Annotated in this window: 52 protein-coding genes (1 of these 52 cut by a window edge); 38 read left to right on the top strand and 14 right to left on the bottom strand. The window is 73.0% G+C overall.

The genetic code is table 11. The features are described 5' to 3' along the window. On the bottom strand, positions 1-1,826 hold the 5' portion of the coding sequence (locus ACL02O_RS04215) for an elongation factor G-like protein EF-G2 (protein WP_412816604.1). The gene continues 337 nt to the left of window position 1, outside the view; 1,826 of the gene's 2,163 nt are visible here — the first part of the coding sequence; its start codon is at positions 1,824-1,826; its stop codon lies beyond the left edge, outside the window. 251 nt (positions 1,827-2,077) lie between these two features. Between ACL02O_RS04215 and pgsA the strand changes: the two genes are divergently transcribed. The 8 genes from pgsA to ACL02O_RS04175 all read left to right on the top strand — a co-directional run bounded on the left by pgsA (position 2,078) and on the right by ACL02O_RS04175 (position 8,805). Further along, entirely contained in the window at positions 2,078-2,698 is a 621-nt protein-coding gene (pgsA, locus tag ACL02O_RS04210) for a phosphatidylinositol phosphate synthase (protein WP_412816603.1), read from the top strand. Further along, positions 2,695-3,636 (top strand): phosphatidylinositol mannoside acyltransferase, encoded by a 942-nt coding sequence (locus ACL02O_RS04205; RefSeq protein ID WP_412816602.1) that lies wholly within the window; start codon positions 2,695-2,697, stop codon positions 3,634-3,636. The genes pgsA and ACL02O_RS04205 overlap by 4 nt, the downstream gene beginning before the upstream one ends. A gap of 16 nt (positions 3,637-3,652) precedes the next feature. After that, entirely contained in the window at positions 3,653-4,813 is a 1,161-nt protein-coding gene (locus ACL02O_RS04200; RefSeq protein WP_412816601.1) for a glycosyltransferase family 4 protein, read from the top strand. An 82-nt stretch (positions 4,814-4,895) separates the two neighbouring features. After that, complete coding sequence (locus tag ACL02O_RS04195; RefSeq protein ID WP_412816600.1) at positions 4,896-5,399, top strand: hypothetical protein; 504 nt, start codon at positions 4,896-4,898, stop codon at positions 5,397-5,399. A 136-nt stretch (positions 5,400-5,535) separates the two neighbouring features. Then, on the top strand, positions 5,536-6,453 hold the full coding sequence (gene pdxS, locus ACL02O_RS04190) for a pyridoxal 5'-phosphate synthase lyase subunit PdxS (RefSeq protein ID WP_412816599.1): 918 nt from the start codon (positions 5,536-5,538) through the stop codon (positions 6,451-6,453). Between the two features lie 47 nt (positions 6,454-6,500). After that, on the top strand, positions 6,501-7,106 hold the full coding sequence (gene pdxT, locus ACL02O_RS04185) for a pyridoxal 5'-phosphate synthase glutaminase subunit PdxT (RefSeq protein ID WP_412816598.1): 606 nt from the start codon (positions 6,501-6,503) through the stop codon (positions 7,104-7,106). Between the two features lie 218 nt (positions 7,107-7,324). Next, positions 7,325-8,074 (top strand): YebC/PmpR family DNA-binding transcriptional regulator, encoded by a 750-nt coding sequence (locus ACL02O_RS04180; protein WP_412816597.1) that lies wholly within the window; start codon positions 7,325-7,327, stop codon positions 8,072-8,074. Positions 8,075-8,127: 53 nt separating this feature from the next. Next, complete coding sequence (locus ACL02O_RS04175) at positions 8,128-8,805, top strand: TetR/AcrR family transcriptional regulator C-terminal domain-containing protein (RefSeq protein WP_412816596.1); 678 nt, start codon at positions 8,128-8,130, stop codon at positions 8,803-8,805. Positions 8,806-8,894: 89 nt separating this feature from the next. Here the strand turns inward: ACL02O_RS04175 and ACL02O_RS04170 are convergent, their stop codons facing one another. Beyond that, positions 8,895-9,839, bottom strand: a complete 945-nt coding sequence (locus tag ACL02O_RS04170) for a permease prefix domain 1-containing protein (RefSeq protein ID WP_412816595.1) — start codon at positions 9,837-9,839, stop codon at positions 8,895-8,897. Beyond that, a complete protein-coding gene (locus ACL02O_RS04165) occupies positions 9,836-10,177 on the bottom strand; it encodes a PadR family transcriptional regulator (protein ID WP_412816594.1) in 342 nt (113 codons plus the stop codon). The genes ACL02O_RS04170 and ACL02O_RS04165 overlap by 4 nt, the downstream gene beginning before the upstream one ends. Positions 10,178-10,406: 229 nt before the next feature. Here ACL02O_RS04165 and dnaE point away from each other — a divergent pair, with 229 nt between their 5' ends. The 3 genes from dnaE to ACL02O_RS04150 all read left to right on the top strand — a co-directional run bounded on the left by dnaE (position 10,407) and on the right by ACL02O_RS04150 (position 15,582). Then, complete coding sequence (gene dnaE, locus ACL02O_RS04160) at positions 10,407-13,940, top strand: DNA polymerase III subunit alpha (RefSeq protein WP_412816593.1); 3,534 nt, start codon at positions 10,407-10,409, stop codon at positions 13,938-13,940. A 282-nt stretch (positions 13,941-14,222) separates the two neighbouring features. Beyond that, positions 14,223-14,954, top strand: a complete 732-nt coding sequence (locus ACL02O_RS04155) for a hypothetical protein (RefSeq protein ID WP_412816592.1) — start codon at positions 14,223-14,225, stop codon at positions 14,952-14,954. Continuing rightward, a complete protein-coding gene (locus ACL02O_RS04150) occupies positions 14,944-15,582 on the top strand; it encodes a suppressor of fused domain protein (protein WP_412816591.1) in 639 nt (212 codons plus the stop codon). Before ACL02O_RS04155 ends, ACL02O_RS04150 begins: the two co-directional genes overlap by 11 nt. 12 nt (positions 15,583-15,594) lie before the next feature. On the opposite strand, the gene ACL02O_RS04145 is transcribed toward ACL02O_RS04150, so the two are convergent. Beyond that, positions 15,595-16,275, bottom strand: a complete 681-nt coding sequence (locus tag ACL02O_RS04145) for a response regulator (RefSeq protein ID WP_412816590.1) — start codon at positions 16,273-16,275, stop codon at positions 15,595-15,597. A gap of 67 nt (positions 16,276-16,342) precedes the next feature. Next, positions 16,343-17,932: an ATP-binding protein gene (locus ACL02O_RS04140; RefSeq protein WP_412816589.1), complete on the bottom strand. Its 1,590-nt coding sequence runs from the start codon at positions 17,930-17,932 to the stop codon at positions 16,343-16,345. A 134-nt stretch (positions 17,933-18,066) separates the two neighbouring features. On the opposite strand from ACL02O_RS04140, the gene ACL02O_RS04135 reads away from it, so the two are divergent. Then, positions 18,067-19,461 carry a cation:dicarboxylate symporter family transporter gene (locus ACL02O_RS04135; RefSeq protein WP_412816588.1) on the top strand — a complete coding sequence of 465 codons (1,395 nt, stop codon included), beginning with the start codon at positions 18,067-18,069 and terminating at the stop codon, positions 19,459-19,461. Between the two features lie 125 nt (positions 19,462-19,586). Here the strand turns inward: ACL02O_RS04135 and ACL02O_RS04130 are convergent, their stop codons facing one another. Then, positions 19,587-19,922, bottom strand: a complete 336-nt coding sequence (locus tag ACL02O_RS04130) for an NIPSNAP family protein (protein WP_412816587.1) — start codon at positions 19,920-19,922, stop codon at positions 19,587-19,589. Positions 19,923-20,033: 111 nt separating this feature from the next. Between ACL02O_RS04130 and ACL02O_RS04125 the strand changes: the two genes are divergently transcribed. Next, complete coding sequence (locus ACL02O_RS04125) at positions 20,034-21,071, top strand: aminotransferase class V-fold PLP-dependent enzyme (RefSeq protein ID WP_412816586.1); 1,038 nt, start codon at positions 20,034-20,036, stop codon at positions 21,069-21,071. 105 nt (positions 21,072-21,176) lie between these two features. Here ACL02O_RS04125 and ACL02O_RS04120 read toward each other — a convergent pair whose 3' ends face one another. Further along, complete coding sequence (locus tag ACL02O_RS04120) at positions 21,177-22,349, bottom strand: acyl-CoA dehydrogenase family protein (RefSeq protein WP_412816585.1); 1,173 nt, start codon at positions 22,347-22,349, stop codon at positions 21,177-21,179. Between the two features lie 164 nt (positions 22,350-22,513). On the opposite strand from ACL02O_RS04120, the gene ACL02O_RS04115 reads away from it, so the two are divergent. From ACL02O_RS04115 to ACL02O_RS04105, 3 genes are read left to right on the top strand one after another with little or no spacing between them, the layout of a single operon-like run. Beyond that, complete coding sequence (locus tag ACL02O_RS04115) at positions 22,514-23,167, top strand: TetR/AcrR family transcriptional regulator (protein ID WP_412816584.1); 654 nt, start codon at positions 22,514-22,516, stop codon at positions 23,165-23,167. A gap of 33 nt (positions 23,168-23,200) precedes the next feature. After that, positions 23,201-24,643, top strand: a complete 1,443-nt coding sequence (locus ACL02O_RS04110; RefSeq protein ID WP_412816583.1) for an aldehyde dehydrogenase family protein — start codon at positions 23,201-23,203, stop codon at positions 24,641-24,643. Then, a complete protein-coding gene (locus tag ACL02O_RS04105) occupies positions 24,640-25,716 on the top strand; it encodes an alcohol dehydrogenase catalytic domain-containing protein (protein ID WP_412816582.1) in 1,077 nt (358 codons plus the stop codon). Before ACL02O_RS04110 ends, ACL02O_RS04105 begins: the two co-directional genes overlap by 4 nt. Here ACL02O_RS04105 and ACL02O_RS04100 read toward each other — a convergent pair. Beyond that, positions 25,700-26,650, bottom strand: a complete 951-nt coding sequence (locus ACL02O_RS04100) for a TetR/AcrR family transcriptional regulator C-terminal domain-containing protein (protein WP_412816581.1) — start codon at positions 26,648-26,650, stop codon at positions 25,700-25,702. The two genes, ACL02O_RS04105 and ACL02O_RS04100, sit on opposite strands and share 17 nt — an antisense overlap. Positions 26,651-26,816: 166 nt before the next feature. Between ACL02O_RS04100 and ACL02O_RS04095 the strand changes: the two genes are divergently transcribed. The 6 genes from ACL02O_RS04095 to ACL02O_RS04070 all read left to right on the top strand — a co-directional run bounded on the left by ACL02O_RS04095 (position 26,817) and on the right by ACL02O_RS04070 (position 32,886). After that, the gene (locus tag ACL02O_RS04095) at positions 26,817-28,016 is read left to right on the top strand and encodes an FAD-dependent monooxygenase (protein WP_412816580.1); all 1,200 of its coding nucleotides are present in this window, start codon (positions 26,817-26,819) and stop codon (positions 28,014-28,016) included. A gap of 226 nt (positions 28,017-28,242) precedes the next feature. Then, positions 28,243-29,004, top strand: coding sequence for an ABC transporter ATP-binding protein (locus ACL02O_RS04090; RefSeq protein ID WP_412816579.1), 762 nt, complete (start codon positions 28,243-28,245; stop codon positions 29,002-29,004). After that, positions 28,991-29,683 (top strand): ABC transporter ATP-binding protein, encoded by a 693-nt coding sequence (locus ACL02O_RS04085; protein WP_412816578.1) that lies wholly within the window; start codon positions 28,991-28,993, stop codon positions 29,681-29,683. The genes ACL02O_RS04090 and ACL02O_RS04085 overlap by 14 nt, the downstream gene beginning before the upstream one ends. A gap of 39 nt (positions 29,684-29,722) precedes the next feature. Then, positions 29,723-30,982 (top strand): ABC transporter substrate-binding protein, encoded by a 1,260-nt coding sequence (locus tag ACL02O_RS04080; protein WP_412816577.1) that lies wholly within the window; start codon positions 29,723-29,725, stop codon positions 30,980-30,982. Between the two features lie 6 nt (positions 30,983-30,988). Continuing rightward, a complete protein-coding gene (locus ACL02O_RS04075) occupies positions 30,989-31,870 on the top strand; it encodes a branched-chain amino acid ABC transporter permease (RefSeq protein ID WP_412816576.1) in 882 nt (293 codons plus the stop codon). Then, positions 31,867-32,886: a branched-chain amino acid ABC transporter permease gene (locus ACL02O_RS04070; protein ID WP_412816575.1), complete on the top strand. Its 1,020-nt coding sequence runs from the start codon at positions 31,867-31,869 to the stop codon at positions 32,884-32,886. Before ACL02O_RS04075 ends, ACL02O_RS04070 begins: the two co-directional genes overlap by 4 nt. A gap of 65 nt (positions 32,887-32,951) precedes the next feature. On the opposite strand, the gene ACL02O_RS04065 is transcribed toward ACL02O_RS04070, so the two are convergent. Continuing rightward, complete coding sequence (locus ACL02O_RS04065) at positions 32,952-33,509, bottom strand: TetR/AcrR family transcriptional regulator (RefSeq protein WP_412816574.1); 558 nt, start codon at positions 33,507-33,509, stop codon at positions 32,952-32,954. Between the two features lie 55 nt (positions 33,510-33,564). On the opposite strand from ACL02O_RS04065, the gene ACL02O_RS04060 reads away from it, so the two are divergent. The 3 genes from ACL02O_RS04060 to ACL02O_RS04050 all read left to right on the top strand — a co-directional run bounded on the left by ACL02O_RS04060 (position 33,565) and on the right by ACL02O_RS04050 (position 36,978). After that, entirely contained in the window at positions 33,565-34,626 is a 1,062-nt protein-coding gene (locus ACL02O_RS04060; protein ID WP_412816573.1) for an FAD-dependent monooxygenase, read from the top strand. Between the two features lie 166 nt (positions 34,627-34,792). Next, on the top strand, positions 34,793-36,358 hold the full coding sequence (locus ACL02O_RS04055) for an MFS transporter (RefSeq protein ID WP_412816572.1): 1,566 nt from the start codon (positions 34,793-34,795) through the stop codon (positions 36,356-36,358). Positions 36,359-36,369: 11 nt separating this feature from the next. Next, positions 36,370-36,978: a TetR/AcrR family transcriptional regulator gene (locus ACL02O_RS04050; RefSeq protein ID WP_412816571.1), complete on the top strand. Its 609-nt coding sequence runs from the start codon at positions 36,370-36,372 to the stop codon at positions 36,976-36,978. 250 nt (positions 36,979-37,228) lie between these two features. Here ACL02O_RS04050 and ACL02O_RS04045 read toward each other — a convergent pair whose 3' ends face one another. Both ACL02O_RS04045 and ACL02O_RS04040 read right to left on the bottom strand, forming a co-directional pair. Further along, positions 37,229-39,148 carry a helix-turn-helix domain-containing protein gene (locus ACL02O_RS04045; protein WP_412816570.1) on the bottom strand — a complete coding sequence of 640 codons (1,920 nt, stop codon included), beginning with the start codon at positions 39,146-39,148 and terminating at the stop codon, positions 37,229-37,231. Positions 39,149-39,162: 14 nt separating this feature from the next. Next, the gene (locus tag ACL02O_RS04040; protein WP_412816569.1) at positions 39,163-39,945 is read right to left on the bottom strand and encodes a 3-hydroxybutyrate dehydrogenase; all 783 of its coding nucleotides are present in this window, start codon (positions 39,943-39,945) and stop codon (positions 39,163-39,165) included. A gap of 216 nt (positions 39,946-40,161) precedes the next feature. Here ACL02O_RS04040 and ACL02O_RS04035 point away from each other — a divergent pair, with 216 nt between their 5' ends. The 9 genes from ACL02O_RS04035 (at position 40,162) to ACL02O_RS03995 (ending at position 50,013) form a co-directional block, all read left to right on the top strand. Next, complete coding sequence (locus ACL02O_RS04035) at positions 40,162-40,455, top strand: DUF1905 domain-containing protein (RefSeq protein ID WP_412816568.1); 294 nt, start codon at positions 40,162-40,164, stop codon at positions 40,453-40,455. A gap of 105 nt (positions 40,456-40,560) precedes the next feature. Continuing rightward, complete coding sequence (ruvC, locus tag ACL02O_RS04030) at positions 40,561-41,088, top strand: crossover junction endodeoxyribonuclease RuvC (RefSeq protein ID WP_412816567.1); 528 nt, start codon at positions 40,561-40,563, stop codon at positions 41,086-41,088. Further along, positions 41,085-41,687: a Holliday junction branch migration protein RuvA gene (gene ruvA / locus ACL02O_RS04025; protein ID WP_412816566.1), complete on the top strand. Its 603-nt coding sequence runs from the start codon at positions 41,085-41,087 to the stop codon at positions 41,685-41,687. The genes ruvC and ruvA overlap by 4 nt, the downstream gene beginning before the upstream one ends. Beyond that, on the top strand, positions 41,684-42,748 hold the full coding sequence (gene ruvB, locus ACL02O_RS04020; RefSeq protein WP_412816565.1) for a Holliday junction branch migration DNA helicase RuvB: 1,065 nt from the start codon (positions 41,684-41,686) through the stop codon (positions 42,746-42,748). Before ruvA ends, ruvB begins: the two co-directional genes overlap by 4 nt. 139 nt (positions 42,749-42,887) lie before the next feature. Continuing rightward, entirely contained in the window at positions 42,888-43,232 is a 345-nt protein-coding gene (yajC, locus tag ACL02O_RS04015; protein WP_412816564.1) for a preprotein translocase subunit YajC, read from the top strand. A gap of 221 nt (positions 43,233-43,453) precedes the next feature. After that, positions 43,454-45,370 (top strand): protein translocase subunit SecD, encoded by a 1,917-nt coding sequence (gene secD / locus ACL02O_RS04010; protein WP_412816563.1) that lies wholly within the window; start codon positions 43,454-43,456, stop codon positions 45,368-45,370. Between the two features lies 1 nt (position 45,371). Then, entirely contained in the window at positions 45,372-46,580 is a 1,209-nt protein-coding gene (gene secF, locus ACL02O_RS04005; protein WP_412816562.1) for a protein translocase subunit SecF, read from the top strand. Positions 46,581-46,683: 103 nt separating this feature from the next. After that, the gene (locus tag ACL02O_RS04000) at positions 46,684-47,250 is read left to right on the top strand and encodes an adenine phosphoribosyltransferase (RefSeq protein ID WP_412816561.1); all 567 of its coding nucleotides are present in this window, start codon (positions 46,684-46,686) and stop codon (positions 47,248-47,250) included. 315 nt (positions 47,251-47,565) lie between these two features. Then, positions 47,566-50,013 carry a RelA/SpoT family protein gene (locus ACL02O_RS03995; protein ID WP_412816681.1) on the top strand — a complete coding sequence of 816 codons (2,448 nt, stop codon included), beginning with the start codon at positions 47,566-47,568 and terminating at the stop codon, positions 50,011-50,013. A 77-nt stretch (positions 50,014-50,090) separates the two neighbouring features. Here ACL02O_RS03995 and ACL02O_RS03990 read toward each other — a convergent pair whose 3' ends face one another. Both ACL02O_RS03990 and ACL02O_RS03985 read right to left on the bottom strand, forming a co-directional pair. Then, a complete protein-coding gene (locus tag ACL02O_RS03990) occupies positions 50,091-50,930 on the bottom strand; it encodes a peptidylprolyl isomerase (RefSeq protein ID WP_412816560.1) in 840 nt (279 codons plus the stop codon). Between the two features lie 63 nt (positions 50,931-50,993). Then, a complete protein-coding gene (locus ACL02O_RS03985; RefSeq protein ID WP_412816559.1) occupies positions 50,994-51,860 on the bottom strand; it encodes a peptidylprolyl isomerase in 867 nt (288 codons plus the stop codon). 262 nt (positions 51,861-52,122) lie between these two features. On the opposite strand from ACL02O_RS03985, the gene ACL02O_RS03980 reads away from it, so the two are divergent. Genes ACL02O_RS03980 through ACL02O_RS03970 form a run of 3 tightly spaced genes read left to right on the top strand, consistent with a single transcriptional unit; the run spans position 52,123 to position 55,224 of the window. Then, positions 52,123-52,842: an MBL fold metallo-hydrolase gene (locus tag ACL02O_RS03980; RefSeq protein ID WP_412816558.1), complete on the top strand. Its 720-nt coding sequence runs from the start codon at positions 52,123-52,125 to the stop codon at positions 52,840-52,842. 57 nt (positions 52,843-52,899) lie between these two features. After that, the gene (gene hisS, locus ACL02O_RS03975) at positions 52,900-54,240 is read left to right on the top strand and encodes a histidine--tRNA ligase (RefSeq protein ID WP_412816557.1); all 1,341 of its coding nucleotides are present in this window, start codon (positions 52,900-52,902) and stop codon (positions 54,238-54,240) included. 51 nt (positions 54,241-54,291) lie between these two features. Then, complete coding sequence (locus tag ACL02O_RS03970; RefSeq protein WP_412816556.1) at positions 54,292-55,224, top strand: acyl-ACP desaturase; 933 nt, start codon at positions 54,292-54,294, stop codon at positions 55,222-55,224. Positions 55,225-55,237: 13 nt separating this feature from the next. On the opposite strand, the gene ACL02O_RS03965 is transcribed toward ACL02O_RS03970, so the two are convergent. After that, complete coding sequence (locus tag ACL02O_RS03965) at positions 55,238-55,750, bottom strand: PaaI family thioesterase (RefSeq protein ID WP_412816555.1); 513 nt, start codon at positions 55,748-55,750, stop codon at positions 55,238-55,240. 56 nt (positions 55,751-55,806) lie between these two features. On the opposite strand from ACL02O_RS03965, the gene ACL02O_RS03960 reads away from it, so the two are divergent. Continuing rightward, a complete protein-coding gene (locus ACL02O_RS03960) occupies positions 55,807-56,280 on the top strand; it encodes a winged helix-turn-helix transcriptional regulator (protein WP_412816554.1) in 474 nt (157 codons plus the stop codon). Positions 56,281-56,293 lie beyond the last annotated feature (13 nt).

Below are 56,293 nucleotides of genomic sequence, written 5' to 3'. Positions count from 1 at the left end.
GCGCCCGCGGTCTGGAACGCCGCGTCCGACGAGTCGACGCTGTGCGCCTTGCCGTCGAAGAGGGTCACCCGCAGGTCCACCACCGGAGCGCCGGCGACCAGTCCGCGCTCCATCTGCGCCCGGACGCCCTTCTCCACGGAGGGGATGTAGTTGTGCGGGACCGCCCCGCCGACCACCTTGTCCACGAACTCGAAGCCGGCCCCGCGCGGCAGCGGCTCCACCTCGATGTCGCAGACCGCGTACTGGCCGTGGCCGCCGGACTGCTTGACGTGCCGGCCGTGCCCCTTGGCGGTGGCGGTGAAGCTCTCCCGCAGCGCCACCCGGACCGGCTCGGTCTCCAGCTCGACGCCGCCGGCCCGCAGCCGGTCCAGCACCACGTCGGCGTGCGCCTCACCCATGCACCAGAGCACCAGCTGGTGGGTCTCGGCGTTGCGGTCCAGCCGCAGCGTGGGGTCGCCGGCGACCAGACGGGCCAGGTTGCGGGCCAGGGCGTCCTCGTCGGCCCGGCTTTTCGCCACGATCGCCACCGGCAGCAGCGGCTCCGGCATCTCCCACGGGGCGACGAGCAGCGGCTCGTCCTTGGCGGAGATGGTGTCGCCGGTCTCCGCGCTGCCCGACTTGGTGATCGCGCAGACGTCCCCGGCCACCACGGCGGGCACCTCCCGCAGCGTCGCGCCGAGCGGGCTGTAGATGTGGCCGACCCGCTCGTCGGCGTCGTGGTCCGGGTGGCCACGCTCGGCCATGCCGTGCCCGGACACGTGGATCTGCTGGTCGGGGCGGAGCGTGCCGGAGAAGACCCGCACCAGGGAGACCCGGCCGACGTGCCGGTCCACGGTCGTCTTGACCACCTCGGCGACCAGCGGGCCGTCCGGGTCGCAGGTCAGCGGCGGCCGGGGTGAGCCGTCCACCCCGGTGACCGCCGGCAGCTCGTGCTCCGGCGGCGCCGGGAACGCCGACACCAGCCCGTCGAGCAGCGCGTCCAGGCCGACCCCGGTCTCGGCGCAGACCGGCACCACCGGGTAGAAGTGGCCGCGGGCGACCGCCTTCTCCAGGTCGGTGATGAGCACCTCGGTGTCGATCTCCTCGCCGCCGAGGTAGCGGTCCATCAGGGTCTCGTCCTCGCTCTCCGCGATGATCCCCTCGATGAGCTCGTTGCGGGCCTCCTGGATGGCCGGCAGGTGCTCGGGGTCGGGTTCGCGCACGGCCGGCGGCAGCCCGTCGGAATAGTCGAAGACCCGCCGGGTGATCAGCCCCATCAGGCCGGCGACCGATTCGCCGTCGTCGCCGAGCATCGGCAGGTACAGCGGGAGCACGTTGTCGCCGAAGACCCGCTGGCAGAGCGCCACCGCCTCGTCGAAGTCGGCGCGCGGGTGGTCCAGCCGGGACACCGCGACGGCCCGCGGCATGTCCACGGCGGCGCACTCCTCCCAGAGGGCGGCGGTGGCCGCGTCCATGCCGTCGACGGCGGAGACCACGAACAGCGCCGCGTCGGCGGCGCGCAGCCCGGCGCGCAGCTCGCCGACGAAGTCCCCGTACCCGGGGGTGTCCAGGAGGTTGACCTTGACGTCGCGGTGCAGCAGCGGGGCGCAGGCCAGGCTCACCGAGCGCTGCTGGCGCACGGCGGCGGGGTCGTGGTCGCACACGGTGGTGCCGTCGGTGACGTTGCCGGCCCGGCCGATCGTGCCGCTGGCCGCGAGGAGCGCCTCGACCAGCGTCGTCTTGCCCGCTCCGGAGTGCCCGACGAGCACCACGTTGCGAACCCTGCCGGGTTCGGTCACCACCGGCACGCCGCCGGTGACACCCTTCTCCTGATTTTTCTGCGCCATGGCGGCGCACCTCCCTCAGCCGGTGGTGGTGGCGACCGCCGCGCGCGACGGGGAAGCGGCCCGGGCGGGTGCCGCGGCGATATCCTCCGGTGGTCTCCTGGACGACGGGAACGCGGACCGGTGTTCCGGTGAACTGGCTCACCTCCCACGCTCGATCTCACACCCGTGACCGAGCCGACACAAGAGTGGCTGGCGGGTCGGGACGACCGGCTGTGTCCTCGACCGCTGCCGGCCGTTATCGTGGGACAGCCATGGCGAAGATCTTCCAAGTGACGGCCCGGGCGGGCATGACCCGCGTCGTGGAGCCGGTCGCGCGCGGACTGCTCCGCGCGGGCGTGTCCCCCAACGCGGTCACCGTGACCGGCACCCTCGGCGTACTCGTCGGCGCGCTGGGCTTCGGCGCCCGCGGCGAGCTGGTCGCCGGGGCGCTGATAGTCACGGTCTTCGCGCTCACCGACCTGCTCGACGGGACGATGGCCCGGATGAGTGGCGGCTCCACGAAATTCGGAGCCTTCCTCGACTCGAGCATGGACCGGGTCGCCGACAGCGCCGTCTTCGGCGCGGTCGCGTACTGGCTGGCCACCCAGCACCACTACTCGGGGGTGGCCGCCGCGCTGCTCTGCCTGGCCGCCGGCGGGCTGGTCTCGTACGTCAAGGCGCGCGCCGAGGGACTGGGCATGACCTGCAACGTGGGCATCGCCGAGCGCACCGAGCGGCTGCTGATCGTCGGGGTCGGCGGCCTGCTCACCGGGCTCGGTCTCGATCCGGCCCTGCCGATCGCGCTCTGGCTGCTCGCCGCCGTCTCGATCTTCACGGTCGGGCAGCGGATGGCCCACGTGTACAAGCAGGCGCAGCTGGTCGGCCAGGAGTGAACCTCACCGAGGCGGGCTACGTCGCCGGCTGGCGGCTGGTCCGCGCGCTGCCCCGGCCCGTGGTCGCCGCCGCCTTCCGGGCGGGCGCCGACCGCGCCCACCGGCGGGGCGGCGGGGGTACCGCCCGGCTGCGTGCCAACCTGCGCCGGGTGGTCGGCCCGCAGGTGTCCGAGGCGGAGTTGGACGAGTTGGTGAAGCGCGGCCTGCGCTCCTACGCCCGGTACTGGCTGGAGGCGTTCCGGCTGCCCGCGTTGAGCCGCCGGGAGATCCTGGCCGGCTTCCGCCTCGACGGGGTGGAGAAGCTCGCCTCCGACGTGGCGGCCGGCCGGGGCGCGGTGGTCGCGCTGCCGCACGCCGGCAACTGGGACACCGCGGGCGCCTGGGTGGCCGCCAACGGCTGGCCGCTCACCACGGTCGCCGAGCGGCTCAAGCCGGAGGGCGTCTACGAGCGGTTCCTCGCCTTCCGGCAGAGCCTCGGCATGGAGATTCTGCCCACCCACGGCGGCGACCGCCCCGCGTTCGACGTGCTGCTGGACCGGCTGCGTGCGGGCGCGGTGGTGCCGCTGCTCGCCGACCGGGACCTGTCCGCCCGGGGCGTGGAGGTGGAGTTCTTCGGTGGCCGGACCCGGATGCCGCCCGGGCCGGCCCTGCTGGCGATCCGCTCCGACGCCCCGCTCTACGTCACCTCGATGTGGTATGAGCCGGACGCGGCCTGCGCCGCCATCGCCGGCCCGCTCACCCTGCCCGATCCGGACAGCGCCCCGCTCGACGAGCGGGTCCGGGCGGTGACGCAGCGGATTGCCGACGGTCTGGCGGCGGGCATCGCCCGGCATCCGGAAGACTGGCACATGTTGCAGCGGATGTGGCTGGACCAGCACGCGAGGAACGGCGGCGGCACGGGCGCCTCGGCGCCGCCGGCCACCACCGGGACCATCTGAGGGAGAGGGCACTGACGTGCGGATCGGCATCGTGTGCCCGTACTCCTTCGACGTCCCGGGCGGGGTGCAGAACCACGTCATGGATCTGGCCGAGGCGCTGATCGGGCTCGGCCACGAGGTGAGCGTGCTGGCCCCGGCCGACGAGGACTCGCCGCTGCCGCCGTACGTGGTGTCGGCCGGGCGGGCGGTGCCGCTGCCGTACAACGGGTCGGTGGCCCGGATCGCCTTCGGCCCGGTCTCCACCGCCCGGGTGCGCCGCTGGATCACCCGCGGCGACTTCGACGTGCTGCACGTGCACGAGCCGCTCACGCCCAGCCTGTCGATGCTGGCGGTGCTCTCCGCCCGCGGCCCGGTGGTGGCCACCTTCCACACCGCGATGACCCGGTCCCGGGTGCTCTCCGCCGCGCAGGGGCTGCTGCAGATCCTGCTGGAGCGGATCACCGCCCGGATCGCGGTCAGCGCCCTGGCCCGCAAGGTGCAGGTCGAACACATGGACGGCGGCGCGGTGGAGATCCCCAACGGGGTGGCGGTGGCGAAGTTCGCCGACGTGGAGCCGCTGCCCGGCTGGCCGGGGGAGTGCGCCCCGGGCAGCGGCGGGACGCTCGGCTTCCTCGGCCGGTTCACCGAGCCGCGCAAGGGCTTCCCGATCCTGCGGGACGCCTTCGTCGCGCTCGCCCCGGAGCGCCCCGGGCTGCGCCTGCTGGTCGCCGGGCCGGGCGACGCGGATGACCTGTACGGGCAGTTCCCGGTCGAGCTGCGGGAGCGGGTGACCTTCCTCGGGATGGTCTCCGAGGCGGACAAGCCTCGCATGCTGCGCAGCCTGCACCTCTACGTCGCGCCGAACACCGGCGGGGAGTCCTTCGGGATGATCCTCACCGAGGCGCTCGCCGCCGGCACCACGGTGGTCGCCAGCGACCTGGACGCGTTCCGCCGGGTGCTGGACGGCGGGCGGGCCGGCCGGCTCTTCCCGACCGGGGACGCGGCGGCACTGCGTACCGCCCTGGCCGAGCTGCTCGACGACGCGGACCGGCGGGCGGCGCTGACCGCCTGCGGCGACCAGGTGGTGGCGAGTTTCGACTGGCCCGTGGTTGCCCGCCGGGTTCTGGAGGTATACGCAGCGGCGATCGAGGCCACCGACGGTCGGGTCATGGACCAGGAGTGGGCGGGGCTGGGCTGACCTCCGGGGCCGGTGGGGTCGGTGTGACGAGGGCGTTGGCCGGGGGCCGCGCGGACCGGGCGGGAGGAGGGGCAGCACTACGATGCCGGGCATGTGGTGGGTGGTGGGCGCGGTCCTGGCCGTTGGGCTGGCCGCGGCGTACCTGATCTGGACGGCCGGTCGGGTCGATCGGCTGCAGACCCGGGCGGAGTCCGCCGCCCGGGCGCTCGACGCCCACCTGCTGCGCCGCGCGGCGGGCGCGGCGGTGCTGGCCGAGCAGCGGTACGGCGTGGAGCTGTACGCGGCGGCGCGGATCGCCCTCGACGCCGTGCCGGAGGAGCGGGAGGCGGCCGAGAACGACCTCACCCGGCAGTTGCGCGCGGTCGAGCTGGACCCGGACGATCCGGCCTGCGAGGCGGTGATCGCGGCGAGCCGCCGGCTGGCCCTGGCCCGGCAGGTGCACACCGATCTGGTCCGGGACGCCCGGGCGGCCCGCAGCCGCCCGCTGGTGCGGCTGCTCCGGATGGGGCGGGGCCACGAGTGGCCCCGCTACTTCGACATCGACGACCCCACCCTGACCCTCCCGGCGGACGTCCCCACCGGCTGACCCGGGACCGCCGGGACGGGGGTGACCCCGGCCACAGAGCAGGCCACCGTGGGTCTGATTGGCTGTCGGACCGGCGTTGACCCCGTCGTAGCCTTCTTCGCAAGCCACCCCGAGCATGTCCAAGGAGCGATGACCCGTGTCCGAATCCACCTCCCCGCACACCAGCGCCACCCCGGTCGTCGGCACCGCCCGCGTCAAGCGGGGCATGGCCGAGATGCTCAAGGGCGGCGTGATCATGGACGTGGTGACCCCCGAGCAGGCCAAGATCGCCGAGGACGCCGGCGCCGTGGCCGTGATGGCGCTGGAGCGGGTGCCGGCCGACATCCGCGCGCAGGGCGGCGTGTCCCGGATGAGCGACCCCGACATGATCGACGGCATCGTCAACGCCGTCTCGATCCCGGTGATGGCCAAGGTCCGGATCGGTCACTTCGTCGAGGCGCAGATCCTGCAGTCCCTCGGCGTCGACTACATCGACGAGTCCGAGGTGCTGACCCCGGCCGACTACGAGAACCACATCGACAAGTGGGCCTTCACCGTCCCCTTCGTCTGCGGCGCGACCAACCTGGGCGAGGCGCTGCGCCGGATCACCGAGGGCGCGGCCATGATCCGCTCGAAGGGTGAGGCCGGCACCGGTGACGTCTCCAACGCCACCACCCACATGCGCAAGATCCGCCAGGAGATCCGCCGGCTCCAGTCGCTGCCGGCCGACGAGCTGTACGTCGCGGCCAAGGAGCTCCAGGCGCCGTACGAGCTGGTCAAGGAGGTCGCCGAGAGCGGCAAGCTGCCAGTCGTGCTGTTCACCGCGGGCGGCATCGCCACCCCGGCCGACGCGGCCATGATGATGCAGCTCGGCGCCGAGGGCGTCTTCGTCGGCTCGGGCATCTTCAAGTCCGGCAACCCGGCCCAGCGGGCCGCGGCGATCGTGAAGGCCACCACCTTCCACGACGACCCGGACATGCTGGCCAAGGTCTCCCGCGGCCTCGGCGAGGCGATGGTCGGCATCAACGTCGACGAGATCCCGCAGCCGCACCGGCTGGCCGAGCGCGGCTGGTGATCCCCGGCCGCCCCGCCGACGAAGACGCGAGAAGGAGCGACCACACGATGAGCGACAGGCCGGTGATCGGGGTGCTCGCCCTCCAGGGCGACGTGCGTGAGCACGTCGCGGCCCTGGTCGGGGCGGGTGCCGACGCCCGCCCGGTGCGCCGGCCGGTCGAGCTGGACGCGGTCGACGGGCTGGTCATCCCGGGCGGCGAGTCCACCACGATGAGCAAGCTCGCCGACATCTTCGAGATGCGCGAGCCGATCGACAAGCGGATCTCCGGTGGCATGCCGGTGTACGGATCCTGCGCCGGCATGATCATGCTGGCCGCGGAGGTGCTCAACGGCCGGCCCGACCAGCGCGGCTTCCAGGGCATCGAGATGACTGTCCGGCGCAACGCGTTCGGCCGGCAGGTGGACTCGTTCGAGGCGCCGGTGGAGATCACCGGGGTCGAGGGGGCGCCGTTCCACGCCGTCTTCATCCGGGCCCCCTGGGTCGAGCGGGTCGGCGCGGGCGTCGAGGTGCTCGGCCGGGTCACCGACGGCCCGGCCGCCGACCGGATCGTCGCGGTCCGGCAGGGCAACCTGCTGGCCACCTCGTTCCACCCGGAGCTGACCGGCGACCTGCGGCTGCACCGCTACTTCGTGGAGCTCGTCCGGGCCGCCTGAGGGCGTGCCGAACGACCCCCTCCCCGCCGGGCAGGGGGTCGTTCCGCGCCCGGGCCGGTGACGTGTGTGACACCGACGGGCGCGACCTCGGTAGGATTGCCGCGGTTCGGCAGGGCTCACCGCCCGCCGCCGCCCCCCCATCCGACCGCACGTCGGTCCCGGCGTGGCGCGGGCGCGGACAGTCGACGCAGGCGTGAGTCAACAGACGGAGGTATGAGATGTCCGGCCACTCAAAGTGGGCGACCACCAAGCACAAGAAGGCCGTCATCGACGCCAAGCGCGGCAAGATGTTCGCCAAGCTGATCAAGAACGTCGAGGTGGCGGCCCGGACCGGCGGCGGCGACCCGGCCGGCAACCCGACCCTCTTCGACGCCATCCAGAAGGCGAAGAAGAACTCCGTCCCCAACGACAACATCGACCGCGCGGTCAAGCGCGGCTCCGGCCTGGAGGCCGGCGGCGCCGACTACCAGACGATCATGTACGAGGGTTACGGCCCGAACGGCGTCGCGCTGCTCATCGAGTGCCTCACCGACAACCGCAACCGCGCCGCGACCGAGGTGCGCACGGCGCTGACCCGCAACGGTGGCTCCTTCGCCGACGCCGGCTCGGTGTCGTACATGTTCTCCCGCAAGGGCGTGGTGATCGTGCCGAAGCCGGGCACCACGGAGGACGACGTGATGATGGCGGTCCTCGACGCCGGCGCCGAGGAGGTCAACGACCTCGGTGAGGCGTTCGAGGTGGTCTCCGAGCCGACCGACCTGATCGCGGTGCGTACCGCCCTGCAGGACGCCGGCATCGAGTACGAGTCGGCCGAGTCCTCCCTCATCCCCAGCGTCAACGTGCCGCTGGACGAGGAGGGCGCGCGCAAGGTCTTCAAGCTGATCGACGTCCTCGAGGACTGCGACGACGTGCAGAACGTGTACGCGAACTTCGACGTCTCCGACGAGGTCATGGCCGCCGTCGGCTGACCCACGGAAAGCGAGGGCGTGGCGGGACCTTCGGGTCCGCCGCGCCCCGTGCCATGAGCGTGGTCTGGGAACGCCCCGAGTCGTCCCGCCGGCAGCGGCCGCCGCTGGACCGCCCGGCGATCGTCGCCGCCTGCGCCCTCGCCGACGCCGGCGGCCTGGACGCGGTGACCCTGCGCGGCGTCGCGGCCCGGCTCGACGTGCTCCCGATGCGGCTCTACCGGCACCTCGACTCCCGCGACGACCTGCTCGACCTGATCGCCGACGCGGCCTGCGGCGAGATCGAGCTGCCCGGGCCGGACGCCGGCGACTGGCGGGACCGGCTACGCGCCCTCGCCGCCGCCACGGTCGTCGTCGCCCGCCGCCACCCCTGGTACGTGACGCTGCTGGGCAGCCGTCCGCCGTACGGTCCGCACGGCCTGGCGTACCAGGGGTGGCTCTTCGCCGCCCTGAACCGACCGGGCCTGTCTCCGGCCGTCCTGATGCACGCCGCGAACGCCTTCCTCGGGTACGTGGTCGGCCAGTTGCAGCTGGAGCTGCTCCGGGTGCCGGCCGGGGCGACGGCCCACGTGCCGCCGGAGGAGCAGTTGCGTTACCTCGCCCGGGCCGTCGGGGACGGCCGGCACCCGACCCTCGCGTGGCTCTTCGCCGAGGGTGCCCAGCTGGACGCGACGGAGATGTTCGACGCGGGGCTGGAGATCCTGCCCGACGGCATCGCCGGGAAACTCGGCTGATCCCGCGCGCGACGTCTGACGTGCCGCCGAGCTCAACCGGCGCCGATGCGTGCCCGGCCCGGCGCACGGGGCGCCGGGCCGGGGCGGCCTCAGGTGGCCTGCCGCCGCGCCTTGACCGCGCTGTCGATCACATTCCACACGACGGCGGCGGCGATGGCGACGACGGCCAGCGGCGCTCCGTGCAGCGCGTCGCCCTGGCGCAGCCACTCGAACCGCTCCGCCACCGCCGGATTGAGCAGCCGGTCGGTGAGCAGCAGCCAGATCAGCGGCCCGGCGAACGCGACTTCCAGCACGGCGTTGACCCCGACGAGCGGCCAGGTCCAGCGCCCGGCCCGGTACTTGGCGAGCTCCAGGCCGATCCTCGCCACCAGCACCGCGATCAGCGCCGGCAGCCAGAAGCTCCACAGCGCCGGGTCGAGGATCGGCAGCCGGGAGCCGTCGCCCGACACCCAGGGCTGGAAGTGCTGCCAGGGCAGGAACGCGATGGCGACCACCGGGAACGCGATCGAGGCGCAGATGTCGACCAGCGCCGCCCGCGGCTTCTCCGCCGACTCGGGGAGTTGGTCGACGCTCCACGCGGGCGGGTCGAGCGAGGGGGCGGCGCGCTCGATGACGGCGAAGACGAGGGTGACCCAGAACGCCGTCTGCACCGCGGTCTGCAGCGCGCTGGCGACCCCGGCGCCGATCGCCGCGCCAGGGTCTCCGCCGGCCGTCGCCTTGACCACGCCGGTCACCACGCCCACGGTCGCCGGGACGTAGCTGAGCAGCGTACGCAGCAGTCGCCACCATGCCAGGAAGTAGCGCGGGCCGATGAGCTGCAACCGGCGGTCGGAGTAGCGGGGGGCGAGCTGCTCGGGGTTGCCCAGCTCGGTGAGCACCTCCCGTTCGGCCGTGGCCCGGTCCTGCCCGCCGCCGGTTCGGTCGTCGATCATGTCCTCGATGGAGGTCCGCAGCTCGTCGGCGAGCTCCGGGCGGCGCTGTGCCGGCACCGCCCGCAGGGTGGCGGCGAGGTAGCGGTCGGTCAGCGTGCTCATCGGTCGACTCCTTCGATCAGCCCGGCGACGGAGGTCTGCACCGCGGCCAGGTCCGCCAGGAGTCGGTCCAGGACCGCCTCGCCGTCGTCGCTGGTCCGGTAGAACTTCCGCGGCCGGCTCTCCTCGGTGTTCCACTCGCTGGTCAGCAGCCCCTGCTCCTCCAGCCGCCGGAGCAGGGGGTAGAGCGTGTTCGCGTCGACCGGGAAGCCATGCGCGCCCAGCCGTTGCAGCAGCGCGTACCCGTAGTCGGGTCGGCGCAGGGCGACCAGGCTGGCCACCACCACGGTGCCCCGCCGCAACTCCTGGAGATGGGTCCGCAGGATCTCGTCGCTCACCATGTCTCACACTATACCGTGTGCCACACACTATTGTGTCAGCCGCGCGCCAATGGAATGGCGCGCGGCCCGGTCCGCCTTGTGGCCGCTGCGCCGGGCGGGCCGGGAGCGGTCGCCGAACGAGACGGAGACCACCCCCGGCGCGGACGGTGGAGCCCGTCAGATCACCTCGGTAGGGTAGGTCCCGGTCGGCTCCGACCACCGAGATCCACACCGCCGGGGGGCGCCACGCATGGCCGATTCGTTCGCGCATCTGCACGTGCACACCGAGTACTCGATGCTCGACGGGGCGGCCCGGCTCAAGGACCTCTTCGCCGAGGCGGCGCGGCTCGGCATGCCGGCGGTGGCGATCACCGACCACGGCAACATGCACGGCGCGAACGACTTCTACAAGCAGGCGACCGCGGCCGGGGTCAAGCCGATCCTCGGCGTCGAGGCGTACGTGGCGCCGGAGTCGCGCTTCCACAAGCAGCGGGTCAAGTGGGGTCGCCCGGAGCAGAAGAGCGACGACGTCTCCGGTAACGGCGCGATCACCCACATGACCATGTGGGCGGCGAACAAGACCGGCCTGCACAACATGTTCACGCTCAACTCGCGCGCCTCGATGGAGGGTCATTACGTCAAGTGGCCCCGGATGGACATGGAGCTGATCGCCGAGCACGCCGAGGGGATCATGGCCACCACCGGCTGCCCGTCCGGCGCCGTGCAGACCCGGCTGCGGCTCGGCCAGTTCGACGAGGCGCTCAAGGTCGCCGCCGCGTACCAGGACATCTTCGGCAAGGAGAACTACTTCCTGGAGATCATGGACCACGGCCTCGAGATCGAGAAGCGGGTCCGGGACGGGCTGACCGAGATCGCCCGCAAGCTCGACATCCCGCCGGTGGTCACGAACGACTCGCACTACACCCACGAGGCGCAGGCCGAGGCGCACGACGTGCTGCTCTGCGTGCAGACCGGCAGCAACGTCGCCGACCCGAACCGGTTCCGCTTCGAGGGCGGCGGTTACTTCGTCAAGTCCGCCGAGCAGATGCGCGCGGTCGACTCCTCCGAGCTGTGGCAGCAGGGCTGCCGCAACACCCTGCTGGTCGCCGAGAAGGTCGACCCGACCGGGATGTTCGAGTTCCACAACCTGATGCCGCGGTTCCCGATCCCGGAGGGGGAGACCGAGGAGTCCTGGTTCCGCAAGGAGACCTTCGCGGGGTTGAAGCGCCGGTACCCGAACGGCATCCCGGAGGGGCACGTCGTCCAGGCCGAGTACGAGCTGGGCGTCATCATCCAGATGGGCTTCCCGTCGTACTTCCTCGTGGTCGCCGACTTCATCCAGTGGGCGAAGAGCCAGGGCATCGCCGTCGGTCCGGGCCGTGGCTCGGCGGCCGGCTCGCTGGTCGCGTACGCGCTGGGCATCACCGACCTGGACCCGATCCCGCACGGCCTGATCTTCGAGCGGTTCCTCAACCCCGAGCGCGTCTCCATGCCGGATGTCGACATCGACTTCGACGAGCGTCGGCGCGGTGAGGTGATCCGGTACGTCACCGACAAGTGGGGCGAGGACAAGGTCGCGCAGATCGCCACCTTCGGCACGATCAAGGCGAAGGCCGCGATCAAGGACTCGGCCCGGGTGCTCGGCTATCCGTACGCGGTGGGCGACCGGATCACCAAGGCGATGCCCCCGGCGGTGATGGGCAAGGACATCCCGCTGTCGGGCATCTTCGACCCGAAGCACCCGCGCTACGCCGAGGCCGGCGAGATCCGCGGGCTCTACGAGTCGGACCCGGACGTCAAGAAGGTCATCGAAACCGCCAAGGGCATCGAGGGACTGATCCGGCAGACCGGCGTGCACGCCGCCGGCGTGATCATGTCCGCCGAGCCGATCATCGAGCACATCCCGCTGATGCGCCGGGACTCCGACGGGGTGATCATCACCCAGTTCGACTACCCGACGTGCGAGTCGCTCGGGCTGTTGAAGATGGACTTCCTCGGCCTGCGCAACCTGACGATCATCGACGACGCGGTGAAGAACATCCAGCTCAACCACGGCAAGGAGCTGGACCTGCTGGCCCTGCCGCTGGACGACCGGGAGGCCTACGAGCTGCTCGCCCGCGGCGACACCCTGGGCGTGTTCCAGCTCGACGGCGGGCCGATGCGCTCCCTGCTGCGGCTGATGAAGCCGGACAACTTCGAGGACATCTCCGCCGTCCTGGCGCTCTACCGACCCGGCCCGATGGGCGTCGACTCGCACACCAACTACGCGCTGCGCAAGAACGGCCTCCAGGAGATCACCCCGATCCACCCGGAGCTGGAGGAGCCGCTGCGGGAGATCCTCGCCCCCACCTACGGTCTGATCGTCTACCAGGAGCAGGTGCAGCGCGCCGCGCAGATCCTCGCCGGCTACACCCTCGGCCAGGCCGACCTGCTGCGCCGGGCGATGGGCAAGAAGAAGAAGGAGATCCTCGACAAGGAGTTCATCCCGTTCCGGGACGGCTGCCGCGAGCGCGGCTACTCCGACGAGGCGATCCAGGCGGTGTGGGACGTCCTGGTCCCGTTCGCCGGCTACGCCTTCAACAAGGCGCACTCGGCCGCGTACGGCCTGGTGTCGTACTGGACCGCGTACCTGAAGGCGCACTACCCGGCCGAGTACATGGCGGCGCTGCTCACCTCCGTGGGCGACGACAAGGACAAGATGGCGATGTACCTGTCCGAGTGCCGCCGGATGCGGATCCAGGTCCTCCCACCGGACGTGAACACCTCGGCCGGGCCGTTCACCCCGGTCGGCGCGGACATCCGGTTCGGCCTGGCGGCCGTGCGCAACGTCGGCGCGAACGTGGTCGCCTCGATCATGCGGTGCCGGGACGAGAAGAGCGAGTACGCCGACTTCTACGACTTCCTGTCCAAGGTGGACGCGGTGGTCTGCAACAAGAAGACCATCGAATCCCTGATCAAGGCCGGGGCGTTCGACGCGCTCGGGCACACCCGCAAGGGCCTGCTCGCCGTGCACGCCGACGCCATCGACGCCTTCGCCGACGTCAAGCGCAAGGAAGCGGTCGGCCAGTACGACCTGTTCGGTGCCGGTTTCGGCGACGTTGACACCGGCGGCAGCACCACGGTCATGCCGGTCATCGGCGAGTCCGAGTGGGACAAGCGCGACAAGCTCGCCTTCGAGCGCGAGATGCTCGGCCTGTACGTCTCCGACCACCCGCTGTTCGGCCTGGAGCACGTGCTCGGCGCGGCGGCCGACACCACCATCGCCGCGCTCTCCGAGGAGGGCACCGTGCCCGACGGGGCGGTGGTCACCCTGGCCGGCATCCTCTCCGGCGTGCAGCGCCGGGTCACCAAGCAGGGCCGGGCATGGGCCTCGGCCACTCTGGAGGACCTCGCCGGTGGGGTCGAGACGCTCTTCTTCCCCAACACCTACGAGGTGATCGGCCAGTACATCGCCGAGGACGCGATCGTGGTGGTGAAGGGGCGGGTGGACCGGCGCGACGACACCCCCCGGATCATGGCGATGGACATGTCCATGCCGGACATCAGCAGCAACCCGGCGAACAAGCCGGTCACCCTGACCATCCCGGTGCACCGCTGCACCCCGCCGCTGGTGGAGAAGCTCAAGGAGACCCTGGTGCTGCACCCCGGCGACACCGAGGTGCACGTCAAGCTGCTCAACGGCGGCAAGGTCACCACGCTGCGCCTCGGCCCGTTCCGGGTGGCGGCGACCACCGCGCTGATGGGCGACCTGAAGAGCGTCCTCGGCCCGGCCAACGTGAGCTGACCTCCGGCGCTCGGCCGCTACTTTCCCCAGGCCGGGGGCAGCGGGGAGCACGAGGGTGGGGACAGCATCGGGGGGTGCCTGCCACCGAGCTGCTGCGGATACGTGACCTGGTGCCCGACTTCCTCGCCTGCCTCGACGACTGCGCCGGGACACCCGTCGAGAGCTGGCCGGACCGCTGGCGGTCCCGCTACCTGGGTCGGCACCAGGAGCTGTTCCGGGTACTGGACCGCGGCGGGAAGTGGACGGGCGCGGAAAACCTGGACGGGATCCTGCTCGGGCTCCGTGACCGGGGCCGCCGACCTCGCCGCCCGGGCAGCCGCGGTCCGCGTGCTGCTGCCCGCCGGGGTGGGCGCCGTCTGCGCCGCGTTGGGCTGGTCGGATCCCGGCGACCCGGTGGAGTGCGTGCTGCTGGTCGGCCTGCACCGGGCCAACGGCTGGGCCGACACCCTCGACGGCCGATTGGCCCTGTTCCTCGCCGTGGAACAGGTCGGACCGCCGGGTGACGACTGGCTCCTCGTACTGCACGAGGCAGCACACGTCGTGCACGACCGCCGGGCCGGGATCCACGAGTGGCCCGACCACGGGGTGGCGAATGCGCTGCTCACCGAAGGACTGGCCACCCAGGTGTCGGCGGAGCTCGATCCGGGACGGCGCGCCGAGGAATACCTCTGGTTCGGTCACCCCGGCTACCGGTCCTGGCTGGACGAGTGCCGCCTCCGCTGGTCGCAGATCGTGGATCGAATCCGGGACGACCTCGACGCGGCCGACCCGGAGCATCACGCCGCCTACTTCCTCATGCGGGACTCACCGCTCGCCGGGAACCTGCCCACGCGCTGCGGGTACCCGGTCGGCCTGGCAGCCGTACGCCGGCTGCGGGAGACGCACGCCCTGCCCGACATCGCGTCCTGGCCGCTGCCCCGGGTCCGGGAGGAGGTCCGGCGGGCGCTCGCCGACCTACCGTTCCCGGCTGATCTGTCCGGCCACGGGATGCGACGATCGGCCGATGGATCATGAGCTGCCGCCCTCCGCCGTGCACCTTCGGGACCACCTCCGGGGGCGGTTCCCGGACCGGACGCTGGCGGTGCTTCCGCCAACGGCCGGGCCGATCCATCACCGGGTTCCCGGGTTCCACATCTTCCGCCTGGCACCCGCGCCCCGGGAGGTCGGTTGGCTGTACGTCACCGCCGGTCTCTGGGACGCCACCCAGCATCACGGGCACGGTCTCGAGTTCGTCCTCTACGCCGCCGAACCGTCCGACCGGCACGTCGAGACGGTGACGATGACCGCGTACTACCACGCGGCCGGCGGGCGGCAGGCGCTCGACCTCGGTCACACCGTGCCGATCGGGCAGCCGTGGCTGCCCCGGTCCCGCTGCGACCACCTGCTGGTGAGCCTGCCGTACCTCTGGGAGCCGGACCTGGAGGTCTGCGCCTTTCCGGAGGGGCACATCCGGGTGCTGTGGCTGCTGCCGATCACGAAGGCGGAGAAGGTTTTCCGGCGCGAGCACGGCCTTGAGGCGTTGGAGCAGCGGCTGGAGGACGCGGGTATCGACCCGACGGATCCGGCGCGGGCGTCGGTGGTGGCGCCCCCACCCGGCCCGCTGCGCCGGATCCTGCGGCCACTGCTCCGGCACGACCGCTGAGCCGCCCCGCCGTCACATCGGCCGGTACTCCACCTCCGGTCGGCCGGGGGTGCCGTAGCGGGGTGCGCGGACCGCGCGGTCGGCGGCGACCAGGTACTCCAGGTAGCGGCGGGCGGTCACCCGGGAGATGCCGGTCCGCCGGCTGACCTCGGTCGCGGAGCGCCCGTCGGCGCCCAGGGCGGCCAGCACGGTGTTCAGCGTGTGCTCGTCGAGGCCCTTCGGCAGGGTGTGCCGGGCCGCGCCGCGCAGCGTGGCGAACATCCGGTCCACCTCGTGCTGGGCGGCCACCTCGCCCTCGGCCAGCGCCTGCCGCCGGTACTCGGCGTAGCGCTCCAGCTTGTCGCGGAACGCGGCGAACGTGAACGGCTTGAGCAGATAGTGGGTGACCCCGAGGGAGACCGCGGTACGGACCACCGCCAGGTCCCGCACCGAGGTCACCGCCAGCACGTCGATGCTGCTGCCGGCGGCCCGCAGCGCCCGGCAGACGTCCAGCCCCGGCAGGTCGGGCAGGCGGAAGTCGAGCAGCACCAGGTCGACGTCCGCGCCGCCGCGCTGCCGCAGCACCGCCATCGCCTCCCGCGCGGTGTGCGCCACCCCGACCACCACGAAGCCCGGCACCCGCTCGGTGTACGCCCTGTGCGCCTCCGCCAGCAGCGGCTCGTCCTCCACCACCAGCACCCGGATCTCGCTCATGCAGGCGCTCCGCCGCGCCGCGTGCCGGCATGAGGCGTCACCGCGCCGTGCCTGATGACCCGCTCGCTCATCGCGGCTCCCGGGGGGTCGGCATCCGGACGGTGAAGACGGTCTCCCCGTCGTCGGTGCGCCCGACGTCGGAGCTGCCGCCGTGTCGGCGGACCACCTGCCCGACCAGGGCCAGGCCCAGCCCCCGGCCGGCGCTCTTCGTGGACCAGCCGCGGCGGAACGCGTCGGCCACCCGCTCCGGGTCCAGCCCGGGTCCGGTGTCGGCCACCCGGACCACCAGTTGGTCGTCGACCGTGCCGACCAGCACGCGTACCCGGCGGGGCGGGGCGGTGCCGGCGACCGCCTCCAGAGCGTTGTCGACCAGGTTCCCGACGACGGTGAGCAGTTCGGTGGTCGGCAGTGGGCTGTCGTCGAGCCGGCAGTCCGGGTCGACGACCAGGTCCACGCCGCGTTCCGCGGCCCGGGCCGACTTGCCGAGCAGCAGCGCGGCGAGGGCCGGTTCGGTCACCGCCCCGACCACCTGGTCGGTGAGCTGCTGGGCGAGGTCCAGGTCCCGGGTGGCGAGCCGCACCGCCTCGTCGGTGCGGCCCAGCTCCACCAGGGTCAGCACGGTGTGCAGCCGGTTCGCCGACTCGTGGGTCTGCGCCTGCAACGCCTCGGTGAGCGCGCGGACCGTGTCCAGCTCGCTGGCCAGGTTGCGCAGCTCGGTCTGGTCGCGCAGGGTCAGCACGGTGCCGAGCACCGCCCCCTCGAAGCGGGTGGTCCGCTGGTTTGCCACCAGCACCCGGTCACCGGCGAGGACCGGCTCGTCGTGCGTGTCCCGCCCGGAGCTGAGCAGTTCCGCCACCGCCGGAGGCAGGTCGATGCCGGTCACCGGCCGGTCGGTCACCGGGGCGTCCTCGTCGAGTCCGAGCAGGCGGCGACCCTCGTCGTTGACCAGCGCCACCCGCCGGTCCCGGGTGAGTACCACCAGCCCCTCGCGTACGGAGTGCAGCACGGCGTCGTAGTACTCGTACATCCGGGTCATCTGGGCCGGACCGAGGCCGTGGGTCTGCCGCCGGAGCCGGCGGCTGAGCAGCCAGGACCCGGTGGCGGCGAGGGCCAGGGCGGGTACCGCGGCGTAGAGCAGCACCGGGACCTGGGCGAGCAGCTTCCGGTTGATCGCCTGGGTGGTGATGCCCACGGAGACCAGGCCGACGAGACGGTGGCCGTCGCCGTACACCGGGACGACCGCGCGCACCGACTCGCCCAGGGTGCCGACGTTGGTGGTGGTGAAGGCAGGCTCGCCGGCCAGCGCGGGGGCGATGTCGCCGATGAACGGCTTGCCGATCAGCTCCGGGCTGGGGTGCGAGTAGCGGGTCCGGTCCGGGGCCATCACGACCACGAAGTCCGTTCCGGTGGCCACCCGGACCGACTCGGCGTACGGCTGGAGGGCGGCGGCCGGGTCGGGCGAGCTCAGGGCGGTGCGGACCGCGGGGGAGTGGGCCACGGTCTGCGCCACGGCGAGCACCTCCTCCCGCGCCGCCTGCCGGGAGTCGTTGCGGGCCAGCAGGGCGGCCCCGGATGCGCCGGCCAGGACGAGCAGCGTCACCACCACGGCCTGGAGGGCGAAGAGCTGCCCCGCGATGCTCCACTGCCGCCGGGCCACGTCCCCCTCCTTCCGTCGCTGTTCGCCCCGCAAGTCTGGCGCATCCGGCCGGTGCGGTTTCGGCTGTGCTTCACGCGGGTGAACAGAATGAACGCAAGCGTGCCCTCTGCTGAGACGCGCTTCACATTGTCGGCATGGACACCACCACACCCACCCCCGTGGCCGCCCGGCCCGCCCGCCGGGACCGGACCCGGTACCTCTATCTGGCGGTCATTCTGGCCGTCCTCGCCGGCATCGTGGTCGGCCTCGTCGCGCCCGAGTTCGGCAAGGAGTTGAAGCCGCTCGGCACCGGCTTCGTCAATTTGATCAAGATGATGATCGGGCCGGTCATCTTCTGCACGATCGTCCTCGGCGTCGGATCCGTCCGGCAGGCGGCCAAGGTCGGCAAGGTGGGCGGTCTCGCCCTCGGCTACTTCCTGGTCATGTCCACCGTCGCGCTGGCCATCGGCCTGGTGGTCGGCAACATCATCCACCCCGGTGCCGGCCTGAACCTGGGCGCGGACCTGGCCGGGGCGGGCAAGGCCGCCGCCGGTGGCGAGAGCGGCGGCACGGTCGACTTCCTGCTCGGCATCATCCCGACCACCCTCTTCTCCGCCCTGACCGAGGGCGAGGTGCTCCAGGCGCTGCTGGTCGCCCTGCTGGTCGGCTTCGCCGTGCAGGCGATGGGCCGGCGTGGCGAGCCCGTGCTGCGCGCGGTCGGGGTGCTGCAGCGGCTCGTCTTCAAGGTGCTGGCGATGATCATGTGGGTGGCACCGATCGGCGCGTTCGGGGCGATCGCCGCGGTGGTCGGCGCGACCGGCGTGGACGCGTTGAAGAGCCTGGCCCAGGTGATGTTCGGCTTCTACGCCACCTGCGTGGTGTTCGTCTTCGTGGTGCTGGGCACGCTGCTGTGGCTCGTCGCCCGGATCTCGATCTTCAAGCTCCTCGGCTACCTGGGCCGGGAGTTCCTGCTGATCCTGTCGACCTCGTCCTCGGAGTCGGCGTTGCCCCGGCTGATCGCCAAGATGCAGCACTTCGGCGTCGGCCGGCCGGTCGTCGGTATCACCGTGCCGACCGGTTACTCCTTCAATCTGGACGGCACCGCGATCTACCTGACCATGGCGTCGCTGTTCATCGCGGACGCGATGGGCAAGCCGATGGCGATCGGCGAGCAGATCGGCCTGCTGGCCTTCATGGTCATCGCGTCCAAGGGCGCCGCCGGGGTCACCGGCGCCGGCCTGGCCACGCTGGCCGGCGGCCTCCAGTCGCACCGGCCGGACCTGGTCGACGGCGTCGGGCTGATCGTCGGCATCGACCGGTTCATGTCCGAGGCCCGGGCGCTGACCAACTTCGCCGGCAACGCCGTCGCGACCGTGTTGATCGGCACCTGGACCGGCGAGTTCGACCGGGAGCAGGCCCGCGCGGTGCTCGCGGGGGAGCGTCCGTTCGACGAGGCGACCATGCTCGACGAGGACGAGCCGGACGGGGAGCAGCCCAGCCCGGACGAGGCGGGCCAGCAGGCACCCGCGCTGGCGGGCGCGCCGGCCTGACGCGCGACGGTCGCCTCCGGGGGCGCACCGGGCCCCGGCCCGGCGCTCCCGGAGGCCCCGCACGGCCGCCCGCCGGTCGAGGCCCGGCCCAGGACGGGCCGGGCCGCCGGCGGGTCGGTCGGCGCTCAGGAGCGCCGCAGCACCTCCGCCGCCTCGTCGGCGGTCTCCAGCACCACGGTGTGATAGCTCTCGATCGGAGCCAGGATCGCCTGCCGGGGTCCGTCCCGCCAGGCGTCGCTGCCGTAGAAGGCCGTCTCCTGCTCGTCGCGGACGGCGAGGGTGGGGAAGGCCCGGATCAGGTACGCCTCCTCGTGGCCGTCCTCGCGCGCCAGGGACGCCCCCGCGGCCACCACCCGGATGCCGGAGCGGGCCAGCAGCGGTGCGGCCTCCTCGCGCATCACCCGCACGAACTCGTCGACGGTGCCGGGCTTCAGGCGGTAGGTGCGGATCTCGAGGATCATCGGTGACCTCCGGGGCGGGGCGGGCCCCGACGGTAACCGCCGGGCCCGAGGGGCCACCATCGCGCAATTGGCGCTGACCTTCGCCCGGGCGGCGGCACTAGCGTCGCCCACATGGACCTTGAGCAGGCGCAGAAGCTGTGGCAGCCGGAGCCCGGATGGCTGAACACCGCCACCTACGGGCTGCCGCCCGACCCGGCCTGGACAGCGCTGCAGGACGTGCTCGCCGACTGGCGGGCCGGGCGGGTCTCCTTCGAGGTCTGGGACGAGGCGGTCGGCCGGTCCCGCGCCGCCTTCGCCGGCCTGGTCGGCGTGTCCGCCGCCGACGTGGCCGTGGGCAGCACCGCGTCGCAGCTGCTCGCTCCGGTGGCGGCCGCGCTGCCGCCGGGGGCGACCGTGCTGGTCCCGGAGGTCGAGTTCACCTCGATCCTGTTCCCCTGGCTGGTGCAGCAGGAGCGCGGGGTGCGGGTGCGCACGGTGCCGCTGGCCGGTCTCGTCGACGCCATCGACGCCGACACCGACCTGGTCGCGTTCAGCCTGGTCCAGTCCTCGGACGGCGCGGTCGCCCCGTACGAGGAGATCGTCGCGGCGGCCCGGGCGCACGGCGCCCTCGTCGCGGTGGACGCCACCCAGGCCTGCGGCTGGCTGCCCTTCGACGCCGGCCGGGCGGACGCCGTGGTGGTCGCCGCGTACAAGTGGCTGATGGCGCCACGCGGCGCGGCGTTCGGCTACCTGGCCCCGGCGCTGCGCGACCGGATGCGTCCCGACGCCGCCAACTGGTACGCCGGCGCGGACCCGCACACCTCCTACTACGGGCCGCCGCTGCGGCTCGCCGACAACGCCCGGCGCTTCGACATCTCCCCCGCCTGGTTCAGCTACCTCGGGGCGGCACCCGCCCTCGAACTGCTGCTGGAGGTCGGCCTCCCGGCCGTACGGGAGCACGACGTGGCGCTGGCCAACCGGTTCCTCACCGGGCTGGGCCGGCCGCCGGGCGACAGCGCGATCGTGAGCGTGGCCGTGCCGGACGCGCAGGAGAGGCTGGCCCGGGCCGGGGTGCGGGCGGCGGTGCGGGCCGGGCGGGTCCGGGCGTCGTTCCACCTGTACACCAGCGACGCGGACGTCGACCTGGCCCTGGACGCGCTGACCGGCTGACGAGCCGGGTCGGGGGCGCCCACCCCGGGACCGGGTGGGCACCCCCGACAACTGGGGCCGGCGCGTCCCGCGCCGCGCCACGGTGCGGCGCGGCGCCGTCGCCACTCAGGCCAGGTGGCCGCCGATCTTCGTGTACCCGCGCAACAGGTCGCGGGAGATGATCAGCCGCTGCATCTCGTCGGTGCCCTCGAAGATCCGGTACAGCCGGACCTGCCGGTACCAGCGCTCGATCGGCAGCTCACGGGTGTAACCCATACCGCCGTGGATCTGCAGCGCCCGATCCACCACCCGGTTCACCATGCCCGCGCCGTAGAGCTTGCCCATCGAGGACGCGTGCCGCGGGTCCAGGCCCTGGTCGACCGTCCACGCCGCCTTGAGCACCAGCCAGCGGGCGGCCTCCAGCTCGGTCTCCGAGTCGGCGATCATCCACTGGATCGCCTGGTTGGTGCCGATCTTGGCGCCGAAGGTCTCCCGGGTGTTCGCCTGGTCGATCGCCATCTGCAGCACCCGCTCGGCGATGCCGATGGCGTGCGACGGGATGGTGTAGCGGCCCTTGCCGATCCACTCCATGCCGAGCGCGAAGCCCTGCCCCTGCGCGCCGAGGATGTTGCGGTGCGGCACCCGTACGCCCTCGAAGACCAGCGAGGCCGGGCCGCCCTCGCCCATCGTCTGGATGAACTCCGACCGCCAGCCCATCTCCCGGTCCACCAGGAACGCGGTGGCGCCGCCGTTGCGGGCGCCCCGGTCCGGGTCGGTCACCGCGACGACGATCGTGAAGTCGGCGTCGTTGCCGTTGGTGATGAAGGTCTTCTCCCCGTCCAGCACCCAGTCGTCGCCGTCGCGGCGGGCGCGCAGCCGGATGTTCGCCGCGTCGGAGCCGGCACCCGGCTCGGTGATCGCGAAGCAGGAGATCCGTTCCCCCTCGATGGTGGGGATGAGGAACTCCCGCTTCTGCTCCTCGCTGGCATGGAAGAGGATGTTGTCCGCCTCGCCGCCGAACCGGAACGGCACGAAGGTACGCCCCAGCTCGGTCCAGATCAGTGACTGCATGACCGCCGGCAGGTCCATCCCGCCGTACTCCTCGGGCGTGGCCAGCCCCCAGAAACCGAACTTGCGCGCCTTGAGCTGGAGTTCCCGCAGCTCGGAGCGGTCGAGGCCGGGCCGGTGGGCCCGCTCGCGGCGCAGCACCTCCTGCTCCAGCGGCATCACCTCACGGGTGATGAAGGCGCGTGCGGTGTCCCGGACGCCCCGTTCCTCGTCGGACAGTGCGAAGTCCACGGTGTGCCCCCTCGGCGTCGGCGCGGTGGCGGATCACGCTCAAACTAGCGGTGCAAGTTTTCATCCGTCCAGACCCCTCCTTCCACCGTCCGAGGTGAGGCACCACCGCCTCGTCCGCGGTTAGGGTTCCCTCGCAGTCGGCTGCGAGGGGAGGATGGAAAGGCGTGCCACGACCCCGACAGGCCCTGCTGAGCCGGGAGCGGATCGTCGCCACCGCGCTCGCCCTGATCGACGCCGACGGGCTGGCCGCGCTCTCCACCCGGCGGCTGGCCGCCGCCCTCGGCGTGCAGGGCCCGTCGCTCTACAACCACTTCGGCACGAAGGACGAGATCCTCGACGCCGTGGCGGACGCCGTCACCGCCACCGTCGACGTCAGTGCCTTCGGCCGACACGACTGGTGCGAGGCACTGCGGCGCTGGGCCCGGTCCTACCGGGCGGCGCTCGCCGCCCACCCGAACATCGTCCCGTACCTGGCCCAGGGGCCGGGCCGGCGACCCGCCGCCCTGGCCATGGCCGACGCGGTCTACGGTGGCCTGGTGCGGGCCGGCTGGCCGCCCGCGCGGGCCACCCACATCGGCGCCGCGCTGCGCTACTACGTGGCCGGGTCCGCGCTCGGGTCGTTCGCGCGGGGCTTCGTCGAGGACCCGGCGCTGTACGCCACGCACCCGCACCTGGGCCAGGCGCACCGGCTCCCCGGGCATCAGCGCAGCGTCGACGAGGGCGCCTTCGCGTTGGGCCTGGACGCGCTGCTGCACGGGCTGGCCGCCGAGTACGAGCGGACCGTCGCCGGGCTGGAGCACGCCGCCGGCAGGGAGTAGCGTCCGAAACCCCGCACCTTCCGGAAGGACGCCATGGATCTCGCCGCCGCGCCCCCCGCCCTGCTGGTCCGCCGTCACCTGCACGTCGCCGGGGGGTGGGTCGACCCGGCGGACGGTGCGTCGATCCCGGTCGAGAACCCGGCCACCGGCGAGATCATCGGGCAGGTCCCCGCCGGCACCCCCGCCGATGTGGACCGGGCCGTCGCCGCCGCCCGGTCCGCGTTCCCCGGTTGGGCCGCCACCGCGCCCGCCGAGCGCGCCGCCCACCTCGACCGGCTGCACACCGCGCTGGCCGCCCGCGCCGACGAGGTCGCCCGGACCGTCGCGCTGGAGCTGGGCACGCCGCTCAAGCTCGCCACCCGGGTGCAGGCCGGGCTGCCGCTGACCGTGCTGCGCGGCACGGTCGACCTGGCCGCCCGTCCGCCGGCCGAGGAATTGGTGGGCAACTCTCTCGTCGTCCGCGAACCGGTCGGCGTGGTCGCCGCGATCACCCCGTGGAACTACCCCCTGCACCAGGTCGTCGCCAAGGTCGCCCCGGCCCTGGCGGCCGGCTGCACCGTGGTGCTCAAGCCCAGCGAACTCACCCCGCTGACCGCGTACCTGCTCTTCGACGCGGTCGCCGAGGCCGGGCTGCCGGCCGGGGTGGTCAACCTGGTGCCCGGGACCGGCCCGGTGGTCGGCGAGGCGCTCGCCGCCCACCCGGACGTCGACCTGGTCTCGTTCACCGGTTCCACCGTCACCGGCCGCCGGATCGCCCACCTCGCCGCCGACCGGATCGCCCGGGTCGCGCTCGAACTCGGCGGCAAGTCGGCCAACCTGATCCTCGCCGACGCCGACCTGCCCACCGCGGTCAAGGTGGGCGTCGGCAACGCCCTGCTCAACTCGGGGCAGACCTGCACCGCGTGGACCCGGATGCTGGTGCACCGGGACCGCTACGCCGAGGCGCTCGACCTGGTCGCGGCGGCCGTGGCCGGCTACCGGCTCGGTGACCCGTTCGACCCGGCCACCCGGCTCGGCCCGCTGGTCTCCGCCGCCCAGGCCGAGCGGGTCGGCGGCCACGTCGCGCGGGCCCTCGCCGACGGGGCGCGGCTGGTGGCCGGCGGCCCGGACGCCCCGCTGCCGCCGCGCGGGCACTTCGTCGCGCCGACCGTCTTCGCCGACGTGCACCCGGACAGCGCCCTGGCCCAGGAGGAGGTCTTCGGCCCGGTGCTCGCGGTCATCCCGTTCGACGACACCGACGAGGCGGTCGCCATCGCCAACAACTCCCGGTACGGGCTGGCCGGCGCGGTCTGGTCCGCCGACGAGGAACAGGCCCTCGCCGTCGCCCGCCGGCTGCGTACCGGCCAGGTGGACGTCAACGGGGGCGCGTTCAACCCGCTCGCCCCGTTCGGCGGCTACCGGCAGTCCGGCCTCGGCCGCGAGCTGGGCACCCACGGGATCGCCGAGTTCACCGAGCTCAAGGCGATCCAGCGATGAGGGCCCTGGTGGTCCGCGGCCGGGACGCCGCCCCGGCCGTCGAGGAGGTACGGCTGCCCGCTCCCGGCCCCGGCGAGCTGCGCGTCCGCATCCGGGCCGCCGGCATCTGCCACTCCGACCTGGCCATGGTCAACGGCACGCTCGCGCCGGCGTACCCCCTGGTGCTCGGGCACGAGGCGACCGGGGTGGTGGCCGAGGCGGGCCCGGGCACGCGGTTGGCGGTCGGCGCTCCGGTGGTGCTCAACTGGGCCCCGGCCTGCCGGTCCTGCTGGCACTGCCGGCACGGCGAGCCCTGGCTCTGCACCGCCAACACCGCCCCGGCGGCGCCCCGGGGGGAGACCGCCGACGGCACCCCGCTGCACGTCACCCTCGGTCTCGGCGCACTCGCCGAGGAGGTGGTGGTGCCCGAGCACGCCGCCGTCACGATCCCCGCGGGCCTGCCCCCGGAGCAGGCCGCCCTGCTCGGCTGCGCGGTGCTCACCGGCACCGGCGCGGTCCGCAACACCGCCCGGGTGGCGGCCGGCGAGTCGGTCGCCGTCATCGGGCTGGGCGGGGTCGGGCTGGCCGCGCTCACCGCCGCCCGCCGGGCCGGGGCCGCACCGATCCTCGCCGTCGACGTCGCCGCGGCCAAGCGGGACCTCGCCCTGGCCGCCGGCGCCACCGACTTCCTGCTCGCCGACGACCGGCTGTCGAAGGAGATACGCGCCCGGACCGAGGGCCGGGGAGTCGACCACGCCTTCGAGTGCGTCGGCCGGGCCGCCACCATCCGGGCCGCCTGGCGGCTGACCCGGCGCGGGGGAGCGGTCACCGTGGTCGGCATGGGCGGCAACGACGACCTGCTCACCCTCTCCGCGCTGGACGTCTTCCACTCCGCCCGCACCCTGCGCTCCTCCGTGTACGGGTCGTCCGACCCGGACCGCGAGGTGCCGGAGCTGGCCACCGCGCTCGCCGACCGCACCCTCGACCTGCGCCCGCTGGTCAGCGGCACCGTGGGGCTGGACGAGGCGCCGGACGCGTTCGGCCGGCTGGCCCGCGGCGAGGGTGCCCGCTGGGTGGTCACCTTCCCGGACTGACCTCGGCGTCGGGCCGGCCCTCGATCAGCGTGGCGTAGCCGTCGAGGAGTCGGCGCAGGCCGAAGTCGAAGACGGTCTCCAGGTCGAGGTCGAGCTGGCCCTCGCTGGTCAGCGCGGCCATGGTGGCGAGGCCGCCGCCGGCGATCATCCGCTGGAAGGTGGTCTGGTGCTGGTCCACCCACTGCTCGTCGCTGAGGCCGGTGTCCTGCACCGCCTGCGCGCCCATCTCCAGGTTCGTGGCGATGCCCCGCACGTACGCCATCAGCGTGACCGCGACGTGCCAGCGGACGTGCCGGTCCAGGCCCAGGCCCGCGGTGGCCCGCAACGCCCACTCGGTGTGCGCCATGCCGCTCGGCAGGGGCTGCGGGCGGGCCATCGAGATGACGTGCGGCAGCCAGCGGTGTCGCCGGTAGGCCGCCCACTGGGCCCGGGCCAGCAGGTCCAGCCGGGCCCGCCAGCCGGCCGGGGCGACGGCGGGCAGCGGGGCGTCCGCCAGCGCCGCGTCGGCCATGGCGAGGACCAGATCGTCCCGGCCGCGCACGTGCCGGTACAACGACATGGTGGCCACGCCCAGGTCGGCGGCGAGCTGCCGCATGGACACCGCCCCGAGCCCGCCCTCGTCGGCGAGCACGATCCCGGCCCGGATCAGCCGCTCGCGGCTCAGCGCCGGCCCCGTCCCGTTCGGGTCCCGCCCGGGCCCTGGCCCCACCGTCCGGGCCGGGGCGACCACGGTGCCCGCCCCTGGCCGGGTCAGCACCCGGCCCTCGTCGCGGAGCAGGGCGAGGACCTTGGTGGCGGTGGCGATCGCCACCCCGTGCTCGCGGGTGAGCCGCCGGGCCGAGGGCACCGGGTCGCCGGGTCGCAGCTCGCCGAGGTCGATGCGGCGGCGGATCTCCGCGGCGATCCGCCGGTACGGCGGCTGCCTGCCGGTCATCCCGGTCCTCCCGGCGAAGCGTACTAGTACGAGGCGCCCGTTCCGGCCCTCGTGGACCGAGCGTACTAGGTCGCCACGGGCGGGTGGAACATCATGCACCTACCGTCCATCGCGGACCCGGAGGAACCGGGTCGACGGTGTACGCACGAAACTCGGGAGCGCTCTGGTGGACGACAGGACCGTGCTCATCTCCGGCGCCGGCATCGCCGGCCCCGCCCTGGCCTTCTGGCTGCGCCGGTACGGCTTCGCCGTCACCGTGGTGGAACGCTCGCCCGGGCTCCGTCCCGGCGGGCAGGCGGTCGACGTCCGGGGGACCGCCCGCGAGGTGGTCGACCGGATGGGGCTGACCGACCGGATCCGCGCCGAGTCCGTCCGCGAGCAGGGCATGGCGTACGTCGACGCGCGCGGCGAGGTGCGCGCCCGGATGCCGGTGGACGCCTTCGCCGGGGAGGGGATCGTCGCGGACCTCGAGATCGAGCGCGGCGACCTGGCCCGGCTGCTGTACGAGGAGACCCGCCCCGACGTGGAGTACGTCTTCGACGATTCGATCGAGACGCTCACCCAGGCCGGCGACGGGGTGCGGCTCACCTTCACCCGCTCCGCCCCGCGCACCGTCGGCCTGGTGATCGGCGCGGACGGCTCGCACTCGGCCACCCGGGCCCTCGCCTTCGGCCCCGAGTCGGCGTACGTCCGGCCGCTCGGGGCGTACCTGGCCTACTTCACCACCCCGTACCCGGACCGGACCGGCTGGTTCCTGCTGCACAACGCCCCCGGCGGCCGGGTGGTGGGCACCCGCCCGAACCGGCACGGCCGGTCCAGCGCGCTGTTCAGCTTCGCCGCGCCGGAGCTGGACGTGGACCGTCGGGACCGGGCGGCCCAGCAGCGCCTGCTCGCCGCCCGCTTCGCCGACGTGGGCTGGCGCGCCCCGGAGCTGCTGGCCGCGATGGCTGACGCCGGGGACTTCTACTTCGACCGGTACGCGCAGGTGCGGATGGACGCCTGGAGCGTCGGCCGGGTGGCGCTGCTCGGTGACGCCGCCTGGTGCCCCTCCCCGCTGACCGGACAGGGCACCAGCCTGTCCCTGGTCGGGGCATACCTGCTGGCCGGTGAGCTGGCCGCCGCGCGCGGCGACCACCGGATCGCGTACCGCCGCTACGAGGAGCTGCTGCGCGGGCACGTCGCGAAGGGCCAGGAGCTGCCCGGCGGGGGTATCGGCGGGTTCCTGCCGGGCAGCCGGGCCGCGATCCGGATGCGGGACGCGTCCATGCGCGCGATGACCTCCCGCCCGCTGCGCGGGCTCGCCACCCGGCTGTTCTTCCGCCACGCCGACGGCCTCACCCTGCCGGAGTACACCGCCGCCCGGTGACGGTGGCGCACCACATGTCGACGCCCGCCGATCCCTTTCGGGCGGGGTCGGCGGGGGCGAGCGGGCCCGTCCCTATGGGGGTCGGGCCCGTTCAGCGCCGGCCGAATGTGTGGGGAATCGACATGGCTCGACCGCTTCGACGCGCCGTAGGTTTCCTGCACGCGACGTCCCTGTGACCCCGGTCACCGACCTGGTCGTCGCCGGCGAACCTGCGGAGGGTGAGGCGATGGCCGGGCAAGCGATCCTGTCGGCCCGCGGGCTGACCCGGGACTTCCGGGGCTTCCGGGCGGTCGACGGGGTCGACCTCGACGTGGCGCCGGAGACCGTGCACGCCCTGGTGGGGCCGAACGGCGCCGGCAAGACCACGCTGTTCAACCTGCTCACCGGCTTCCTGCCGGCCAGCGCCGGGCGGATCGAGCTGGCCGGCCGGGACGTCACCGGGCTGCCCCCGGAGCGGGTCGCCCGGCTGGGCGTGGCCCGCTCCTTCCAGATCACCAGCCTCTTCCCGCAGCTCTCCGCCCGGGAACACGTGCAGCTCGCCCTCCAGTCGCCCAGCGGGCTGGGCTGGCGGTTCTGGCGCTCGGCCAAGCTGATGCGCCGCTACCGGGACCGGGCCGACGAGCTGCTCGCCATGGTCGACCTCGCCGAGCTGGCCGAGGCGCCGGCCGAGGCGCTGGCGTACGGGCGCAAGCGGGCCCTGGAGCTGGCCATCGCCCTCGCCCTCGACCCGAAGGTGCTGCTGCTCGACGAGCCCACCGCCGGCATGGGGATGGAGGACGTCGACCGCACCGTCGACCTGATCGCCACGGTCCGCGCGGGCCGGACGGTGGTCATGGTCGAGCACAACATGAGCGTCGTCGGCCGGCTCGCCGACACCGTCACCGTCCTGCAGGCCGGCAAGGTGCTGGTCGAGGGGCCGTACGAGCAGGTCCGCGCCGACGAGCGGGTCATCACCGCCTACCTGGGAGCCACCGATGCTGCGCATTGACAACCTCTCCGCCTGGTACGGCGAGGCGCAGGTGCTGCGGGAGGTGGGCCTGGAGGTGGCCGTCGGCGAGGTGGTCACCCTGGTCGGCCGCAACGGCGCCGGCAAGTCCACCCTGCTGCGCTGCGTGATGGGGCTGCACCCGGGCCAGCGCGGCACGATCACCCTGGACGGCCGGGACGTCACGAAGCTGCCGGCGTACAAGCGGGCGCGGGCCGGCCTCGGCTGGGTCCCCGACGACCGTGGCGCGTACGCCACGCTGACCGTCACCGAGAACCTCACCCTGCCGCCCCGGGTCGGCCCCGACCCGTGGCCCCTGGAGCGGATCTACGAGGCGTTTCCCGCCCTGTACGCCCGGCGTGACTCGGCGGCCACCATGCTCTCCGGCGGCGAGCAGCAGATGCTCGCGCTGGCCCGGGTGCTGCGGATGGGCGCCCGGCTGCTGCTCTGCGACGAGCCCACCGAAGGGCTGTCGCCGCTGCTCGTGCAGCAGGTCGGTGACCTGCTGCGGGAGGCCAAGCAGCACGGCGTGACCGTGCTCCTGGTGGAGCAGAACCTGCACTTCGCCACCGGCGTCGCCGACCGGCACTACCTGCTGGCCGAGGGACGGATCGCGGAGGCGATGGACAACTCCGAGGTGCGCTCGCGGGAGCGCGAGCTGCTGGCGTACCTCGGCATCTGAAACGACGCTGACCCGCGCGAACCGCGCGGTACGAAGGGGATGGACATGCGTTCAGGCGTGGGTGTGGCCGCCGCCTCGGCGGCGATGGTGGTGCTGCTGGCCGGTTGCGGCGGCGGTGGCCCCCAGTCCGGCGGCGACTCGAAGCTGACCGGCGACAAGATCGTGCTGGGTGTGCTGAACGACCAGTCCGGGGCCTACTCGGAGCTGTCCGGGAAGAACTCGGTGAAGGCCGTGGAGATGGCCGTCGCCGACTTCAAGGCCAAGTACGGCGACAAGGCGATCACCACCGACATCACGGTGGAGACCGCCGACCACCAGAACAAGCCGGACGTAGCCAACAGCAAGGCCCAGGAGATGTACGACCGCAAGGGCGTCGACGCGATCCTGGACGTGCCGACCTCGTCGGCCGCGCTCAAGGTCGCCGACGTGGCGAAGGAGAAGAAGAAGCTCTACTTCAACATCGGCGCGGCGACCACCGACCTGACCGGCAAGAGCTGCAACAAGTACACGTTCCACTACGCGTACGACACCTACATGCTGGCCAACGGCACGGGGAAGACCACCACCGAGCAGATCGGCAAGAACTGGTACATCCTCTACCCGAACTACGCCTTCGGGCAGGACATGGAGAAGAACTTCTCCGCCGCGATCGAGCAGGCCGGCGGGAAGGTCATCGGCAAGGACGGCGCGCCGTTCCCGAACACCAGCGGCGACTACTCGTCCTTCCTGCTGAAGGCCCCCACGCTCAACCCGAAGCCGGACGTGCTGGGCACCATGCAGGCCGGCGCCGAGCTGGTCAACGTGGTCAAGCAGTACAACGAGTTCAAGCTGCGGGACAAGGGCATCGGGCTGGCCGTGGGCCTGATGTTCCTCACCGACATCCACTCGCTCACCCCCGCCGCGCTGGCCGGCACCACCTACACCGACGCCTGGTACTGGAACTTCGACCAGCAGAACCGGGAGTGGGCCGACCGGTTCCAGAAGGAGACCGGCGCCCGGCCGACCTTCGCCCACGCCGCCAACTACTCGGCCGCCATGCAGTACCTGGAGGCGGTGCAGGCGGCCGGCACCGACGACGCGGACGCCGTGGTGAAGAACCTCGAGGGTAAGGAGCTCAACGACGTCTTCCTGCGCAACGGCAAGATCCGCGCGGAGGACCACCGGGTCATCCACGACGCGTACCTGGCCCAGGTGAAGCCGCAGGCCGAGGTGACCGAGCCCTGGGACTACGTCAAGGTGCTGAAGACCATCCCGGCGGCCGAGGCGTTCCGCGCCCCGTCCCCGGACTGCAAGCTCTGACGAACGATGTCCGGCTTCCTGCAGAACACGTTCAACGGGTTGGTGAGCGGGGCGTTCTACGCCCTGCTCGCCCTCGGGCTCGCGGTCATCTTCGGCATGCTCCGGGTGGTGAACTTCGCCCACGGCGCCTTCTACATGCTCGGCGCCTTCGGGGCGTACGTGCTGCTGTCCGAGGCGGGCGTGCCGTTCTGGGCGGCGCTGGTGATCATGCCGGTCGCGCTGGGCCTGCTCGGCATGGTCCTGGAGCGGTTGGTGATCCACCGGCTGACCCGGCTCGACCCGCTCTACAACTTCCTGCTCACCTTCGGTCTGACGCTGATCCTCCAGGACCTCGTCAAGTCCCGGTACGGCATCCAGTCCAGCCCGTACGCCACCCCGACCGAGCTGAGCGGGTCGGTCGACTTCGGACTGTTCGACTTTCCCACCTACCGGGTCTTCATCCTCGGGTTCACCGTGCTGCTCTGCGCGGTGGTGTGGTGGGTGCTGGGGCGGACCCGGGTCGGCATGGTGGTCCGGGCCGCCACCGAGCGGCCCGAGCTGACCCGCGCGTTCGGCATCGACGTGGGGAAGTGGGTCACCCCGGTCTTCGGCTTCGGCATCGCCCTGGCCGGGCTGGCCGGGGTGCTCGCCGCCCCGATGCGCGCGGTGAACCCGCTGATGGGCGCCGATCTGATCATCGTGGTCTTCGCGGTGGTGGTGATCGGCGGCCTCGGCTCGATCTTCGGCTCGGTCGCCGCCGGTTTCGGCATCGGCCTGATCCAGGCGTGGGGTGAGGCGTACCTGTCGGACTTCCCGATCGTGTCGCAGACCGTCGTCTTCGTGGTGATGGCCGTGGTGCTGCTCTGGCGCCCGGCCGGCCTGTTCGGCCGTGAGGAGGCCCCGGCATGACCAGCGCCGTCGACACCCCCGCCGACGAGTCGTCCCGGCCCGCCCCGCCGTCCGGGATGCTCACCGTCGCCCGGGCGCCCGGCTGGGTCCGGTACGCGCTGCTCGCGGTCGGCCTGGTCGTGGCGCTCTGGCTGCCCAACGGGCTCTACCCGGCGGTCGCGCTGGACATGCTGTGCTGGGCGCTCTTCGCGGTCTCGGTGGACCTGCTGCTCGGCTTCACCGGGCTGATGTCCTTCGGGCACGCCGCGTTCTGGGGCACCTCGGCGTACGTCACCGGCCTGGTGGCGGTCAACGCCGGCCTGCCCTTCCCGGCGGCCGTGCTGGTCGGGGCCCTGGCGGCGGCGCTGCTCGCGCTGCCGATCGGCTACCTGGCGGTCAAGCGCACCGGCATCTACTTCGCGATGGTCACCCTGGCCTTCGCGCAAATGGTCTACTACGTGGCGAACGAGTGGCGCTCGGTCACGCAGGGCGAGAACGGCCTCCAGGGCGTGCCCCGTTCGTTCTTCGGAGTCGACCTCTCCGACGACTACTACTTCTACTATGCGATCCTGCCGATCGTGCTGCTCGGCCTGCTCGCCGCCTGGCGGATCGTCCACTCGCCGTTCGGCCGGGTGCTGGTCGGCATCCGGGACAACCCGGCCCGGGCCCGCGCGCTCGGCTACCCGGTGCACCGCTACAAGCTGACCGCGTTCGTCCTCTCCGGGTTCCTGGCCGGGCTCGGCGGCGGGCTCTTCGCGGTCAGCCACCGGTTCGTCTCCCTCGACGTGCTGCACTGGACCACCTCCGGCAAGGCCGTCATCGTGGTGGTGCTCGGCGGCATCGGCACTCTCTGGGGCGGGGTGCTCGGCGCGGCTCTGGTGGTCCGCCTGGAGGACTGGCTGTCGTTCTCCGGATTCGAGGCGATCGGCCTGGTCACCGGCGGCATCTTCGTCCTCGTCGTGCTGCTGTTCCGGCGGGGAATCTGGGGCACGATCGCCCAGCTGGCCCTGCGCCGTGGAGTCGCCCGCCGCCGGTGAGGAGGGGCCCTTGTCGACGCCTGCGGCGGAGCAGGGGCCCCGGTCGACGCCGGTCCGGGGAGGGCTCAGCCGGGCAGGATGCCGCGGAGCAGGGCGGCGACCGCCGACTCCGGGTCGAAGTCGTCCACCGGGCCGGCGAGCTGGTTGCTGAGCAGGCCGTCCACCAGGGCGAGCAGCATCGGGAAGTGGGCCGCCGGATCGGTCGAGCCGAGCGCGGCGACCACCGGTAGGCCCCACTCGGCCAGCCGTTCCCGTCCCGCGGCGACCTCGCGGCGCAGCGCCGGTTGGACGGCCGCCTCGGCGAAGAGCGCGTACCGGGCCAGGGTGAGCACGCGCCCCTCGGTGGTGAGTTGCCGGATCAGCCGGCCGAGCACCGCCGCGAAGGCGGCCGGGTCGGCCGGCGGCAGCTCCCCGGCGAGCTGCTGCCAGGCCGCCGTCTCCACCTCGACCAGGCGGCCGAACACGCCGGCGACCAGCGCCTCCCGGGTGCGGAACGCGTTGGACGCGGAGCCCTCCGGCAGACCCGCCTCGGCGTCCACCGCGCGGTGGGTGAGCTGCCGCAGTCCCCGGGTGCCGAGCACCCGGATGGCCGCGTCGAGCAGAAGCTGTCGCCGGTCCGTCACACCGGACAGACTACAGGCGTAGTGGAGGGAACTACATCTGTAGTACGGTGGCGGCATGGGGATGCGTGCGGCGGTGGTCGGCGGGGGAGTCGGTGGGCTCGCGGCGGCGATCGGGCTACGCGCCGCCGGCTGGTCGGTGACCGTCCTGGAGCGGTCCGCGGCGCTCCCGGAGACCGGCACCGGGCTCGGCATCTGGCCCGGCGCGATGCGCGCCCTGGACACCCTCGGAGTGGGGCAGGAGGTGCGGCGGCGGGGGCGCCGGCAGGCCAGCGGCGGGATCCTGCGCCCGGACGGCAGCCGCATCGCCACCATCGACGTGGACCGGCTGGAGCGGCGGCACGGTGAGCCGGTGCACCTGGTCACCCGCCCGGCGCTGCTCGCCGTCCTGGCCGGCGCGCTGCCCGCTCCGGTGCTGCGCCTCGCCGCCCCGGTCGCCGACCCGGCCGACCTGGTCGAGGCGTACGACCTGGTGGTCGGGGCGGACGGGATCGGCAGCGTGGTGCGGGCCGCGCTGCACGGTGACCGCTACCCGCTGCGCTACGCCGGCACCGTGGCCTGGCGCGGGGTGGCCGACATCGAGGTCCCGGCCGGCGGGGAGACCTGGGGGCGGGGGCGCAAGTTCGGCCTCACCCCGGCGGGCTCCGGGCGGACCAACTGGTACGCGGCCGTCGCGCTCCCCGAGGGCCGTCCCGCGCCCGCCGACGACGTCGCCGAGCTGCGCCGCCTCTTCGGCGACTGGCACCAGCCGATCCCGCGGCTGCTGGACGCGCTGACCCCGGACGGCATCCTGCGCCACGAGGTCCGCGACCTCACCCCCCTGCCGTCCTACGTGTCCGGTCGGGTGGCCCTGCTCGGCGACGCCGCCCACGCCATGACGCCCGATCTCGGGCAGGGCGCCTGCCAGGCGCTGATCGACGCGGTGGCGCTGGCCGGCTGCCTCCGCGGCGCCGGCGACGTCCCGGCCGCGCTGCGCGCGTACGACCGGCGGCGGCGTCGGCCGACCCAGCGGATCGCCGCGGCGGCCCGGTGGGCGGGTCGGCTCTCCCAGGCCCGCCGGCTCCTGCCGGCACGGGACGCGGCGCTCCGGCTCGCGCTGGCCGCCGGCCCGCCCGCCTGAGCCGTCGGGCGGGCCGGTGCGGTCGGAGCCCCGCCCGGCCAGGTGACCTGGCCCACAAACAATACGAACCGGTTCCGTATCGAAACGCCCTCGCCTACGCTCGGCAACGTTACGAGTCTGCCCCGTTTCGTATTTCGACGCGGGTGAGCCGGGGGGAGAACCGGACATGGAGCCGCACGAGAACACCGGACACCCGAGGAGGTGGGCGATCCTGGGGGTGCTGGTGATCAGCCTCCTCGTGGTCGTCCTCGACAACACGATCCTCAACGTCGCCCTGCGTACCCTCGCCGACCCGGTGCACGGCCTCGGGGCCAGCCAGGGCGAGCTGGAGTGGGCGATCAACTCCTACACCCTGGTCTTCGCCGGCCTGCTGTTCACCTTCGGCGTGCTCGGCGACCGGCTCGGTCGCAAGCGCTTCCTGCTCGTCGGCCTGACCCTGTTCGGGCTGGCCTCGCTGCTGTCCGCGTACGCCCACGACCCGGGGCAGCTGATCGCGGCCCGCGCGCTGATGGGGGTCGGCGGCGCGGCCATCATGCCGGTCACCCTCTCGATCATCTCCAACGTCTTCGACCCGCGGGAGCGGGCCCGGGCGATCGGCGTCTGGGCCGGTGCGGTCGGCCTCGCCGTGGCCATCGGCCCGGTCCTCGGCGGCGCGCTGCTGGAGCACTACTGGTGGGGCTCGGTCTTCCTGATCAACGTGCCGGTGGTGGCGCTCGGCGTGGTCCTGGTCGCCGCGTTGGTGCCGGAGTCGCGCGACCCGCGTCCCGGCCGGGTGGACCTGCCCGGCGTGCTGCTCTCCGTGGTCGGCCTGGTCGCCCTGACCTACGGCATCATCGACGGCGGCGAGCACGGCTTCGACCGGCTGCCGGTCTGGGCCGCGATCGCCGGCGGCGTCGCCGTGCTGGCCTGGTTCGTCGCCCACGAGCTGCGCAGCGACCACCCGTCGCTGGACGTCCGGCTGTTCCGGGTGCCCCGGTTCGCCGCCCCGGTGGCGATGGTCGGGCTGGTCTTCTTCGCCGCGATGGGCGTGATGTTCTTCGGGGCGTTCTACCTCCAGCTGGTCCGCGGCTACAGCCCGCTGGAGAGCGGCCTGCTCTTCCTGCCGTTCGCGGTCGCCCAGCTCGTCTTCGCCCCGCGCAGCGCCGCCATGGTCCGCCGCTACGGCGGCCGGGCCGTCTCCGCCGTCGGCCTGCTGCTCACCGCCGTCGCGCTGGGCGCGTTCGTCCTCATCGACGCGGACACGCCGATCTGGATCTTCTCGGCGCTGGGCTTCGTCCAGGGCGCCGGGATGGCCAACATCATGCCGCCGGCCACGGAGTCAATCATGTCGGCGCTGCCCCGGGAGAAGGCCGGCGTCGGCTCGGCGGTCAGCAACACCGTCCGCCAGGTGGCCGGCGCGCTCGGCGTGGCGGTGCTCGGCTCGGTGCTCTCCGCCGTCTACCGCAACGAGGTGACCCCGGCCCTGTCCGGCCTGCCCACCCCGGCGCACGAGGCGGCCCGCGAGTCGATCTCCGGCGCGTACGCGGTCGCCGACCGGCTCGGCCCCGCGGCACCGCAGCTCATCGCGGCGGCCAACGATTCGTTCGTCTCGGCGATGCACTGGGCGGCAGTGATCTCCGCCCTGGTGGCCGCCCTCGGCATCGTCATCGTGCTCCGCTGGATGCCGGGCCGGCCGCTGATCGTGACCGAGACCCGGCCGGCCTCCGAGCGGGAGCTGGCCGGGACCCCGTAGGTTCGGCGACAATGTCCGACATGAGTACCCACGCCGACGCTCCGCGGTCGCCCGGTCGACCGCGGAGCGTCCGCGCGGACGAGGCCATCGTGCAGGCCGCCCTCGACCTGCTGGCCGAGGGGAGCACCATCGAGGCGCTCTCCATCGAGGCGATCGCCGCCCGCGCCGGCGTCGGCAAGGCCACCATCTACCGCCGCTGGCCGGGCAAGGACGCGTTGCTGCTCGACGCGCTGCGCACCCTCAAGGGGACCCCGCCACAACCGGCCGGCCACTCCGTCCGCGACGACCTGGTGCTGCTGGTCGGCGGGATCGGGCACAACGTCGACCCGCGGGCCGCCAAGATCATGCCGTGTCTGGTGCCCGAGGTGAACCGCAGCCCGGTCCACTTACAGCTCTACCGGAGCATGGTCGAGCCGCGCCGCAAGCTGATGCGGCAGGTGCTCCAGCGCGGGATGCGCGCCGGCGAACTCCGCGCCGACCTCGACATCGACCTGGCAATGGCGCTGCTGAGCGGGCCGATGCTGATGCAGCGGCTGCTGCGCTGGCAGCCCGAACTGGACGACAAGCTCCTGCCGGAGCGGATCGTCGACGGCGTGCTGGACGGCCTCCGGGTGCGCTGACCGTCAGCGCGGCCCCGGGTCGAGCAGCCGGATGAGCTCGGTGGGCGCCGGGAAGCGTGTCCGGCCCGAGGTCCTGCACGCCGACCGGGGCTCGTCGATGACCTCGAAACCCGTCGCCCCGCCGCTCCGGCGCGATCGTCCGGGCCGCGGCGAGGGACCGGGCCGGCGCCGTCTCCCGGGCGGGCCCGGCCAACCGCTTCGCGAGGTCGGTGAGCAAGCCCGCCCGGGTGACCGGGTCCTACCGGACGGCTCAGCCGGCGGGCGTACGCAGGCGGTGCAGGCGGAGGGCGAGCTGGACCTCCAGGGCCCGCTCCGGCTTCTGCCAGTCCGCGCCGAGCAGCTGCCCCACCCGCTCCAGCCGCTGGGTCACCGTGTTCACGTGCACGTGCAGCAGCTCCGCCGCCCGGGCCAGGCTGCCCCCCACCCCGAAGTACGCCTCCAGGGTCTTGACCAGGGCGGTGCCGCGCCGGGCGTCGTAGTCCACCACCGGGCCGACGGTCGCGGTGAGGAACCGGGCCACGTCCCGGTCGCCCGAGTCGCCGACCGCGCCCAGCAGCAGCCCGACGAAGCCCAGCTCGGCGGTGCTCGCCCCCTGCCCGGCCCGGCCCAGCGCCCCCAGCGCGGTCAGGCAGCGCTCCGCCTCGGTGAACGTGGTGGCCAGCGACGCCGGGCCCGTCGAGGGCCCGCTCGCCCCGGCGGTCACCGGCCGGCCGGTCACCCGGGACAGGTCCCGGGCCACCGCCCGGGCCGCCCCGCCCGCGTCGCCGCCGGGCATCATCAGCACCACCCGGCCGTCCCGCGCCGCCGCCAGCCCGCCCCGGGTCGAGGCGTACGTGGTGGCCCAGGAGAGCACCCGCTGCCGGGCCGAGCCGGTCGCGGCGATCGCGTCGTCGCCGACCGCCACCAGCACGTGCGGGGCGTCCAGGTCCACTCCGAGCCGGCGGGCCCGGCTGCGCAGCGCGTCGGCGTCCCGCAACGGCCGGGCGATCAGGTCGTCCAGCAGCTCGCCCCGGACCCGCCCCTCCGCCTCGGCCACGGTCCGCCGGAACAGCAGCAGCAACGCGGTGACCAGCGCGGCCCGCTCCAGGATCCGCTGGTCGGCGTCGACCAGCTCGCCGTCCGGGCGCAGCACCAGCGCGCCCAGGTTCTCCGCGCCGGCCACCACCGCGGCGTACCAGAGCGGACCGCGGCGGACGCTGCGTCCCTCGGTCCGGGACGCGGCCACCGCCTCCACGATGTCCGCCCGGTCGGGTTCCTCGATCTCGCCCACCCGGGCCAGCCGCCGCCCCTCGGCGTCCAGCGCCAGCAGCGCCCCGCCGAGCACGTCGGTGACCGCCGCCGCCACGTCCTCCATGCCGCCGCCGCGCACCACCAGGGCGGTCATCCGGTCGTGGGCGGCGGCGGCCCGCTCCACCGAGCTGCTGTGCGCCCGGATCGTGCTGTTCGCCGCCGAAAGCTCCTCCAACGCCGAGCGGGTCTCCGCCAGCAGCCGGGCGGTGTCGATCGCCACCGCAGCGTGCGCGGCCAGGGAGACCAGCAGCGACACCTCCTCCCGGGCGAACGGCCGGGCCGAGCGGTTGGCCGCATACAGCACGCCGATCACGCTGGAGCCGAGCCGCAGCGGCACGCCGAGGATCGCCACCAGGCCCTCCTCGCCCACCCCGCCGTCGATCTCCCCGGTGTGCCGGAACCGGTCGTCCTCCTGGTAGTTGGAGGTGACGTACGGGGTGCCCGTCTGCGCCACCAGGCCGCCGAGACCGTCGCCCATCTCCAGCCGCAGCCGCTGGAACCGGGCCGAGATCGAGCCGTCGGTGACCCGCATGTACGTGTCGCCGCGCTCGTCGTCGTTGAGCGTCATGTACGCCACGTCGGTGCCGAGCAGGATCCTCGCCCGGTGCACGATCGCCCGCAGCACGTCGTCCAGGTCGCGCAGCCCGGCCAGATCGCTGGCCGTGTCGTACAGGCCGGACAGCTCGGTCTCCCGCCGGCGCCGCCGCTCCAGCAGCGCGCGGACCCGCAGCGCCACCACCTTGGCCTGCTCCAGCTCGGCGAGCCGCTCGGCGGGCAGACCGGCGGCCCGGGCCGCCACCAGCGGTCCCTCGAACTCGACCGCGGCGGCCTCCCGGGCCAACAGTTCCAGGAACTCGACCGGCGACGACATGACCGACATTGTGCGCGGGGCCACTAGTTGGCCGTCCAGCCCCCGTCGAGGGCGATCGAGGCGCCGGTGATGAACGCGGCCGGCGGCGAGCACAGGTACGCCACCAGCTCCGCCACCTCCTCCGGCTCGATCAGCCGCTTGATCGCCGCCCGGGCCAGCATGATCTTCTCGACGACCTCGTCCTCGCCGATGCCGTGGGTGGCCGCCTGGTCCGCGATCTGGCTCTCCACCAGGGCGGTCCGCACGTACGCCGGGTTGATGCAGTTGGCCGTCACCCCGTGCGCGGCGCCCTCCAGTGCGACCACCTTCGACAGCCCCTCGAGGGCGTGCTTCGCCGACACGTAGGCAGCCTTGTACGGCGAGGCGCGCAGCCCGTGCACCGAGGAGATGTTGACGATCCGGCCCCAGTTGTTGGCGTACATGTGCGGCAGCGCCCGGCGGATCAGCAGGAACGGCGCCTCGACCATCACCCGCTGGATGTACTCGAAACGCTCGACGGGGAACTCCTGCACCGGCGCGACGTGCTGGAGGCCGGCGTTGTTCACCACGATGTCCACGTCGGTGTCGATCCGGTCGACCGCGGCCGGGTCGGCGAGGTCGATCCCCTCGGACCGGCCGCCCGCCTCGGCGGCCACCGCCTTGGCCGCCTCCACGTTCCGGTCGACCACCAGCACCGCCGCGCCGGCCGCCGCCAGGCGCAGGGCGCAGGCCCGGCCGATGCCGCTGCCACCACCGGTCACCAGGGCGCTACGACCGGAGAGGTCGACGCGTACGACGTGGGGGACCGCCACGGGTTCTGCCGTCATGGCGCACAAAGCTACGAGTTGTGTGGCCGGCGGCACATGGGGCGACGACACATACTCGACCGCTTCAGTGTGTGGCGCGCACCGCCTGCGGCCGGCCCGGGTGCGGCGGCTCAATCTCGCCGTCCTGTCGGTGGGTGGTGACATGGTGGCTCCGGCCGCCCGCGGCCGGCCCGGCGACCGGGCGGCGTGGGCCGGCCGGACGGACCGGAGGTGGACATGACGGGCGTGGAGCCGACCGGGTCGCCGTCCTTCGAGGCGACGCTGATCCGCTGGTCGGGAACGGGCGGCTGGGTGTTCGCCCCGGTGCCGGCGGCGCACGCGCCGGACGCGGCTGGGCCGTTCGGCCGGGTGCCGGTGACCGCCACCGTCGACGGCCGCGCCTGGTCGACCAGCGTCTGGCGGGACCGGCGGGCCGGCTGGCTGCTGCCCGTGCCGGCCCGGATCCGCGCCGGCAAGGACGACGGGGACCGGGTCGCGGTCACGGTCGAGGTCGACCCGACGCGGCGGTGACGGAGTCGGCCGCGACGGGTGGGCGTGTCCCGCCCGGTGGCCGTCCGGCGGCACCAGTAGGGTGTCGAACACACGTACTGCTGGCGGCTGGGGGAGGGAGACGGCGTGCGGGTGCTGGGCGTCGACCCGGGGCTGACCCGGTGCGGGGTCGGCGTGGTCGAGGGCGTGCCGGGCCGGCCGTGCACCCTGATCGCCTACTACGTCGTCTACACCGACCCGGCCGACGATCTGCCGCTGCGCCTGCTGCACCTGGACCGTTCGCTCACCGACCTGGTCGCCGAGCACCAACCGGACGCGGTCGCCGTGGAGCGGGTGTTCACCCAGCACAACGTCCGCACCGTGATGGGCACCGCCCAGGCCAGCGGGATCGCCGTGCTCGCCGGGGCGCGGGCCGGACTGCCCGTGCAGACGTACACCCCGAGCGAGGTCAAGGCGGCGGTGACCGGTTCCGGTCAGGCGGACAAGGCGCAGATGACGACCATGGTCACCCGGCTGCTGCGGCTGCCCGAGCCGCCCCGGCCGGCCGACGCCGCCGACGCCCTGGCCCTGGCCATCTGCCACATCTGGCGCGGCGGCACCCGGTCCAAGTTGGCCCTGGCGGCCGAGCGGGCACGACGAGGAGGAGCGCGATGATCGCCAGCGTTCGCGGCACGGTGACCGCGACCGGTCCGGACCACGCCGTGGTGGAGGTGGGCGGCATCGGCCTGGCGGTGCAGTGCGCCCCCGGCACCCTCGCCGAGCTGCGGGTCGGCCAGCCGGCCCGGCTGGCCACCAGCCTGGTGGTCCGGGAGGACTCGCTCACCCTCTACGGCTTCGCCGACGACGACGCCAAGCAGCTGTTCGAGCTGCTCCAGACCGCCAGCGGGGTGGGCCCCCGGCTGGCCCAGGCGGTGCTCGCCGTGCACACCCCGGACGCGGTGCGCAAGGCCATCGCCAACGCCGACACCGCCGCGCTGACCCGGGTGCCCGGTATCGGCAAGAAGGGCGCCGAGCGCCTCGTCCTCGAACTGCGCGACCGGATCGGCCCGGTGCCGGTCGGCTCGGACGGCGCCGCCGGGGTCACCGCGGGCGCCTGGCCGGAGCAGGTCCGCCAGGCCCTGGTCGGGCTGGGCTGGACGGCCGGCCAGGCCGAGCAGGCGGTGGCCGCGGTCGCGGAGACCGTCGACGGCGAGGTGCCGCCCGTGCCGGTCCTGCTCAAGCAGGCCATCCGCCTCCTGGGCCGGACGCGATGAGCGACGACAACCTCGTCTCGGCGTACGTCAGCGACACGGAGCGGGACGCGGAGGCCAGTGTCCGGCCGAAGCGCCTCGACGAGTTCATCGCCCAGCACCGGGTCCGCGACCAGCTCGACCTGCTGCTGCAGGGGGCGATGCGGCGCGGTTCCCCGCCCGACCACATCCTGCTCTCCGGGCCACCCGGCCTCGGTAAGACCACCCTGGCCAACATCGTCGCCGCCGAGCTGGGCTCGGGGATCCGGGTGACCAGCGGCCCGGCGATCGAGCGTTCCGGCGACCTGGCCGCGATCCTGACCAGCCTCACCGAGGGCGACGTCCTGTTCATCGACGAGATCCACCGGATCGCCAAGCCGGCCGAGGAACTGCTCTATAGCGCGATGGAGGACTTCCGGGTCGACGTGGTGGTCGGCAAGGGGCCGGGGGCCACCGCCATCCCGCTCGACGTCGAGCCGTTCACCCTGATCGGCGCGACCACCCGGTCCGGCCTGCTCACCGGCCCGATGCGGGACCGGTTCGGCTTCGTCGCCCACCTCGACTTCTACGCCCCGGCCGACCTGGAATCGCTGCTGCGCCGCTCGGCGCGGATCCTCGGCGTGCCGATCACCGATGAGGGCGCGGCGGAGATCGCCGGACGCTCCCGGGGCACGCCCCGGATCGCCAACCGGCTGCTGCGCCGGGTGCGCGACTTCGCCGAGGTCCGGGCCGAGGGCGTGGTCACCCTGGAGACCGCGCGGGCCGCCCTGACCGTGTACGACGTCGACGCCCTCGGGCTGGACCGGCTGGACCGCGCGGTGCTGACCGCGCTGGTGGACTCGTTCCGGGGTGGCCCGGTCGGGCTCTCCACCCTCGCGGTGGCGGTGGGGGAGCAGTCGGACACGGTGGAGGAGGTCTGCGAGCCGTTCCTGGTACGGGCCGGCCTGCTGGCCCGTACGCCCCGGGGGCGGGTCGCCACCGAGGCCGCCTGGCACCACCTGGGGCGTACACCGCCGAATGGTACATTTGCCTCGGATGCCCCTCCCGCGCCCGATCTGTTCTCGGTGCCGACCGATCAGCCGTGATCCGAACGTGATCTGTGCCGCATTCGGTGTTCCCAGGAGCAGGGACTAGACTTCGCCGCGGTCTGTACAGGACGTGAGAATCCGCCTCCGCTCCGGCGCCCACGGGGTCGTGCGGAGGCCAATGGGAAGGTCGACAACCGTGCTTTACGCAGCAGCGAGTGGCGGGGGAGCCGGCGGTCTGACGCCGATCCTCATGATCGCTCTGCTCTTCGGCGTCATGTACTTCATGATGATCCGCCCCCAGCAGAAGCGGCGCCGGGAGGCCGAGCAGATGCAGTCCGCGCTCGCCCCGGGCGACGAGGTGGTCACCATCGGCGGGCTCTACGGCACGGTCACCGACGTGGAGGACGAGAGCGTCCTGCTCGAGGTGGCCCCGGGCGTGCAGACCCGGTTCGCCCGCCCGGCGATCGCCCGCGTGGTCACCCGGGCCGAGCGCCCGGAGGCCGAGACGATCACCGAGGAAGCCGAGTCGGTCAAGGAGTGACCGCCGGCCCCGTACGGGGCAGCGGATGCACCGATACAAGTGGATAGTTGGGTCGGCGTCCGACGCCGACACGCGTACCTTCCGCCCGACGCCGCCGCGTCGCGGGCTGGGAGGCGTGTCGGCCGGTGACGTCGACCCGCCAGAGCAGTCGGGCGGACACCCCCGGCCCGACTTCGTCGCCGCTGCCCAGCGGCGCGACCGTACAGGGAGACAAGACAGCCGTGGCACCACCTCAGGGACAGATGCGCCCCGGACGGCAGCTCGCCGTGCTCGGGCTCATCTTCGTCGTCCTCTATCTCTTGGTGTTCTTCTCCGGCGGCGCCAGCGGTGGCTGGAAGGATCGGTTGGAGCCCCGGCTCGGCCTGGACCTGATCGGCGGCACCCGGCTGACGCTCGAGGCCACCAACAGCCTGGACGGCAAGCCCCCGACCGCCGCCAACCTCGAGGAGGCGCGCCAGATCATCGAGAGCCGGGTCAACGCGTACGGCGTGGCCGAGGCCGAGGTGGTCACCGAGGGCAACCGGAACATCGTCATCTCCCTGCCCGGTGAGAACCGGGACCTGACCAACGTCGGCAGCGCCGCCGAGCTGCGCTTCCGCAAGGTCCTCAAGGCCACCGACGGCAGCGGCGCGGTCGCCGCCCCGGCGCCGAGCCCGAGCGCGAGCGCCACCCCGGCCCCGTCCGGCAGCGCGACGCCGAAGCCGTCCGGCAGCGCCTCGCCGAAGGCCAGCGGTGGCGCCAAGGCCACCGCGTCGCCGAGCGCGGGCGGTCAGGGCGGGATGGCCCCGGCGCCGAGCGCCAGCGCCGCGCCCACCCCGTCGGCCTCGGCCAGCGCCGCGCCGAGCCCGAGCGCCAGCGTGGAGCCGGTGCCGCAGAGCGTCGAGCAGCAGCGCAAGGTCGTCGAGCAGAAGGTCGGTCCGGCCGCCTGGGCCGCCGCCTCCGGCCTGACGGCCCCGGCCGACCTCACGGCCGACCCGTCGCTGGCCGAGAAGCTCAAGCCGTTCGCCGCGCTCTCCCCGGAGGAGATCGCGGTGCTGCCGGTCGACATGCAGTTCAACGTGCCGACGATCAGCTGCGCTCAGCTCGACAAGCGGCCTGCGGCGTCGATCAAGGACGAGAAGCAGAAGGCGGTGGCCTGCGAGGCCGGCGCCAAGTACCTGCTCGACGTGGCGAAGGTGCTCGGCACCGATGTCAAGGACGCCAACGCCGTGCTCGACCAGACCAGCTCCTGGGTGGTCAGCCTGAAGTTCACCGGCAAGGGTCAGGAGAGGTGGACCGCGCTGACCCGCGAGGCCTACAACAACGAGGGTCAGGCCTGCGACCAGACCGCGCTCGGCCAGGACGGCAAGTGCCGCGTCGCGGTGGTCCTGGACAACGAGATCGTCTCCTCCCCGGAGATCCAGGGCGTGCTGACCGGTGACTCCCAGATCACCGGCAGCTTCAACAGCAAGAGCGCGAACGCGCTGGCCAGCCAGCTGCGCTACGGCGCGCTGCCGGTGACCTTCGTTCCGCAGGAGCAGCAGAACGTCACCGCGACCCTGGGTTCCAGCCACCTCCAGGCGGGCCTGCTCGCGGCCGGCATCGGCATGCTGCTGGTCATCATCTACTCGTTCTTCTACTACCGGCTGCTCGGCTCGGTCATCTTCCTCAGCCTGGTGCTGTCCGGCCTGCTGGTCTTCGGCGCGCTGGTGGTGCTGGGCCGGTCGATCGGCTTCACCCTCACCCTCGCCGGCATCGCCGGCATGATCGTCTCACTCGGTGTGGCGGCGGACTCGTTCGTCATCTACTTCGAGCGGCTCAAGGACGAGATCCGCGAGGGACGCAGCCCGCGCAGCGCGGTGCCGCGAGCGTGGGTCCGGGCCCGCCGGACGATCATCTCGGCGAACGCCATCACCCTGATGTCGGCCGTGGTGCTCTACATCGTCTCGGTCGGCGCGGTGAAGGGCTTCGCCTTCGCGCTCGGCCTGGCGACCGTCCTCGACCTGGTCGTCGTCTTCCTCTTCCGTCACCCGATCATGACGATGTTCGCCCGGACCCGGGCGTTCCTGTCCCCGCGGGTCAGCGGTCTCGGCCGGGCCCTGCCGGCCCGGTCGGCCGAGCAGGGCGCCGCCCGCAACCCGCGCGTCAAGGAGGCCTGAGATGGCTAAGTCTGGTCTGGCCGCCCGGCTCTACCGGGGCGAGGCCGATGTCAACATCGTCGGCCGGCGCAAGCTGTGGTTCACCGTCGCCGGCGTGCTGGTGCTGATCGCCGTGTTCAGCTTCGCGTTCCGGGGCTTCAGCCTCGGCATCGAGTTCGCGGGCGGCAACTCCTTCCAGGTGCCGGCAAGTGTCGGCACGATGGCCCAGGCCGAGGAGAAGGTCAACGCGGCGCTGAAGTCCGACGGCGGCGGCGCCGAGGTGGTCACCGCGCAGAAGGTCGGCAGCACCAGCGGCCAGTACTACGAGCTGCGCACCTCGCAGCTCAGCGCGGACCAGGCCAACGCGGTCAAGACCAAGATGGCCCAGGAGTTCGGCATCCAGCCGAACCAGATCAGCGGCAGCCAGGTCTCCGAGGCATGGGGCAGCCAGGTCACCTCGCGCGCGCTGCTCGGTCTGCTGATCTTCATCGCGGTGGTGGCGATCTACCTGGTCCTGCGCTTCGAGTGGCGGATGGCGGTCGCCTCGATCGCCTCGCTGCTCACCAACCTGGTCCTCACCGCCGGCATCTACTCGCTGGTCGGCTTCGAGGTGACCCCGTCGACGATCATCGGCTTCCTCACCATCCTGGGCTTCGCGCTCTACGACGTGGTGGTGGTCTTCGACAAGGTCCAGGAGAACACCCGGGGCATCACCGCGAACAACAACATGACCTACGGCGAGGCGGCCAACCTGGCGCTCAACCAGAGCCTCATGCGGTCGCTGAACACCTCGGTGGTGGCCCTGCTGCCGGTCGGCGGTCTGCTGTTCATCGGGGCGGGCCTGCTCGGCGCCGGTACGCTCAAGGACCTCGGTCTGGTGCTCTTCGTCGGTATGGCCGTCGCGTTCCTGACCTCGATCCTGCTGGCCACCCCGCTGCTGGTGCTGCTGAAGAACCAGGACCCGCGGATCAGCGCGCACAACAAGCGGGTGCTGGCCCGGCGCGGCGCCATCGCCCGGGGCGAGATCGCCCCGAAGGGCGCGGCGAAGTCGGCGAAGTCGGCGCAGGCCGCCCGGGCCGCCGACGAGCCGGTCGACCCGGAGGCGGCGGCCCTCGCCGGCGCCGCGCCGAAGGTGGGCGCGCGGCCGGCCGGCAAGCGCCCCACCGGCGCCCGGGGCGGCCGCCCCGGCGGTGGCGGGGGGAACCGGCCGGGCGGCGCGAAGCGCCGCTGACCGGGTCGGGACAGACCCGGTAGGAATCGACCGGACGGCGTCCGCCATGCTGTGCGAGCGGCATGACGGACGCCGTCGTCGTTCGAAGGGACATGGACGTACCGTGACGGAGACCCACACCACCGGGGTACGGGGAGACAGCGGCCCGCAGGTCGCCCAGTTGGTCGCCAGCCGGGTGCTGGACGTGCCGGACTTTCCCAAGCCCGGGGTCATGTTCAAGGATCTGATGCCGCTCTTCGCCGACGGCGACGTCTTCCGCGAGGTGATCGACGGGATCATCGCGTACCACGGGCGTGACTCGTTCGACGCGGTGGCCGGCATCGAGGCGCGGGGTTTCGTGCTGGCCGCGGCCGTCGCGTACGCCACCGGCGTCGGCGTGGTCCCGGTGCGCAAGGCGGGCAAGCTGCCCCGGGCCACCCACTCGGCCTCCTACGCCCTGGAGTACGGCGAGGCGACCCTGGAGGTGCACCAGGACGCCTTCACCGCCGGCCGCCGGGTCCTGGTGGTGGACGACGTGCTGGCCACCGGCGGCACCGCCGAGGCCACCCTCGACCTGGTCGAGCGGGCCGGCGGTACCGTGGCCGGCTTCACCGTCCTGCTCGAGCTGGGCTTCCTCAAGGGCCGGGAGCGGCTCGCCCCGCGTCCGGTCCATGCCCTGCTGACCGTTTGACCCCGCGGTCCGTCGGACCGACCCGGCGCGGTCCGTCCGGCGGAGCGGCGACGTACCGTGCGTGCGGGTAGCATTGCCCTTTGCTGACCGGGCGGGTGACCGTCCGGGGCGCGACGGCCGGCCGCACGGCCGGCCCGGCGCGCGGCCGCCGGGACCGCGAGGTCCCCGGTGGCCGGGAGCGGACCACGTCGGCCCGGGGTGGTCGACGTGGAACAACGCCGGCCCCTCGGCCGGTTGTACAGGACGTCGGCCGCACGGCCGGCGCATCCCCGGCGAGCGGTGAGGAGGCCGGTGTCCCACGATGTCGTCCCTCCGGTGGAGGGCACGGTGCACCCGACAGGTGACGCGGACGGCTCGGTGACCGAGCGGAACGGCAACCCGCCGGCGCGGGTGACCGGTGCCTCCGGCGGCGGGCCCGACGCGAAGGCGGACGGCGCGGCGGTCGTGGTGCCGATCCGGTCGGACGCCGCGGGCGAGCCGTCGCCCGGTGGTGGGTTCGCCCTCTCGAACGCGCCGACCGGCCGGCGGGTGCGGGCCCGGCTGGCCCGGTTCAACGCCCCGTGGCAGACCTCGCAGGTGAGCGAGGTGCTCGAGCCGCTCATCGCCACCCACCGGGAGAACCACCCCAAGGCCGACGCCCGGCTGTTGCAGCGGGCGTTCGACACCGCCGCGCGCTGGCACTCGGGTCAGTACCGCAAGTCCGGTGACCCGTACATCACCCACCCCCTCGCGGTGGCGACCATCCTGGCCAACCTCGGGATGGACACCACCACCCTGGTCGCGGCGCTGTTGCACGACACGATCGAGGACACCGAGTACACCCTCGACCAGATGCGCGCCGACTTCGGCGGCGAGGTGGCCCTGCTGGTCGACGGCGTCACCAAGCTCGACAAGGTCAAGCTCGGCGACGCGGCCAAGGCGGAGACGATCCGCAAGATGGTCGTGGCCATGGCCAAGGACCCCCGGGTTCTGGTGATCAAGCTGGCCGACCGGCTGCACAACATGCGCACCCTGACCTTCCTGCCCCGTCCGAAGCAGGAGCAGAAGGCCAAGGAGACGCTGGAGATCCTGGCCCCCCTCGCCCACCGCCTCGGTATGAACACCATCAAGTGGGAGCTGGAGGACCTCGCCTTCGGCACCCTGTTCCCGAAGCGGTACGAGGAGATCAACCGCCTGATCGGGGAGCACCAGCCGCAGCGGGAGGCGCTGCTGCGCCAGGTCACCCAGAAGGTGTCGACCGACCTCAAGGCCGCCAAGATCAAGGCGGAGACCACCGGCCGGCCGAAGCACCTCTACTCGATCTACCAGAAGATGATCGTGCGCGGCCGCGACTTCAACGACATCTACGACCTGGTCGGGGTGCGGATCCTGGTCGACACGGTGCGGGACTGCTACGCGGCGCTGGGCGTCATCCACGCCAACTGGCAGCCGGTGCCGGGCCGGTTCAAGGACTACATCGCGATGCCCAAGTTCAACATGTACCAGTCGTTGCACACGACGGTCATCGGGCCCACCGGCAAGCCGGTGGAGATGCAGATCCGCACCTACGCGATGCACCGCACCGCCGAGTTCGGCATCGCCGCGCACTGGAAGTACAAGGAGCACAAGGGCACCCTGGTGGTCGGCCCGCCGGCGCACATCGACGAGATGACCTGGCTGCGCCAGCTGCTGGACTGGCAGCGCGAGGCGGCCGACCCGAGCGAGTTCCTCGACGCGCTCCGGTTCGACCTGTCCAGCCAGGAGGTGTACGTCTTCACCCCGAAGGGTGACGTCATCCCGCTGCCGACCGGGTCGACGCCGGTGGACTTCGCGTACGCGGTGCACACCGAGGTCGGGCACAAGTGCATCGGGGCGCGGGTCAACGGCAAGCTGGTGCCGCTGGAATCGACGCTGTCCAACGGCGACGTGATCGAGATCTTCACCTCGAAGTCCGACACGGCCGGCCCGACGCAGGACTGGCTCGGCTTCGTCAAGAGCCCGCGCGCCCGCACCAAGATCCGCCAGTACTTCAACAAGGAACGGCGCGAGGAGGCGATCGAGGCCGGCAAGGACTCGATCGTCAAGGCGATGCGCAAGCAGGGCATGCCGTTGCAACGGATGCTCACCTCGGACGCGCTGATGGCGATCGCCCGGGACCTGCACCTGGCCGACGTGGCCTCGCTCTACGCGGCGGTCGGCGACAGCCAGGTCTCCGCCCAGTCGGTGGTGCAGAAGCTGATGGCCAGCTACGGCGGCGAGGAGGGCGCGGCGGAGGACATCGCCGAGACCGCCGTCGCCACCCGGCCACCGCGCAGCCGGCAGAGCAGCGCCGACCCCGGGGTGGTGGTCCGCGGCGTCAGCGACGTCTGGATCAAGCTGGCCCGCTGCTGCACCCCGGTCCCGCCGGACGCGGTGTTCGGCTTCGTCACCCGTTCCGGCGGGGTCAGCGTGCACCGGGACGACTGCGCCAACGCGGAGGACCTGCGGGCGCAGGCCGAGCGGGTGGTCGAGGTCAGTTGGAAGCTCACCTCCGCCTCGACGTTCCTGGTGGCGATCCAGGTTGAGGCGCTGGACCGGCACAAGCTGCTTACCGACGTCACCCGGGTGCTCTCCGACGAGCGGGTGAACATCCTCTCCGCGACCGTCACCACCACCCGCGACCGGGTGGCGGTGAGCCGGTTCAGCTTCGAGATGGCCGACCCGAAGCACCTGGGGCACCTGCTTGCCGCGGTCCGCAAGGTCGACGGGGTCTTCGACGCGTACCGGGTCACCTCGGGCGCCTGACACCTTCTCCGAACACCCGAACGAGAAAGCGCCCGCCGGCTCCCAGCCGGCGGGCGCTTCCGCGTGGTGCGGGCGGGTCAGCCGCCCTGGATCTCACTCATCGTCAACTTGTTGATGACGATCTCCTTCTTCGGGTGACCGCCACCGGCCTGCTGGGCGAAGGCGCCGTCGTCCCCCGCCGCCGCGACCTGCTTCACCACGTCCATGCCCTCGGTGATGGTGCCCAGCACGGTGTAGTTCGGGTCGAGCTGGGAGTCGCCGTAGACGATGAAGAACTGGCTGCCGGTGCTGCCCGGCTGACCGGAGTTGGCCATCGCGATGACACCCTCCGGGTAGGGGGGCCGCTTGTCGGTGGGCAGGTTCTCCTCGGCGAAGCCGTAGCCCGGGCCGCCGGTGCCGTCGGTGTCCCGCCAGCCCTTGCCCGTCGCGCTCGGGTCACCGCACTGGAGCACCTTGATGCCCTCGGTGACCAGCCGGTGGCACTTGGTGTTGTCGAAGAAGCCCTTGCTGGCCAGGTAGGTGAAGCTACCCGCGGTGCAGGGCACGTCGTCGCGCTTGATCTTCGCGGTGATCGGCCCCAGGTTGGTGTCGATCGTCATGGTCTGGGTGCCCGTGTCCTCCTGCTGGTTCGGGGGCACGCCGACGTCCTTGACCTGCTTGGAGCGGGCCTCCGTCGGGACCTGCGTGTAGGCGCACTGCGCGTAGCCGTCGGTGCTGGCGGTGTTCTCCTTCTTGTCGTCACCGCCGAGCGACGTGACCAGCCACACCGTCCCGGCCACCACGAGCACCAACGCGGCGACGGCCCCGACGATGGCCTGCGTCTGCCGGCGCTTGCGGGCCTTGGCGGCGCGCTCGGCCATCTCCCGCTCGAGTCGGGCCCGCGCCGCCGCGCGCTGCCGCTCTCTCGTGGACGTCACGGTCACTCCTCCGGGTGTTCTCGGGTGCGGCGTCGCCGCTGCTGCTCAGGGGTGCGGGCCGGGTCAGCCGGCGCTCGGGCTGGCCGCCGGCGGGCCGGTGGCCGACGGGGCGGCGTCCACCTCGCCGACGGTGAGGCTCTGGATCACCACGTCCGTCTTCGGCTTGACCTTGGCCCCACTCCCATTGTCCACGGTCGGCAGGGCACCGATCTTCTCCAGCACGTCCAGCCCGCCGGTGACGTTGCCGATGACCGGGTACTTCGGCTGGGCCGGGTTGAAGTCCTTGAAGAAGATCAGGAACTGGCTGCCGTTGGCGCCCGGCGGGTTCGCGATCATGGCGACCGTGCCCTTCGGGTACGCCGGGGCCGCTCCGGGGGCCGGCGAACTGGACGGGCTCGGCGCCGCCGTGGGGACGTTCTCGTCGTAGAACGAGTACGCCGGGCCGCCGATGCCGGTGCCGCTCGGATCGCCGCAGCGCAGCGCGCCCTCGGTGGTGATCTCGTGGCACTTGGTGTTGTCGTAGAACGACTTGCCGGCCAGGTACGAGATGCTGGCCGCCGCGCATGGTGCCGAGGCGAGGTCCAGTTCGGCGGTGATCGGGGCGCCCTGGTTGGTGGTGACCGTCATCGGCCGGGTGCCCGAGGTCGGCAGGCCGGTGGTGTCCGGGGTGCCGACGTCGCGCAGGTTGGTGTTGGCGCCGGCGTCCTGCGGGGTCCAGAGGCAGACGTCCTCGGCGGCCTTCTTCTCCGGTGTCGAGTCGAACGCGCCGAGCGCCCAGGCCGAACCGACGACGATCAGCGCGAGCACCACGGCGGCGCCGACACCGGCCTGGATCTGCCGGCGGCGCTTGGCGGCCGCCGCCCGCCGGGCGAGCTGCCGGTCGAGCTTGGCGCGCGCCAGTTTGCGCTGTCGGTCCCTGCTGGAAGCCACCCGTGCTCCCCTTCCTCTGCCCTGGTCCTCGCCGGCGTCCGGGCGTGGTTCGCCCGTCGGGTGCGCAGGTGCGCCACGCCACACGCCCGCCAGAGTGTACGGCCACCGGCTGGGAATGTGGTGTACGAGGTCCGGCCTCGATCTATCGGACGTTGTCACTGTGGTCGGCGGGACTGCCGGGACGAGTGGGTCGGCGGAAAGCCGTGGCCGGTGCGACTAGGCTGCTGAGCGGGACGACGACTCGAACGGAAGGGGAGCGGACGTGCTCGTGGCCGGCTTTCCCGCGGACGCCTTCGGCACCAACTGCTATGTGGTGGCGACCGCGCCGGGGGAGCAGTGCGTGGTGGTCGACCCCGGAATCGGGGTCCTCGACCGGCTCGACGCCGTGCTCGCCGAGCACCGCCTGCACCCGGTCGCCGTGCTGCTCACCCACGGCCACCTCGACCACACCTTCTCCGTGGCCCCGGTCTGCGCTGCCCGTGGCATCCCCGCCTACGTCCACCCGGACGACCGCGAGCTGCTGGCCGACCCGGCCAAGGCGCTCTCGATGGATCTCACCCAGCTCTTCGGTGGTCGGCTGCCGTACGCCGAACCGGACGACGTGGCCGAGCTGACCGATGGCGCGACCCTCTCGCTGGCCGGGTTGGAGATCACCGTCGACCACGCCCCCGGCCATACCGGCGGGTCGGTGCTGTTCCGGATGCCCGGCGCCGGCTCGCCCTGGGAGGCCGAGCAGATCTGCCTCTCCGGGGACGTGCTCTTCGCCGGCTCGATCGGCCGCACCGACCTGCCGGGCGGCAGCATGCCCCGCATGCTGTCCAGCCTCCGGGAGAAGGTCCTCCCGCTGGCCGACGACACCGTCGTCCTGCCCGGCCACGGCTCCGCGACCACCATCGGCCGCGAGCGCGCGACCAACCCGTACCTCATCGAGGTGGCGGGGACCGGCGGCGCGCGCCCGGCCGCACCCACCCGCGGCCTGTAGCACCGCCGCGGCCCACGCCCGCACCGCGCGGTCCGCGCGGCACTCAAGGAGTACGCCATGAGCAAGCCCACGCCCATCTCCGGCTTCCCGGAGTGGACGCCCGCCCAGCGGATGATCGAGCAGTTCGTCCTCGACCGGATCCGCGGTACCTTCGAGCTGTACGGCTTCGCCCCGATCGAGACCCGCTCGGTCGAGCCGCTCGACCAGCTGCTGCGCAAGGGGGAGACCTCCAAGGAGGTCTACGTGCTGCGCCGGCTGCACGCCGACCCGGAGGGCGCGACCGGGGACGACGCGCTCGGCCTGCACTTCGACCTGACCGTGCCGTTCGCCCGGTACGTGCTGGAGAACGCCGGCAAGTTGCAGTTCCCGTTCCGCCGCTACCAGATCCAGAAGGCGTGGCGGGGCGAGCGGCCGCAGGAGGGGCGCTACCGGGAGTTCCTCCAGGCCGACATCGACATCGTCGACCGGGACACCCTGCCGGCGCACTACGAGGCCGAGCTGCCGTTGGTGGTCGGGGACGCGCTGCGCGCCCTGCCGATCCCCCCGGTGCGTATCCAGGTCAACAACCGCAAGGTCTGCGAGGGCTTCTACCGGGGCATCGGGCTGACCGACCCGGAGGCGGCGCTGCGCGCGGTCGACAAGCTCGACAAGATCGGCCCGGCGAAGGTGGCCGAGCTGTTGGCGCAGACCGCCGGGGCGAGCGAGGCGCAGGCCAAGGCGTGCCTGGCCCTGGCCGAGATCTCCGCGCCGGACGCCTCCTTCGCCGACGCGGTGCGCGCCCTGGGGGTGAGCCACCCGCTGCTGGACGAGGGCATCGCCGAGCTGACCGCGGTGCTGGAGACCGCCGCGGCGCACGCGCCCGGCCTCTGCGTCGCCGACCTGCGGATCGCCCGGGGGCTGGACTACTACACCGGCACGGTCTACGAGACGCAGATGATCGGCTACGAGCGGTTCGGTTCGATCTGCTCGGGTGGCCGCTACGACAGCCTGGTCAGCGCCGGCGGCGCCACCTACCCCGGGGTGGGCATCTCGATCGGGGTGAGCCGGATGCTCGGCCTGCTCTTCGGCGCGGGCACCCTGTCGGTGTCCCGCAGCGTGCCGACCTGCGTGCTGGTGGCGGTGACGAACGAGGACGAGCGGGCGGCCAGCAACGCGGTGGCCCAGGCGCTGCGCTCGCGGGGCATCCCCACCGAGGTGTCGCCGAGCGCGGCGAAGTTCGGCAAGCAGATCCGGTACGCCGAGCGGCGCGGTATCCCGTACGTCTGGTTCCCCGGCGCGGAGGGCGACCAGGTGAAGGACATCCGCTCCGGCGAGCAGGTGCCGGCCGCGGCGGGGGAGTGGACGCCGCCCCGGGCGGACCTGAAGCCGCTGGTCGGCCCGGCCCCGACTGGCGCCTGACGACGATTCGACCTACGGTGGCGTAACTTACGCCACCGTAGGGAGATCGTCGTGACCGTGCTCAGCCAGACCGCCCTGCTCCACGAACTCGAACCCGTCGTGGAGAAGAACCTCGACCGGCACCTGTCGCTGGCGAAGGAGTGGTTCCCGCACGAGTACGTGCCGTGGAGCGAGGGGCGGACCTTCGCCGGCCCGCTCGGCGGCGAGCCCTGGTCGGAGGGGGACAGCGCGCTGCCCGACGTGGCCCGGACCGCGCTGATCGTCAACCTGCTCACCGAGGACAACCTGCCCTCGTACCACCACGAGATCGCCACCCTCTTCGGCCGGGACGGGGCGTGGGGGACCTGGGTGCACCGGTGGACCGCCGAGGAGGGGCGCCACGGCACCGCCATCCGCGACTACCTGACGGTGACCCGGGCGGTCGACCCGGTGGCCCTGGAACGGGCCCGGATGGTCCACATGTCGGCGGGCTACCACAACACGCACGGCGACGAGGTGCTGCACTCGCTGGCGTACGTCTCGTTCCAGGAGCTGGCCACCCGGATCTCGCACCGCAACACCGGCAGGGCGACCGGCGACCCGGCCTGTGAGGCGCTGCTGGCCCGGGTGGCGGCCGACGAGAACCTGCACATGGTCTTCTACCGCAACCTGCTCGGCGCGGCGTTCGAGCTGGCGCCGAGCCAGGCGATGCGCGCGGTCGCCGACGTGCTGGCCGACTTCCGGATGCCGGGCGTGGGGATCGAGGGCTTCGCCCGCAAGTCGGTGGCCATCGCCCTGGCCGGCATCTACGACCTGCGCCAGCACCGCGACGAGGTGGTCGTCCCGGTGCTGCGCCAGTGGAACCTGTTCGAGGCGACCGGGCTGGACGCCGACGGCGAAGCCGCCCGAGACCAGATCGCGGCTCACCTCGACGCCCTGGAGTCCCAGGCCGCCCGATTCGAGGAGAAGCGCGCCGCCCGCGCCGCCCGCCTCGTCTCCGCCTGATCCCCACCCGCCCTCAGGCGGGGGCGGGGGTGAGGGGGAGGAGGAGGCAGGTTGATGTGGCGTGGGCGACGAGGCGGTTCTGCGCGTCGGTGAGGCGGGCCTCGGCGAGGGCGGTGCGGCGGCCACGCTGGAGCACACTGCCCTCGCAGCGCAGGGTGCCGCTGGCGACGGTGACCGGGCGGAGGAACTTCACGTTCAGGTCCAGCGAGGTGTAGCCGACGCCGGCCGGCAGCGTGGTGTGCACCGCGCAGGCGGCGGCGGTGTCCAGCAGCGTGGAGATGATGCCGCCGTGCACCGTGCCGAGCGGGTTGTAGTGGAACTCCTGCGGCACCAGTTCGACGGCGACGCGACCCTCGTCCGCCTCCATCCGGCTCATGTCGATCAGGTGCATCACCGGCGGCGCGGCCAGCTCCCCGGCGATCATCGCGCGCAGCAGCTCCAGGCCGCTGCGGCGGCCGATGTGCGCGGCCCCGGCCACCGGGTCGGACCAGGAGAAGGTGCGACTGCGATCCTGCGTCTGCGTCATGGACTCAGCCTCGCAGTGCGTTGCTGAGTCTGTCAATCAGACCTAGCCTGGTCGGCATGAGACCCGCGGCACTGGACTGGTCGGTGGAGAACTGCACCATCGCACGCGCCATGGAGATCCTCGGTGAGCGGTGGACCCTGGTCGTGCTCCGGGAGGTCTTCAACGGCGTACGCCGCTTCGACGACATGCGGGTGCGCACCGGCATCCCCCGGCAGGTGCTCACCAACCGGCTCGCCATGCTGGTCGAGCAGGGGGTGCTGCGCCGGGAGCCCTACCGGGAGCCGGGCAGTCGGGTGCGCCACGAGTACCGGCTCACCGACAAGGGGCTCGACCTGTGGCCGGTGCTGGTGGCGGTGCTCGGCTGGGGCGACCGCTACCTGGCCGACCCGGACGGCTCCCCGCTCGCCGTCAGCCACCGCGACTGCGGGGCCGAGGTCCGGGTCGCGCTGCGCTGCGCGCGGGGGCACGAGTTGACCGACCCGCGCGACGTGCTGCCCCGGCCGGGTCCGGGGGCGCGCCGGCGGGCCTGAGGCGGGACCCGGG

It is taken from the genome of Micromonospora mangrovicola (assembly GCF_047200535.1).
Classification (GTDB): Bacteria; Actinomycetota; Actinomycetes; order Mycobacteriales; family Micromonosporaceae; genus Micromonospora.
This window is presented reverse-complemented; position numbering and strand designations above follow the sequence as displayed.

What these genes read in the sequence shown, in the direction of transcription:
- pgsA (WP_412816603.1), top strand. Translation starts at nt 2,078, where the DNA reads ATGGCGAAGATCTTCCAAGTGACGGCCCGGGCGGGCATGACCCGCGTC.
- ACL02O_RS04195 (WP_412816600.1), top strand. Translation starts at nt 4,896, where the DNA reads ATGCCGGGCATGTGGTGGGTGGTGGGCGCGGTCCTGGCCGTTGGGCTG.
- pdxT (WP_412816598.1), top strand. Translation starts at nt 6,501, where the DNA reads ATGAGCGACAGGCCGGTGATCGGGGTGCTCGCCCTCCAGGGCGACGTG.
- ACL02O_RS04180 (WP_412816597.1), top strand. Translation starts at nt 7,325, where the DNA reads ATGTCCGGCCACTCAAAGTGGGCGACCACCAAGCACAAGAAGGCCGTC.
- ACL02O_RS04175 (WP_412816596.1), top strand. Translation starts at nt 8,128, where the DNA reads ATGAGCGTGGTCTGGGAACGCCCCGAGTCGTCCCGCCGGCAGCGGCCG.
- ACL02O_RS04170 (WP_412816595.1), bottom strand. Translation starts at nt 9,839, where the DNA reads ATGAGCACGCTGACCGACCGCTACCTCGCCGCCACCCTGCGGGCGGTG.
- ACL02O_RS04165 (WP_412816594.1), bottom strand. Translation starts at nt 10,177, where the DNA reads ATGGTGAGCGACGAGATCCTGCGGACCCATCTCCAGGAGTTGCGGCGG.
- dnaE (WP_412816593.1), top strand. Translation starts at nt 10,407, where the DNA reads ATGGCCGATTCGTTCGCGCATCTGCACGTGCACACCGAGTACTCGATG.
- ACL02O_RS04150 (WP_412816591.1), top strand. Translation starts at nt 14,944, where the DNA reads ATGGATCATGAGCTGCCGCCCTCCGCCGTGCACCTTCGGGACCACCTC.
- ACL02O_RS04145 (WP_412816590.1), bottom strand. Translation starts at nt 16,275, where the DNA reads ATGAGCGAGATCCGGGTGCTGGTGGTGGAGGACGAGCCGCTGCTGGCG.
- ACL02O_RS04135 (WP_412816588.1), top strand. Translation starts at nt 18,067, where the DNA reads ATGGACACCACCACACCCACCCCCGTGGCCGCCCGGCCCGCCCGCCGG.
- ACL02O_RS04130 (WP_412816587.1), bottom strand. Translation starts at nt 19,922, where the DNA reads ATGATCCTCGAGATCCGCACCTACCGCCTGAAGCCCGGCACCGTCGAC.
- ACL02O_RS04125 (WP_412816586.1), top strand. Translation starts at nt 20,034, where the DNA reads ATGGACCTTGAGCAGGCGCAGAAGCTGTGGCAGCCGGAGCCCGGATGG.
- ACL02O_RS04110 (WP_412816583.1), top strand. Translation starts at nt 23,201, where the DNA reads ATGGATCTCGCCGCCGCGCCCCCCGCCCTGCTGGTCCGCCGTCACCTG.
- ACL02O_RS04105 (WP_412816582.1), top strand. Translation starts at nt 24,640, where the DNA reads ATGAGGGCCCTGGTGGTCCGCGGCCGGGACGCCGCCCCGGCCGTCGAG.
- ACL02O_RS04100 (WP_412816581.1), bottom strand. Translation starts at nt 26,650, where the DNA reads ATGACCGGCAGGCAGCCGCCGTACCGGCGGATCGCCGCGGAGATCCGC.
- ACL02O_RS04090 (WP_412816579.1), top strand. Translation starts at nt 28,243, where the DNA reads ATGGCCGGGCAAGCGATCCTGTCGGCCCGCGGGCTGACCCGGGACTTC.
- ACL02O_RS04085 (WP_412816578.1), top strand. Translation starts at nt 28,991, where the DNA reads ATGCTGCGCATTGACAACCTCTCCGCCTGGTACGGCGAGGCGCAGGTG.
- ACL02O_RS04080 (WP_412816577.1), top strand. Translation starts at nt 29,723, where the DNA reads ATGGACATGCGTTCAGGCGTGGGTGTGGCCGCCGCCTCGGCGGCGATG.
- ACL02O_RS04075 (WP_412816576.1), top strand. Translation starts at nt 30,989, where the DNA reads ATGTCCGGCTTCCTGCAGAACACGTTCAACGGGTTGGTGAGCGGGGCG.
- ACL02O_RS04070 (WP_412816575.1), top strand. Translation starts at nt 31,867, where the DNA reads ATGACCAGCGCCGTCGACACCCCCGCCGACGAGTCGTCCCGGCCCGCC.
- ACL02O_RS04060 (WP_412816573.1), top strand. Translation starts at nt 33,565, where the DNA reads ATGGGGATGCGTGCGGCGGTGGTCGGCGGGGGAGTCGGTGGGCTCGCG.
- ACL02O_RS04055 (WP_412816572.1), top strand. Translation starts at nt 34,793, where the DNA reads ATGGAGCCGCACGAGAACACCGGACACCCGAGGAGGTGGGCGATCCTG.
- ACL02O_RS04050 (WP_412816571.1), top strand. Translation starts at nt 36,370, where the DNA reads ATGTCCGACATGAGTACCCACGCCGACGCTCCGCGGTCGCCCGGTCGA.
- ACL02O_RS04045 (WP_412816570.1), bottom strand. Translation starts at nt 39,148, where the DNA reads ATGTCGGTCATGTCGTCGCCGGTCGAGTTCCTGGAACTGTTGGCCCGG.
- ACL02O_RS04040 (WP_412816569.1), bottom strand. Translation starts at nt 39,945, where the DNA reads ATGACGGCAGAACCCGTGGCGGTCCCCCACGTCGTACGCGTCGACCTC.
- ACL02O_RS04035 (WP_412816568.1), top strand. Translation starts at nt 40,162, where the DNA reads ATGACGGGCGTGGAGCCGACCGGGTCGCCGTCCTTCGAGGCGACGCTG.
- ruvA (WP_412816566.1), top strand. Translation starts at nt 41,085, where the DNA reads ATGATCGCCAGCGTTCGCGGCACGGTGACCGCGACCGGTCCGGACCAC.
- ruvB (WP_412816565.1), top strand. Translation starts at nt 41,684, where the DNA reads ATGAGCGACGACAACCTCGTCTCGGCGTACGTCAGCGACACGGAGCGG.
- secF (WP_412816562.1), top strand. Translation starts at nt 45,372, where the DNA reads ATGGCTAAGTCTGGTCTGGCCGCCCGGCTCTACCGGGGCGAGGCCGAT.
- hisS (WP_412816557.1), top strand. Translation starts at nt 52,900, where the DNA reads ATGAGCAAGCCCACGCCCATCTCCGGCTTCCCGGAGTGGACGCCCGCC.
- ACL02O_RS03965 (WP_412816555.1), bottom strand. Translation starts at nt 55,750, where the DNA reads ATGACGCAGACGCAGGATCGCAGTCGCACCTTCTCCTGGTCCGACCCG.
- ACL02O_RS03960 (WP_412816554.1), top strand. Translation starts at nt 55,807, where the DNA reads ATGAGACCCGCGGCACTGGACTGGTCGGTGGAGAACTGCACCATCGCA.